Genomic DNA, 57,671 nt, shown 5'->3' on the forward strand with positions numbered 1-57,671 from the left:
AAATAAATCAGCAATATCTGTACCAAACTGCTTCTGAATCATCTGAGCAACATTTTCTGTATTGCCAGTGTCACTACCAAAAAAAATACCTACTCGCGCCATGAATATAATAACCTCTTAATGTTTTGTAATTCATTCAAAATAGAAATACATAGATAATAGCTGCGCGCTAATACTATATCTATAGTATATATTTAACGATAAATGATACTATATGGCTGACTGTATCGTTGACGATTTTTTATTACCTCTAGTATCAATAATATATAGCAACTGTGATCAAAAGCTAAAATAAGACAGTTCCTAACCAAAATAGATAATATTGAACTTTAATTCATTAACCCGCAAGGTCAAAATGCTAATGGCTAATCATCATCCACGTGCTGGATATCCTACTAACCAGTGTGATTTAATTAATATAGGCCAATTAACTTCTCAGTATTATACACTTCAGCCAGAGTCGGGCAACAGTGCCCAAGCTATTAAGTTCGGTACGTCTGGACATCGTGGTACTGCAGGCCGCTATAGTTTCAACGAAGCTCATATTCTAGCGATTAGTCAAGCTATTGTAGAATACCGCACGAACCAAAAAATTACCGGACCTTGTTATATAGGTAAAGATACCCATGCGCTTTCAGAGCTAGCTTTTATTTCTGTCTTAGAAGTTCTGACAGCTAATAGAGTAGAAATTATAGTACAGAATGATAATGGTTATACCCCTACGCCGGTAATTTCTAACGCCATTATCACACATAACCGCATAGAGGATCATCAGGCCGACGGCCTCGTTCTAACACCATCGCACAACCCGCCAGAATATGGCGGTATCAAATATAATCCACCTCACGGTGGACCAGCAGATACCAAAGTTACACAAATGATAGAGAAGCGTGCCAACGTCCTACTAACTAATAACTTACGTGGTGTGCAACGCTTAACGTTCAATAAAGCCTGGCAGAGTGGTTATATCCACTTCCAGGATTTTGTGAATAGTTATGTCGAAAACTTGGCCAGCGTAGTCGATATCCAAGCTATTAAGAATGCTAGACTAAAAATTGGTGTCGATACTATTGGTGGCTCTGGTATCGCCTATTGGGAGCGTATTGCACAATATTATGAGTTAAATTTGACATTAGTTAACGCAGAAGTAGACCAAACATTTAGCTTTATGCACCTAGATTATGATGGTATAATTCGTATGGATTGCTCGTCAGCAGCTGCCATGACTGGTCTAATCATGTTGCGCGAACAATTCGATTTAGCGTTCGCTAACGATCCTGATTATGACCGGCATGGCATCGTGACACCAGCAGGATTAATGAATCCAAATCACTTTTTAGCAGTAGCTATTAATTATTTATACCAGCATAGACCACAGTGGAATACTGATGTAGGGGTGGGTAAAACCATAGTGTCAAGTACAATAATTAATCGAATTGTCGGAAGTCTTAGCCGCCGTCTAGTAGAAGTTCCAGTAGGTTTTAAGTGGTTTGTAAATGGATTATTCGATAGTATGCTTGGCTTTTGCGGTGAAGAAAGTGCTGGTGCTTCTTTTCTGAAGTTTAATGGTCAACCCTGGTCTACGGATAAAGATGGTATCATCATGTGCCTACTAGCTGCAGAAATCACTGCTGTTACTGGAAAAAATCCACAGCAGCATTATTATGAGCTAGTACAACGCTTTGGTATCACTAGTTATAATAGAATAGAAGTACCGGCTACCCATATGCAGAAAACTCTTCTAGGTCAACTATCGTCTGAACATATTAAAGTTAATACGCTAGCTGGTGATCTAATCACGGCACTCATGACCGCTGCCCCTGGCAATGGTGAACCTATCGGTGGCCTGAAAGTGATAACTAAAAACGGCTGGTTTGCTGCACGTCCGTCAGGTACTGAAGCAATGTACAAAATTTACTGCGAGAGCTTCTTGGGCGCATCACACAGAAAACAAATTGAAACAGAGGCACTAGAGGTTATTAGCAATATATTTGGGTAGTTTTACTCTTCTACCCCTGGATAGCTGTAGTCAAAGTATTTTCCGTAATTATACTATACGTTTTATGAATACTTCTCTGGTATGGTTGCGCAAAGATTTGCGTATACATGATAATAAGGCGTTATATGCAGCTTGTGAAGATCCTGTGGCTCGAGTATTAACCGTGTTTATCGCTACTCCTAAGCAATGGCATAAACATAATATGAGTCAACGTCAAGCTGCTTTTATTTTTGACCATTTGTACCAATTAGCCCAAGAGTTATTTCTACGGAGGATAGCACTTCACTATCATCAATGCGCAGACTTTGCTGAACAAATAGACTGGCTGTTGAATTTTTGTAAACGTGAAAAAGTTAACAAACTATTTTATAATTATGAGTATGAACTAAATGAACGTGAGCGCGACCAGGCACTAGAAAGACGGATGCCGAAACAAATATTGTGTCAAGGTTTCGATGATAGCGTTTTGCTACCTCCAGGCAGTGTCCAAACTAGAAATAAAGAAATGTTTCAAGTTTACACCTCATTTCGTAATGCTTTCCTACATAAATTACAGGAAAGCGAACTAGCATGTTTGCCGGCACCAGCTGTACGGCAGGGACAGCCAGTACCGGTTCCATCAAGGATCGTCCCATTCTCTTATCCACGTATGCAGCTAGGAGACAACTATTTAATTGGAGAAATAGCAAGTATGTCCCAGCTGCGCACCTTTTGTGATCAGAAAATTCAGTACTATCGTTACAACCGCGATATTCCAGCGGTAGATGCAACTAGCAGACTATCGGCCTGGTTAACGATTGGAGTCTTGTCTCCACGACAATGTTATCAGAAGTTACGGGAGAGATACCCGCTGGTACTGACGCAAAATAAAAGTGGCGCTTTTATCTGGTTAAATCAACTAATATGGCGTGATTTTTATCGTCATATGATGGTTGCTTACCCTAGTCTATGTAGACATCAACCTTTTATATCCTGGACTCAGTACATTACCTGGCAACAGGACGACGTACTCTTTAGTGCCTGGTGCGAGGGGCGCACTGGTTATCCGATTATCGACGCAGCAATGCGACAATTAGCGGTAAGCGGATGGATCAATAATAGGTTACGTATGATTACCGCTAGCTTTCTAGTAAAAGATCTTTTAATAGACTGGCGTCAGGGAGAGCGCTATTTTATGTCACAACTAATCGACGGTGATTTCGCCTCTAATAATGGCGGATGGCAGTGGGTAGCATCGACTGGTTTTGATGCCGCGCCCTATTTTCGTATATTTAATCCTACGCTTCAGGGTAAATTATTTGATACTCACGGTACTTTTATCCGACAATGGCTACCAGAGCTAAAGGTGGTACCAGATAACTATTTACATCAACCTCACAATTGGCTAAAAGCACAAAACATTACATTAAATTATCCACAGCCCATAGTAGATCATAGTAAAGCACGTAAACTAACACTAACAGTTTATAAAGCGGCTGCTAAGGTACGAAAGTGAGAAGTCAAAACGAGATAATTATCTATGCGCAACACAGAACTAGAACAGATCATTAATAAGAAACTTAACAGTGAATTACTACATGATTATGCACCTAATGGCCTACAAGTTGAGGGTTGTCGGGATGTGAAACGTATTGTCACAGGCGTTACAGCCTGCCAGAAGTTACTAGACGCAGCGCTAGCACAGCAGGCTGACGCCGTCATTGTACACCATGGATACTTTTGGAAAAATGAATCATTAGTTATCAATGGTATGAAACGTCAGCGTCTAAAAACTTTGCTGGCAAACAATATTAATCTCTATGCATGGCATCTTCCGCTAGATGTCCACTCAGAATTAGGCAATAATGCTCAGTTAGCGGTAAAACTTGGAATCACAGTAACCGGTATGTTACTATCACCTTTAGTACCGCAAGGAGAGTTTGCTATACCACTCAATAGCAATCTACTCCACCAGAGGCTCGAACAAACTATGGCGCGTACCGTGCTGCATTATAGTGAAAATGCTCCAATAAATATCAAGCGGTTGGCGTGGTGCTCTGGTGGAGGTCAGGAGTTTATAGAGTTGGCTGCGCGCGCAGGTATGAATGCTTTTATCAGCGGTGAAGTATCTGAGCAAACTATTCATATAGCCCGAGAAATGGGGCTGCATTTTTATGCAGCTGGACATCATGCTACCGAACTAGGAGGTATTAACGCCCTAGGCGAATGGTTAGCTAAAGAATATGATTTAAATATTACTTTAATCGATATTACTAATCCGGTTTGATTTTAATATAGTCATCATACGATTGCTTTCTATCCGTTAACCTTAGAACTTCAAGTCCTGCTCTATAGTTTGATAATAATCAAGATAAACATTCTATTAAAAATAAATCATTTGATTTTAGTTAATATTAGCAGCACTATGCTTTTAACTTCCATAAAATACATATACCGCTCAACTAAAACTAGTCAGAAATATACGCAATTATGCATCAGTAGTATACTTAATTAGTATTAAACTTGCTGAGCTATGTTCCAAGACGCCGGGTGAATGCAAAATAGGCATTATGCCTGGCAGTATTCATCAGCCAGGTCGAGTAGGCATAGTTTCTCGTTTAGGTAGCCTAACCTACGAAGCGGTTATACAAACTAACGATACTAGTCTAGGCCAGTCTAGTGGTGTCGGTAACTTTTTGAACAAGATCAGCAGAAAATTAAAAATCACATGCATGACCAAACCAGTTGAAGGTAAGCGTATGGGTCACATGGGTGCCATTATTACAGGAGGTCAAGGCACTGCACTGCTGCTGCAGACAAATTATCTATGCTAGAAGCTGTAGGTATCAAGACAGTACGCAACCTAGCTGATATTGGCAAGGTACTGAACAGTACCCTATCTAATAAAAATACTCGCTGAAAGTTTCATTTTGATTCGGACCGTTACACGCTAAAAAATATTTACTTTCGCTACTACGAAGCCCATTCACAACAACATATCTCTTGCGTATAGTAAGTATAGTGTTTTTTGCTTTCCTTAGATGATAAAATCATATATACAGATCGTAAAAACTAGTCATAGCGAATAAAATTCAGATCAATAAGTAGGTTAGGGTATAGTGGCAGCGTGGTCGATTATTTATCCGCGGCTCGTCTGATTTTATTTAACACAGATAGATATTTTTCAAGTCTGTCTCTATCTGTAGCAAACTAAAGTCTATTGTAATCGCGGAGTTCAAGCAGTGATTAATATTAATCTTTTTGCTTTTTTTCTTACCGCTAGTTTTCTAGTGAAATTAATATTGTTAGTTTTGATATGCTTTTCTATCACATCCTGGGCTATTATCATCCAGCGTACCTGTATAATTAACACCGCCTACCGCGAAATGGAAGCATTTGAAGATAAATTCTGGTCTGGTATCGAATTATCTCGACTTTATCAAGAGAGTGAAGTACGTAGCGATAATCTAGGCAGCTCAGAACAAATTTTCTACGCGGGATTTAAGGAGTTTGCCCGGCTTCATAGTGCTAAACACCGATTCCCCACTGCAGTAGTGGAGGGCGCATCGCGTGCCATGCGCATCTCGATGAATCGAGAACTAGAAGCTCTAGAAAAAAATCTTTCATTTTTGGGAAATGTAGGTTCTATAAGCCCCTATATTGGTCTATTAGGTACAGTTTGGGGGATCATGCATGCCTTTATTGGCTTAGGAGCGGTAAAACAAGCTACACTACAGATGGTAGCACCAAGTATTGCAGAAGCGCTAATTGCAACAGCTATTGGTCTGTTCGTCGCTATTCCGGCGGTCATGGCATTCAACCGACTAAGCCAGCGTGTCAATGAGCTTGAACAGAACTACGATAACTTTACTGAAGAATTAATTACCATATTGTCTCGTCAGGCTTTTACTAGCAATAGCACTTAAAACTAAGATAAGGAATATGAAGATCAATAGAAGACGGGTACGCAGAGAAATTAACGTTGATATTAATCTTGTACCTCTCCTCGATGTTTTGTTGGTACTAGTGTTAGTTTTGATGGCTACAGTGCCGATGATAACACAAAGCGTTGAAGTAAATTTGCCTGAGGCAACTAACTCCAAGACCATGACTAGCGATGATATTCCGCCCGTTATTGTGGAGGTTAATGGTGTTAACCAATATAATTTAGTTATTGCTCATACTCGTAAAAAACAACAGTCCGCTAAACAGGTAATTTTAGAGGTACAAACTCTAATCACTACTAATCCTAAAACTATTTTTTTGATAGGCGGAGCGAAGGAAGTTCCTTATGATGAAATAATTAAGGCGCTAAACTTATTACATCAGGCTGGTGTCAAATCTGTTGGATTGATGACACAACCGAGTATGACTACTGTTAGTTCTTAAAGCGAGCTTTTTATTAGTTTGAGAATAAACTGTATTGAATATTATAACACAAAATAACAAATTACAACCTGCTATTCTTCTGTCGATTACGCTACACGGCATTCTAATCGTGGCGCTGATCTGGAGTTCTCTTTATCAACCGCCAGAAACTAACTGCGGTCTCGTGGCTATGAAAGCGATATTAGTTGAACCGAAACAAGTAGTGCAGCAACATCATGAAAAAGATAAACAAGTACAGCAGCAAGTCGAGCGGCAAAAACCAATCGCAAAAAAAAGAATAACCAAACAGATGCGTTACCAGCAAAAAACATTTAAAGATGTAATAGGAAAAGGCTCAGAAAAAACAGAGCATTCTACCATAGATAAGAAAAATCACTTGAATAAAAAAGGTACTCATGAGGCGGCTAAACAATCTCTTGAGGTAGAGAATCTACTAGATGATCTAACAAACGCTAAAAATGTGTCTACGTTTAGCAAACCAAATAAGGTCAATAAGACTAGTCATAGCAATGTAGATAATCTACTAGATGATCTAATAAACGCTAAAAATATGCCTACGTTTAGCAAACCAAATAAGGTCAATAAGACTAGTCATAGCGATGTTGATATCAATGCTTATAAAACTATGGTTAGTCAGGCAATCAGCAAAAAATTTTATGATACAGGTCGTTTCAGCGGGAAAACTTGTGATCTACATATTAATCTGGCATCAGATGGCATGCTAATTTCTATTACAACCAGCAAAGGTGATCCTGAGTTGTGCCAAGCTGCCGTGTTAGCAGCAAAACTTGCAAGGCTTCCTAAGCCTCCTACCATGCAGGTCTATGAAAGAGTTAAAACTGCTACTATTGTATTTTCACCTCAGTAAATGAGATTAGCGTTTGTTTGGGAGAATGAATGAAGCAAACCTTTCTAGTAGCGTTAAGTATCTTCCTTTTATGGTCTTCCGTACTATATGCTGAAGTACGTATCGAGATAACTAAAGGGGTAGATTCGGCACGCCCTATTGGTGTAGTGCCGTTTAAATGGTGCGGTCTAGGCCCTGCGCCGGAAGATATAAGTGGGATTATTTCAGATGACTTGCGTCATAGCGGAAAATTTAATCCCATAGCAAAATCACGTATGCCACAACAGCCTACTATATCCTCAGAAGTAATAGCACAAGCATGGATGGCTCTTGGGATTGATGTGGTAATAGTGGGGCAAGTAGAGCCTAGTGCAGATGATAACTATGTGGTGTATTATCAGCTGATGGATACATCGGGGAACACCGGGGTAATACTATCGCAAAATCATTACAAGGTAGCAAAAAGATGGCTGCGTTATGCCGCGCATACGGCTAGCGATGAAATTTTTGAGAAACTTACTGGGATAAAAGGAGTGTTTCGTACACGTATTGCTTACGTAGTACATATAAATGGCGAATGTACGTATCCTTATGAGCTACGTATCGCAGATTATGACGGGCACTATCAGACCTTAGTACATCGTTCCTCAGAGCCGCTGATGTCACCTGCCTGGTTTCCAAATGGCCACAAGTTGGCTTACGTTACATTTGAAAACGGCTGTTCCTCGTTAGTAATACAGACGTTGGAGAGTGGAGTTATCCGTCAAATTACTAGCTTCCCGCAACATAATGGTGCCCCTGCTTTCTCACCAGATGGCAGCAAACTCGCATTTGCCTTATCAAAAACAGGTAGTCTTAACTTATATGTTATGGATCTTACTTCCGGTCAGATTAATCAGGTAACGGATGGACGTAGTAATAACACTGAACCAAGCTGGTTCCCAGATAACCATACCATTGCGTATACATCAGATCAAGGTGGTAATCCACAAGTATATAAAATCGATCTTAATGGAGGTCATGCGCAACGCTTATCCTGGGAAGGATCAAAGAATCAGGATGCAAATGTTAGTACTGATGGTAAATTTATCGTTATGGTCAACAGCAATAATAACGGTGTACAACATATCGCAAAACTGAATCTAGTGACCGGAGACGTGCAAGTATTAACAGATACTTTTCTAGATGAGACGCCTAGCATAGCTCCCAATGGAACCATGATTATTTATAGTTATAGTGCTTCACAAGCATTAGGTTCTTTTTTACAGCTAGTATCGACTGATGGAAGTTTTAAAGCACGTATTTTAGCAACCGATGGACTAGTTACATGTCCGGCCTGGTCACCATATCTATAATATATGTCAAGTAAAATAAGTATCTAAATGATAAAAGGAATCTGAAATGCAACGAGAACAATTACTAAAAACAATTCTTTTTTCTGTATGGATCATCATCCTAGCTGGATGTTCTGATCATTATAAAGCTCATCAAAATTTAGAAAAATCTCGAGCAGAGACTGGGGATGAGCGGAAAATTAAGAATCATAATACATCCTATGATGAGCAATATTATTTACAAATACCAGAATTCCTACAAAACAACATCATTTATTTCGCTCTAGATAAGTACGATATTAACTTGAATTTCGTTAAAATGTTAGATGGACACGCAAACTTTTTACGTAGCAACCCATCTGAAAAAGTTACTATAGAAGGTCATGCAGATGAACGTGGTACACCGGAGTACAATATTGTTTTGGGAGAACGTCGCGCTAATGCGGTAAAGATGTATCTTCAAAGTAAAGGCGTATTACCAGAACAAATCATGATTTTATCTTACGGTAAAGCAAAACCAGCTGTATTTGGTCACTACGAAGCTGCATATGCCAAAAACCGTCGTGCTATACTAGTATACTCACTTAGATCATAATACATAATATGAGTATTCATTTAATCGGTTTTATATTACTGATACTAATGAGCGTAACTCCTTCCAGATCTACTGCAGTTATGGCACCAGTAAGTGATATAGGCTCGAGATCTAAAAACCTAGTAGTGCAACTAGAGCAGATTTCTAATGTGCACAGCCAGCTATTAAACCAACTTCAGCAGCAGCTTGCTGAGAACCAGCACGATATCGATGTTCTTCGCGGTCAGATTCAGGAAAATGAATATAAGTTAGATCATCTTAGCATTCAATGTAGAGATTATCTTCCGGTGAAGAGTAGTAGTAATGCTGACACAGATTATAACGCCGCTGTCGCTTTTGTTTTACATAATCAATCGTATGATCTAGCGTATCATGCCTTCCAAAGTTTTATCAAAAATTATCCTGATTCTAATTATTTACCTAATGCTAACTATTGGCTAGGACAGCTTAATTATAATCATAGTAGAAAAGAAGAAGCGGCATATTATTTTGCCCTGGTTATGAAAAATTCTCCTATGTCGCCGAAAGCACCGGATGCTCTACTAAAAATAGGCGTGATAATGCAAGATCAAGGTAAAAAAGATAACGCTAAAGCAGTTTATCATAACGTCTGTAAACTCTATCCGAGCACTGACGCTGCTAAGCAGGCGCAAAAATATCTAGCAAAACTGTAACCTAAACCAATGCTAGCGTGATAGTAGATGCTTTTACCAAATATGTTATGCCCTATAGGCTAAAAATAAACGCGACACTAGAAAAATTTTTGCGTATTTTGTTTAGCATAAGCATAGTGAACTTTTCAAAGCAGTCTGAGAGAATAGTCATGAGTAAACTACTCGATATCAACGCTAATTTTTATCCTTTTCCGCCTAAACCAGTACTACTTACTGCTGAAGAAAAAGTGACTTTGGTAGATAGTATTAGAAACCAATTACTAGTGCGTAATGCTGTTATTGTTGCGCATTACTATACTGATCCTGAAATCCAGGCTTTAGCTGAGAGAACCGGCGGCTGTGTGGCTGATTCGCTAGAAATGGCACGGTTTGGTAGTCACTACCCTGCTACCACATTATTAGTTGCAGGCGTGCGCTTTATGGGCGAGACAGCAAAAATTCTAAGCCCAGAAAAAACAGTTCTGATGCCCACGCTTGAAGCAGAATGTTCTCTAGATCTTGGTTGTCCACATGAAGCATTCAGTGCATTCTGTGATGCACACCCGGAACGCACGGTCGTGGTCTATGCTAATACTTCAGCAGCAGTGAAAGCTCGTGCTGACTGGGTGGTTACTTCTAGTATTGCGGTAGAACTTATCGACTATCTCGATAGCTTAGGGAAGAAAATTATCTGGGCGCCAGATCGTCATCTAGGACGTTATGTACAGCAGAAGACAGGTGCAGATATTCTCTGCTGGCAAAGTGCTTGTATAGTCCATGATGAATTCAAAACACAGGCATTACAGAAAATGAAAGAGTTATATCCCGAGGCTGCTGTTTTGGTTCATCCAGAGTCTCCGCAAGCTATAGTAGAACTTGCAGATGTTGTTGGATCAACAAGTCAGCTGATTCAGGCAGCAAAAACAATGCCACACAAAACTATTATTATCGCCACCGATCGTGGTATTTTTTATAAAATGCAGCAGGTTTGTCCAGATAAAATACTACTAGCCGCTCCTACAGCTGGAGAAGGCGCAACCTGCCGTAGTTGTGCCCACTGTCCGTGGATGGCGATGAATAACCTTAAGGCTCTTGCTCAAGGATTGACGGGAAGCAGTATACATCATCAGGTGCAGATTGACGAAGTAGTACGTAAGCGGGCTATTGTACCACTTAATAGAATGTTGTCATTTGCGGCCGACCTTAAACTTCAACGTTGTTAACTTCATTTCGTAGATAAGAGGAAGAAAGCCAATGTAAACACCATTGTGTGCAATTGTTTTGTACCTCTCCATCCCATGTAATGAACAGACCAGGCGCAGTTATGAGTGTTTGATTATAGAAAAGCAATGGTATGCGCCCGCGCTGCCATGGCGGGACCGCAAGCTCTTGCCATATTTTTTGTAGTGTACGACCATGACGCTTACCTACGATACGTAGCAATCCATTAACTTTACCAAAGCGTACTGACACTCGTTCATCTGGCTGTGGGGCACGAATAATACTAACCGATTTATTTGCTACACTAGGATTATTGGATACTGATATAACCGAATCAGTTAGTTGCAGGATTAATAATCCTATATTTTGTGGCAATAACAATTGTGTTGCAGAAACTGGCCATAGTAATACTTCTACTTTCGGCTGAGCTAATATTTGCGCAGATAGCAAATAGAGCCGATTACGAAAACGACGCAGCAGTTTATCACCAATCACAAATTGTGGCGCAGCACCGCGGCGGCTGAGCGCTACCTCCTGCCAAATATGGGCTAGTTGTTGGCGTGATGGCATCCTAGCACCTTGAGATGCCAACCAGCGCCGTAGCAGCGCACCACGCCTAAGATGGTTCATTGGAAAAAGCGGCGTTAGTTGCAGTGCACCATCGGACATCACAAGTGTAGCTAACGTTTCCTTTAAAAGTTCATCTAAAAGATTTTCTTGTTCCCTGCATAACTGTGCGCTACGCGTAGCTGCTTGACTAAATTGAGGCCAACGTTGCTGCAGTGGTATAAGAATATGTAGACGCAAAAAATTACGATCGAAGCGATCATTTTGATTACTCTCATCTTCAATCCAATTCAGACCAATATCTACCGCATACGTAGCTAGCTGCGCTCTACTACAAGCTAATAGTGGACGCAGTAGCCTATGACAACCAAAAGAGCTATCAGCAGCCATAGCAGCTAAACCTGCTGGGCCACTACCACGTTTGAGTGCTAAAAGTAACGTCTCCGCTTGATCATCCTGGTGCTGAGCAGTTAGTAGAACTTCTCCGGGGACTAATACTTCATGTAGTGCCCGGTAACGCGCGCTACGCGCTGCGGCCTCAATACCATCTGGTGTAGTTTCAAGCATCACCCTAACAAAGCTAAAAGGTATTGCACGCTCCCTACATTGTTGTTCGCAATGCGTGACCCACTTATCTGCATGCGAACTTAATCCATGATTAATATGTATTGCTCGTAGAGATAACTGCGGCACATTATTAGCATCGCGCAGTGACTTTAAGATATCCAATAATACCGTGGAGTCTAGCCCTCCGCTGAAAGCCAATAGTAGTCTGCTATGCCCAACAATAGATTTGGCTACTTGTTGTTGTAGCCTATGCAGTACATCGACTTTCGGCTTCATATCGTAGTATCCGCTATAAATCGTCGTTAAGAATAATTTATTAAATAAAGTTAGAAACTTTCCATATAGCTAGTACTTTTCATATATATTTACTTCAACCTCATTCATGCTTTTTTTCCACTAATAAAGCTTCTAACAAATCAAGATCACGTAATAGTTTTATTAAGGTGTCGTTACTTATTTTCTGTTGCGCACGTAAATTATAATATTCGCCGCGCTCAGCACGCAGCGCATTCAGCCACATACGCCGCTCCAAATTTTCAATTTTTATTGCACTTTCCGCATCAGCGTGACCATCAATTCTACGACGTAAATAACCAATAACCCTAACACTTACTTCATTTACTATTTGTCTATCGACATTATCTTCTTCATAGTGAGTTAACTGTAACTCCATTTGACGTAGGCTTTCGATAGCAACTTCTGCTGCTATTGCACGGGCCATTTGCTCTTCTTTGTGGGATAATGCATTATCGGAAACCATAATGCCGCGTAGTAGCATTGGTAAAATAATTACACAACATACGAGAGAAAATAAAATTACACCTGTGGCAATAAAAACTAGTTGATAACGAGATGGAAACGCAGTGCCGTCACTAAGCAGCAACGGTATCGATAGTACTCCAGCGAGAGTAATGGCACCGCGCACGCCAGCAAAAGAAGCTATTAAAATCTCTCTAGTACTGTATTCACCAAATACCATAGGCCGCTTTTTCATGAAGCGTAGACTAATACGTTTCATTAGCAACAGCCAACTAAAACGTAGCACCATCAACGCTGCATAAAGAAAAATGACATCGGTGAAGAGCATCCAAGTTTGAATAGTAGGATCTAACTTAGCCTGATTAATTGAGGTAGCAAGTATATCTGGCAATTGTAGTCCTAGCATTATGAAAACTATACCGTTAAAGATAAATTCTAGCATAGACCATACACTATTGCCGCGTAGTCGCAGTGCCATCGGCGTATTGCGGCTACCATATTGTCCAATAGTCATACCAGAAGCTACAGCGGCCAGTATTCCGGATACTCCTACATGTTCGGCAATTAAATAAGCTGCGAATGGCAGCAGTAGTAGCAGGACAGTCTGGGTGGCGGAGTCATCGCAGCTCCAGCGTATGATGAGTCGCAGTAATTTGCTATAGCCCCAAGTTACGGTTACCCCAGCTAGCAATCCACCAGCTGCTACTTTTATAAATTCGAGTGATGCACCACTAACAGTAAATACCATAGTACCCATCGCAACAGCGATGGCAAACTTGAGCAATACCAAACCCGAAGCATCATTCATTAATGCTTCGCCTTGTAGAATATTCATCAATTTTTTAGGAATGCGTCCTTCTTTAACAATGCCAGACAATGCCACAGCATCTGTTGGCGAAAGGACTGCAGCTAATGCAAGCGCTGCAACTAGCGACATCCCAGGTACCATCCAGTAGATAAAATAACCGATACCTACTACAGTAATAATCACTAAGACTAGTGCTAATAATACGATTTCTCCACCATGGCGTAAAAAGTCTCGGGCAGGTGTCTTCCAACCGTCGGAAAATAATAGGGGAGGTATAAAAAGTACTAGGAATAGTTCAGGATTAAAATCAACGTGTAAACCAAATTTAGGCCAGGCAAGTAGCGCACCCAAAACGATTTGCATGAGTGGTAGCGGTATTTGAAATGGCAGGATATGGGTTACGACCCCGGACAAGGAAACGATCAAAGTAAGAATCAGAATCGTAAAAAAGATTTCCATGCTTTCCTTAGTATCGATGATAGATCTAGATAATTTCCCAGAAATTCAAAACTGTGATCACCTATTGCTTTCTAGAATCTACCTTGAACTGCACTCTTCACGCAAGGTAGCGTTAGTAATTGGTTGCATAGCATAGCTCATAGCTAAAAAGCTAACTATCAAATCATCTCCGGATAATAGAGTTACAGGATAAGAATAAGAAGTACCTTTAGTTGGCGGCTAGTGCGGAAGTGTAACTTATACTATTAGCTACGTTTTTCATATTTTTTTAGCAATGAGTTTAAGAGCGACAAGAAACTTACATTTCTATAACGTATTTATGATCTGGTGCGCATAAAAAGCATTATTAGTGTAGTTTATTTTTTTACTAACTTACAACAATAATTTTTAGTTTTACGTATTTTGATACCTATTAAACGTAATGATTACTTTATCGTAGTAGTAAGATGCTAATAGCAAATTAAATAAATAAAAGTTTCATTTTTTTTCCTTGCTTACTATAACGCTATGCCGGCGGAAAAGCAGTGCTTTTCCGCCACGAGGTCCTACTAATACGGAGAACAAAAAGAATATACTAGCGATTAATACAATTGTAGGTCCCGCTGGAATATCGCTATAGAAAGACCAACTTAGGCCACACCATGAGCAAATTAATCCAATGATCGTTGCTAAACAGAACATATATGGTAACCAATTTGTCCAGCAGTATGCTGCTATCGCTGGTAATATCATCATACCCACAGACATCATGGTACCAAGAATTTGAAAACCTGTCACCAAGTTCAGCACTACTAGTGCTAAAAACAATGACTGAATAAAACACGGAAATTTGGTAGAATTCACACGCAAAAAAGCTGCATCAAAAGATTCCACCACCAGTGCACGATAAAGTAAAGCTAAGGTCAGAAAAGTAATACTAGCAATAATACCAATAAAGTAGATAGCATTGTTATCGATACTAAGAATAGAACCAAATAGTAAATGTTCTAAATCTACGCTGGAACCACGTAACGATACTAGTATTACACCTAACGCAAGTGATCCAAGATAAAATCCAGCGAAGCTGGCGTCTTCTTTCAATGGAGTCATTGTACTAACCCAACCAGATAGCACCGCGACGACTACACCAGCAATAAAACCGCCGATTCCCATCGCAACACGCGACATGCCGTATACAAGATAACCAATTGCTACACCTGGTAAAATAGCATGGGAAAGGGCATCACCTACTAAACTCATACGACGTAGCAGGAGAAAAACTCCTAGTGGAGTAGTACTAAAAGATAGTGCGAAGCAAGCAACTAATGCGCGACGCATAAAACCATAGGAGATAAAAGGATCTAAGAGATGATTTATCATCATTAAACCCTCTAGTGTTGTACGCTTAGGGGTGTAGGAGTGAAAAATTTAATAAGAATATCAGCAGAAGGTCCCCATGCATAATTTAATTGGGACAACATTAGTGTTGCTGGAAAATGTTTTGCAACTATTATGTTGTCATGTAGCACAACTATAATAGTTGACCCTTGTTTATGTAGTTGGTGGACAAAAGTAATCAGTAGGCTACAAGTCTGTTGATCGATACCTGTGAATGGCTCATCTAGTAAAACTAACGGTGCTTGTTGCACCAGCAACCTAGCAAATAACATGCGCTGAAACTGTCCATTTGATAGAGAGCAAATAGTGCAATGTGCTTTATCATTTAATCCTACTCGAGTGAGCGCCTGCCAGATAAGAGTTTGCTGTTTAGTATTAATACTACGTAGTAGGCCCGTAGCTGGCCAGCAACCAATTGCTACGACTTCAAAGACTTTTAGCGGAAACTGGCGATCTATATCTATTTGCTGCGGTAGATAGCCAATACGCGGTCGAGTTTTTTGATCACCGAAATCAAGATGTCCTCCTACTGGAGGTAATAGTCCAGCAATAGTTTTTAGTAAAGTAGATTTACCGCTACCATTAGCACCAATAATTGCAGTCATACTACCACGTTCAAATCTACCGCTTACCGGTTTGCTTATGCTCTTACCATTATATCCCGTCTGCAAGTTATGTAATCGTATCATGGTAGCATCGATGACCAAATAATAGCTTTCCATAGTAGCAGTAGAGCTGTTAGTGCCAGTAGCATACGTGTTAGGCCTGCAGCAGCGATAAGCATTACCGGACCTAACGAACAGTGTTGTTGAGAACGAAAGAACAACATATACATAATCGCCAATTTGTTGTTATGATATAACGTATCTTATTTTGTTCCTCCCGGCAACATTTTTATTAATAAAAATCATGATAGCTTTAGAAGGGAATGTCATCATCAAAGTCAATTTTTGGTTCATTGCTTAATGTTGTGGGTTTATTCTCTATTAAACTTGAACGTGTTGTTGAACCACTCTGGCGACTACCTAGCATCTGCATGGTACCACCAGCATTAACTACGATTTCAGTAGTGTAGCGATCTTGACCGCTTTGATCTTGCCATTTGCGGGTTTGTAAAGTACCTTCTATATATACTTGAGCGCCTTTACGTAGGTATTCACTGGTCACTTCTGCTAGCTTGCCAAACAGTACTACGCGATGCCATTCAGTTTTTTCTTTGGTATCACCGGTCTGTTTATCTCGCCAGCTTTCCGATGTAGCTAGATTGATATTAGCAACAGCGCAACCATTAGGCATGTAGCGTATTTCTGGGTCTTGACCTAAATTTCCTACTAGAATCACTTTGTTCACGCCTCTGCTAGCCATGGAGCATCTCCTAATAGATAATTTTAGTGGGTTAGTTTAACATTTATTATAAATAAAACATATCTTTCAAATAAATGAACAATGATTGTTTGTTATTGATATCTTTACCGCTAGATGTTGATTTAGCTTTTTAATTGTGTGTTATAGCGTAATATTAATAGGTTATTGTATGTATTAATAAAAATTATCTATCTTCAAATTTCAGATAGATTAAAAAAATTTATCAATCTTAGAAAACAGGAATACTTTAGTAGGTATAGGTATAAAAGGTATTTCACTATTTTACTAATTAGAAGTTTAATTTTTCTTGGTTCAGTAGCTTATGGAATAGGATATTATCCACAAATACTATTTGATTACTGACTTAGATAACATCTTCAAAATAACATCACCTATTTTGGTAGTAATTTCTCGCTATTGATTTAAAGATTGTATATCTATACTTAAAGTATTTTTTCTTAACTTTAAGTATTTTATTATAAATGTAATACAATGATATTGTCAAATATAAAACATAAAAGTAGATTTGAGCTATTTAATTTATCAACGCTGTTTGAGCGCCCCACTTTACATGATAATAGTTATATATCTATTAGTGAAGCAGGCAACGAACTCACACGGATTAAGGAGGGAGACCCTTCTGACAATGATGAGCCAACTATGGAATATGGAAAAAATCATGTTTATGAAACAGTTAAAATTTACACTAGCCGGGAAAATATTTTTAGCTTTAATTCTGGGCATCATCCTAGGCGTAATTTTACACGATCAAGATCATTTACGCGATTGGATGATTACAAATATCCTTTCTCCGGCCGGAGAGATTTTTATACGCATGATAAAAATGATCGTTGTTCCAATTGTTATCGCAACGTTAGTCATAGGTATCGCAGGTATTGGTGATGCTAAGAAGCTTGGTAGCATAGGCTTAAAAACAATTTTTTATTTTGAGATAATAACTACTCTAGCCATTCTTCTTGGAATAACTTTGGCAAATATTTTTCATCCTGGTCAGGCAATAGATATTTCAACGTTAGCCACGATAGATATTTCTAAATATGAACAAACAACTTTAGAAGTACAGTCTAATGTTCACAGTCTAGTAGGCACGATATTATCACTTATTCCATCGAATATTTTTGCATCAATGGATAAAGGAGACATACTCCCGATTATTTTTTTCTCAGTGCTCTTTGGTTTAGGGCTAGCATCATTACCTGGTGAACAGAAAAAACCACTGCTGAATGTATTTAACGCAGTGGCAGAGACCATGTTTAAAGTTACTAATATAGTTATGGGTTATGCGCCGATTGGTGTATTTGCGCTAATTTCAGTAACAGTAGCGATGTTTGGTTTCGCTTCTCTACTACCTTTAGCTAAATTAGTACTATTAGTTTATGGTACAATCGTATTTTTCGCACTATGTGTATTAGGCGCTGTGGCACGGTTATGCAAGCTACGGATTTGGACACTGATTCGTATTCTAAAAGAAGAGCTGATTCTTGCTTATTCGACCGCTAGTTCGGAAAGCGTATTACCGCTGATTATTGAAAAGATGGAAGCTTATGGTGCGCCTGCAGCGATCACTCGTTTTGTAGTACCAACCGGCTACTCATTGAATCTAGATGGTTCTACATTATACCAAAGTATCGCTGCGATTTTTATCGCACAACTGTATGGTATTGAGTTGCCTATTGGTAAGGAGATAGTACTGGTACTTACATTAATGGTTACTTCTAAAGGAATAGCTGGTGTCCCTGGTGTCTCTTTTGTTGTGTTATTAGCTACGCTTGGTAGCGTGGGTATTCCGCTGGAAGGACTAGCATTTATTGCTGGCGTTGATCGTATTCTCGATATGGCTCGTACTGCCCTTAACGTATTGGGCAATGCACTAGCGGTACTAGTAATAGCTAAATGGGAAAATCAATATGATAGCATTCAAGCACTTGCTTATGAACAAAAGATACTGATAGGTCAAGATTGACTATATATAAAAGTATAAATAATAATAAATACTATGTTAGCAAAGTAGTCGTAGCTATTATTTATGTTCAGGATAATACTAATTTAGATATGAACACTAAGCTAATTTATCACGTACTCAATCTACGATTATATTCTAAATATTTTATCTAGCATGTGAGATTTTGAGCTTTCATGTGAAATATAAATTTCATGTTATTAAAATTTCATGATATTTATTACATTTAGTTCTTCGTTGTAGTGTATATTTTCAATATTCTAATATATCATATTTATTAACAGTTATTTTTTATTCAACTAATTTAGTTGATTTAACTTCAACATATAATTGTATTTTTTCATAGTAAGATTTGATCTATAAAAACTACGACAAATTGCTATAGGAAAAGGCAACTTCACTTTTTTTATTTAAAAAATAGTGTTATCGAAAAACAAACCAGATTGTTGATTAAAATGATTCTCCGAACCCGTATAATTCGCGTATACAGTGTAATCTAACAAGGATTAGTTCTAGTAATTAGTTAGTAATAAATCAACGGATTTTTAAAGTGTTTTTGGAATAACTTATAGTAGACAAATAACATATAGAGATTAAAACATGGAAAAATCAACTGACATTTTAGTTATGGTAGAATCGTTATCACGGATTTATCACCGTCTACGAAAAGAAGTAAATGGCCAATTAGTTAACGAAGGGTTATCAATGTCAAAAATGAAGATATTACATCTGATTACCACGGGAAAAACTAGTGCTACTGATATTAAAAACTATATGGGCTTCTCATCACGTACTGTAGTAACAGTACTTGATGCTTTAGAGAAAGAAGAGATGCTGCAACGTCAGCAGAGCCCTACTGATCGCCGAGTAAAATATGTCTACATTACGGAGAAAGGTCGTGACAAATTACGTATTGCGGAACAGACCCACCAAGTCATCTTAGATCGTATGTTCGCGCCATTATCCAAAATGCAACTAGAAAAATTCAACGAAGTGTGCCATTTGCTTGAAACACAACAAAAATAGTCAGGCCAGTATCAGGAATTGAGTATCCGACATATCAGATGTGTAAGACGTTATAGTTAATTACAAGGAGAGAACTATAAGAATGAATAAAGACTTAAACCATCAGTAAAGCTATAACTACGATAGTATCGTCATATTTGAGATTTGAAATCAAAAGGATAGTACGGGTAAGTAGAGGTTAAAACCCGTATGTCCTTAATATTTTTTGCCAAGATCACATAGATTCGCATATATAAATGCGAATTACGGATATAATAGTTACTCTTTTTTCTTCCTAATATCAGCTTAAAGTTTAAAGTTTTATGATGATTCAAGGCATGCTCTATATTATTTCTGCACCGAGTGGCGCAGGAAAATCTAGTTTGATCCACGCATTGCTGAGAACACAGCAGCTATCGCTATATGAAACACAGATCTCTATTTCTTATACTACCCGTGCTATGCGTCCCGGCGAAGTACATGGCAAACATTACTATTTTGTTTCAGTTGAAGAATTTAAGCACATGATGGCTACCGATGCTTTTCTCGAACACGCAATCATTTTTAATAATTATTACGGTACTTCGCGCGCAGCTATTCAGCGAATGTTAAGAAATGGCGTTGATGTTTTTCTCGATATTGATTGGCAAGGCGCACAACAGATTCGCACTATGATACCTGAGGCACGAAGTATATTTATCATGCCGCCTTCAAAAGAAGAGTTAGATCGCCGTTTACAGAGTCGTGGACAAGATAGCCAATCTATTATTGCACAACGTATAGCTCAAGCAGTAGCTGAAATGATTCATTATACAGAGTATAATTACCTTGTTATCAATGATGACTTTCACACCGCATTATGTGATTTGAAAACTATTATTAGCGCTGAGCGTCTGCAGCTGAAGCGTCAGAAATTACGTCATGATGCTTTAATAAGCAAATTATTAGTAGAATGAAAATAGTTTCAGCAGTATGTCTAGTCAAATCTAATCTTAATCTATATCTATTTATCTAGGGAGTCGTTTATGGCACGTGTAACTGTACAAGACGCAGTAGAAAAAATTGGTAACCGTTTTAATCTCGTGCTCGTGGCCGCGCGGAGAGCTCGTCAAATTCAGATTAGTGGCAAAGATCCACTAGTTCCGGAACAAAATGATAAAGATACCGTTATCGCACTACGTGAAATAGAAGAAGGTCTGATTAGTAATCAGATTTTGGATTTACGTAATATTCCGGAGCAAAAAGAAAAAGAACAGGAAACCGCTGAAATTAAAGCGTTAACCGCAATTGCTGAAGGCCTTTATTAACAGCAGGTAATTAACCGACCTTGTGTTTTTTTGAAAATCTGAATCTTCTCATTCAAAGTTACTTGCCAGAAGACCAAATCAAGCAACTCAGGCAGGCATATCTTTTTGCTCGTGATGCTCACGAGGGCCAGACACGCTCTAGTGGTGAGCCTTATATTACCCATCCTGTTGCTGTTGCCTGTATTCTAGCAGAAATGCGTCTTGACTATGAAACTCTGATGGGAGCGTTATTACATGATGTCATTGAGGATACTCCAGCTACTTATCAGGACATGAAAAAGTTATTTGGTAAAAGCGTTGCTGAACTAGTTGAAGGAGTATCCAAACTTGATCATCTGAAATTTCGAAACAAAAAAGAAGCACAAGCGGAAAACTTCCGCAAAATGATTATGGCAATGCTACAAGATATACGAGTAGTACTGATTAAGTTAACCGATAGAACGCATAATATGCGTACCCTGAACGCTCTACGGCCAGATAAACGTCGCCGTATTGCACTAGAAACACTAGAAATATACAGTCCGCTTGCCAATCGTCTAGGAATTCATTACTTGAAAACAGAGTTGGAAGAGCTAGGTTTTGAAGCAGTGTACCCCAACCACTATCGAGTAATTAAAGACGTAGTAAAAACAGCACGTAGTAATAATTATGATCTAATCCAAACAATTCTGGCAGAAATAGAAGGACGGTTAACAGATGCAGGTATCCGCTGCCGCGTCAGCGGACGGGAAAAACATCTTTATTCCATCTATTGTAAGATGCATCAGAAAGAACAGTGCTTGCACTCTATTATAGATTTTTATGCCTTCCTAGTCATTGTCAACGAGGTTGATACTTGTTACCGGGTGTTAGGACAAATGCATAGTTTATATAAGCCACGTCCTGGTTTAGTCAAAGACTATATTGCCATTCCCAAAACTAATGGCTATCAATCTTTGCATACTTCGATGATAGGGCCTCATAATTTGCCAGTAGAAGTACAGATTCGTACAGAGGATATGGATCTAATAGCTGAAATGGGTGTAGCCGCACACTGGGCATATAAAGAACAGGGCGAAACAGAAACTACCACGCAAATTAGCACCCAGCGCTGGATGCAAAGCTTGCTAGAGTTACAGCAAAGTACGGATAATTCCTTCGAGTTTATTAAAAGCGTCAAATCTGATTTATTCCCTCAAGAGATTTCTCTCTTAACACCGGAAGAACCTCTGGTCGAATTACCTACCGGCTTAATTCCGGTAGATTTTGCGTATCCTGTGCATATACATACTAACATATCTAGTTTCCGTCTAAAAGTAGATCGACAACACCATCAGTTATCCCAGCTGTTTAGTAACAACTACCAGATAGTAGAAATTATTACAAGTCTAGGTATGCAACCTAATTTTATTGTTAGTTCTAAAGGTTGCGCTAACATTAGTCAAATGCTGAAACAAATTAATTGGCTTTATATTCCGGTGGATAATCTGCAATTAGAAATGAATTACATGAAACTATCAATACTTGAAGGTTTATTAGCTAATAAGTATTATATTACTCGTACCTTACAAACGACTATATCGAGTAAAAGTACCGAGAACGTGTTTCTTATCTTCGCTAAGTGTTGCCGACGAATTCTATGAAATGATTTTATTACGTATGCAGGTTAGTCTAGGAAAAGTATTTTTTATACACTATTAGGACTTTTCCCCCTCAATTTGGAAAAGGAGTCATAATATGACCGGATATTACCAACTCAGGGGTATCCCAATAACGGCACTATCAGGAGTAAGTCCAATATTAATCTCTAAACTATCTCGGTTAGGACTTCAGAACTTACAGGATGTACTTTTGCATTTACCTGTTCGCTATGAAGATAGAACTAAACTTTATCCGATTAGTAATGCACCACACGGTATATTAGTGACTATACAGGGTCAAGTATTAGATAGTAACATCTATAAAACTTTCGCACGTAAACGGATACTGAGCTGCCGCTTACGAGATAACAGTGGTATTCTGACCCTACTATTTTTTAACTTCAATGTTGCAATGCAAAAACGCTTATATCCTGGTCAATGGGTGACAGCCTATGGAGAAATCAGTCGTGGAAAAATTGGTACCGAGATGATTCATCCGGAATACTATGTGCAAGGTAAGCGGTGTAATCTTATACTATCCTCATCACTGACACCAATCTATCCGACAACTGAAGGCATACGGCAAGTAACATTACGGGCTATCACAGACCAAGCGCTTCAATTACTTGATCTCACGCCAGTTGCAGAACTATTGCCGCATGAGTTAAGTAGTAGCTTAATGAGCTTGCCCGATGCGCTGCATAAGCTACACCGGCCACCACCTGATATTTCGCTGACTGATTTAGAGCTTAGACGTCATCCGGCACAACGTCGGCTAATTTTAGAAGAGCTACTCGCCTATAATCTTAGCATGCTAGCGGCAAAAAAAGACGGTAAATCAGCCTTAGCATTACCGCTACGTACCAAGACAGATCTTATTAAGCGTTTCCTTTCATCGTTGCCTTTCTCACTTACAGTTGCACAATTACGAGTAGTAGCAGAGATTAATAAAGATCTAGCACGTAATATTCCCATGAGAAGACTACTACAAGGAGATGTTGGTTCTGGTAAAACATTAGTAGCAGCGTTAGCTGCGTTACGTGCTATTAGTTATGGCCGCCAAGTGGCACTAATGACACCAACTGAACTACTAGCTGAACAACATGTAGAAAATTTCCGTACTTGGTTTTCACCACTGGGGATTGAAGTCAGTTGGCTAACTGGTAAAAATCAAGGTAAAATACGTAAGGTACAGCTAGAAGCGATTGCATCTGGCCGTATAGAAATAGTAGTTGGTACCCACGCTATTTTTCAGAAGCAAGTACAATTTGCGAGGCTATCGCTAGTTATTATCGATGAACAACATCGCTTCGGCGTCCAACAACGGCTGACTTTGTGGGAAAAAGGGATAATAAATAACATTCAACCACACCAGCTTATTATGACTGCCACGCCTATTCCCCGAACACTAGCAATGACTAATTATGGAGATCTAAAAATATCAGTAATCGATGAGCTTCCACCAGGACGCTCGCCGGTTACTACGATTGCCATCGCAGATACTCGTCGTCCTGAAATTATTCAGCGTATTAAACAAGTATGCTTACAAGAAAAGCGTCAGGTATATTGGGTTTGTACCATGATTGATGAATCTAAGCTACTCGAGGCACAATCGGTAAAAGCTACTTGGGAAGAATTGCGAAGTGCTCTACCTGAGCTACAGATTGGTTTAGTGCATGGACGAATGAGGATACAGGAAAAGCAACAGCTTATGCAAGCATTTAAGGCTGGCGAGGTACAATTGCTAGTCGCTACGACGGTAATAGAAGTAGGAATGGATGTTCCTAACGCTAGCCTAATGATTATTGAAAATCCCGAACGGCTTGGCTTAGCGCAATTACATCAGCTGCGTGGTCGAGTGGGACGTGGTACGGTTGTGTCTCATTGTGTGCTACTATATAAGTCGCCGCTAAGTAAAACCGCTCAGTTGCGAATTGAGGTATTGCGAAACAGTAACAATGGTTTCACTATTGCTCAGCATGACTTAGATACTCGCGGTGCCGGTGAATTACTGGGCACCCGCCAAACGGGTCATACCGAATTTAGGGTCGTAGACCTACCACGAGATCAAGCAATTATCTCAGAAGTACAACTATTAGTACCCCATATTCATCAATACTATCCTGAAACCGCTCAAGCACTAATTAAACGCTGGATGCCGAAAAGTGTAGGTTATCGCTATACACACGCCTAAAGTATTGCTATATACTATATATAAAGATATCAATAACAATCAAAATTATTTTTGATCTTTTAGTGACTTTTAGTGATTAGTGAGTCTAAAAAAAATAACAATGGTATTTTTGCCAAGCAGATATAATTACTACATGACTCATTTCGTTCTTAGTGCGCCATGCATTAGTAACTTATTTTTCGATCTAGGTATTGAAGTAGCCTTTACTGGTCGTTCTAACGTTGGAAAGTCTAGTGCACTCAATACATTAACGAATCATAAAAACCTAGCTAGAACTAGTAAAACACCAGGTAGTACTAAACTAATTAATGTGTTTGAGGTAGAACCTGGTATTCGTCTGATTGATCTGCCTGGATATGGTTACGCTAAGGTACCGGTAGCGCTTAAATATCAGTGGCAGTGTAGAGTTAGTGAATATTTACAAAAAAGTAATAGTTTGAAGGGTCTAGTAGTCCTGATCGATATTCGTCATACTATTACAGATCTAGATTATCATATGGTACAGTTTGCTGTGGACCGAAATCTTCCGGTATTTATTCTATTGACGAAAGCAGATAAGATTACTGCCTGTGCATGTAAAACACAATTGAATTGTGTACGTCAAAATATACTGGGATTCAAAGGTGATGTAGAAGTAGAAATTTTTTCTTCATTGAAAAAACTAGGAGTGAATCAACTGAAGCAAAAGTTAGATAGTTGGTTCAACGCTGGAAGAAACGTTAACTACACTACGTAAAAAAATACTTACTCTACTTTATCCCAATTGTCTCCTATTTTGATATTAACTTCTAACGGTACATCTAGTGGAAAGCAACTTTCCATTAGCGCCCTAATATTAACAGTAGCGTTTTCTACTACATTGCGCTGTACTTCAAACACTAGCTCATCATGTACCTGCATAATCATACAAACCGGCGGAGCCTCTTTCTGTAACCATCTATCTATAGCGATCATAGCTCGTTTAATTATATCTGCGGCTGTACCTTGCATAGGAGCGTTGATAGCGGCACGCTCAGCACTTCTTTTACGCATATAATTGCATGAATTTATCTCGGGTAGATAGAGTCTGCGACCATCAATAGTAGAAACATAACCCTGCTCTCGAGCTTGTTTACGTATACGCTCCATATACTCTAGTACATAAGGATATCGAGTAAAGTAAAATTTTATGTACTTCTGTGCCTCATTTAGAGGCACAGATAACTGCCGCGCTAGCCCAAAAGCACTCATTCCGTAAATCAGACCAAAGTTAATAGCTTTAGCGCGTTGGCGCTGATCTTGAGTAACATCGTCTAGTGAGATGTTGAATACCTCTGCTGCGGTAGCGCTGTGGATATCTTTGCCAGCTGAAAATGCACTTAATAGGCCCGGATCACGCGAAATATGCGCCAGGATCCGTAGTTCAATCTGCGAATAATCTGCTACGACGAGAGAAAAATCTGGCGGCGCTATAAAAGCTTGGCGAATACACCGTCCTACTTCGTAGCGTATTGGTATGTTTTGTAAATTAGGACTACTAGAAGAAAGACGTCCCGTAGTAGTGATCGCCTGATGATAAGAAGTATGTACGCGCTTAGATTCTTTATTTATCATTAGCTGTAGCTTATCAATATAAGTTGACTTTAGCTTAGCTAGGCAGCGATACTCTAAAATTAATTTAGCTAATGGATAGTTTTGAGCTAGAACAACCAGTACTTCTTCGTTGGTAGAAGGCGCACCTCTAGGTGTTTTCTTTAGTATAGGTAATTTATGCTTCTCATATAATAGTAATTGTAGCTGCTTAGTAGAAGATAGATTAAAGGGCTGTTTTGCTAGTTTATATGCGGCTACTTCTAAATCCCATAGTCGTTTAGTAAATTCTATAGAATAAGTCATTAGCATATTTTGGTCAATCATAACGCCCGTCTTTTCAAGACGCGATAGCACTGGTATTAGGGGTACTTCTATTTCTTGGAAAATTTTTTGTAAATCTAGTACTTCTTTTAGGCGTGGCCAGAGCTTATGATGCAGACGTAGCATGATATCAGCGTATTCCGCAGCATAAGGTGCTATTAGCTTTATGGGAATCTGATTAAAAGTAAGCTGATTACGTTTAATGCCTACTATTTTATCTAATTTAATTGTGGTATATTTTAGATAATGTTCTGCCAAACTTTCTATATCGTGCTTTCCGGATACGCTATCTAGTACATAAGATTCTAGCATAGTATCGAATATCATACCGACTAAATTGATATTATAACGTTTTAAAACATGGTAATTAAATTTAAAATTATGGCCTATTTTTGCTATAGTTATATCTTCTAACACTGGTTTCAGAGCAGCAAGAACTAGCCTACAATCGAGTTGATTTGGTGCATTTAAATCATTATGTCCGATCGGTAGGTAAGCTGCTTTGCCAGGTTGTACTGCGAAACATAGCCCTACTAAGTCGCCGGTAAGATAATCTCTATTTCTAATAGAGGTCTCGGTATTAAAAGCGAATAACCCTACACGGCGAATTTCTGTAATCCACTGCTCTAGTTCCGTTATTTGATAAATAACTTTATAACATGTTTTTGATAGCTGTTCAGATTCTTTGCAGTATTGCTTGGTAAACGGCGGCGCTATAGTATGTTTACTTCTCTTTAGCCATCGCCATTTACCTAACTCTAATTGAATTATCCAACGTTTGAAATCATAGCGCCGAAATAGTAACATCAACGCTTTATAGTTAGGTTCTTTGACTATTAGCTGATGATAGGGTATATCGAGTGTAACATTAGTCTTAATGGTTGCTAACTGATAGGAAAGAAAAGCCACTTCGCGGTTCTGCTCTAGCTTGGCAGCAACCTGTTTTGCACCACGTAAATTACTCAAATGGCTGACATTATGTAAATTTTGATATAATAGCTTTAAACTTCCTAACTGTTGCAGCAATAGTTGAGCGGTCTTTTTACCTACGCCTGGTACGCCTGGAATATTATCTGAATTGTCACCAATAAGTGCTAGATAGTCAATAATTAGTTCCGGTGGAACCCCAAATTTTAATTGAACTTCCTTTGGTCCTAGGACAGTATTCGAAATTGTGTTAATTAGAGTAATTTGGGATGAAACTAACTGTGCCATATCCTTATCGCCGGTACTGATTAAAACATTACTACCATTACATGCAGCTTCACGTGCTAGGGTACCGATAACATCATCTGACTCAACACCGGTCACAACAAGTAGTGGTAATCCCATTGCTCTAACTATTTCATATAACGGACTAATCTGGCAACATAGATCGTTTGGCATTATAGGACGGTGGGATTTATAATGTTCGAATAGTTCATCGCGAAAAGTTTTTCCATAGGCATCAAATACAACTGCTATCTGGCTAGTACGGTATTGCATTAATAGGCTCTTAAGCATATTCACTACGCCGTATATTGCTCCAGTTGGTTCACCAGCGTGATTGGTCAACGGCGGAAAGGCATGATAAGCACGGTAAAGATAAAATGAACCATCTACTAGAAGTAACTGCTTTTCTGCCATTTGCACCATAGCCAATTGGGATTGTGAGTGAAAACTTAATGTTAGCCATTGTCACCAGAAACAATGGTCATTACGCATATTATTAGCGCTCGGATTATTTAGTATTTTAAAAGAAAATAGATCAGATCAATGAATTATTATTCTATATTTCAACTAGTTTTTTACTGGTTGATAATCATATCGCGCATCGCGCGGTAGTGTCTAGCTGTGTTAGGATGAACAATATATTTATTTAGCAAATATAAACAATGAGCTATAAGGTACTTGCCCGTAAGTGGCGTCCACAAACTTTTGCCGATGTAGTTGGTCAGAAACATGTTCTAACAGCACTTACTAACGGCTTGTTATTGGATAGAATTCATCACGCATATTTATTATCTGGGACCCGCGGTGTGGGCAAAACTACTATTGCCCGCTTGTTGGCTAAAGGGCTAAATTGTGAAAAAGGTATAACTACTATACCATGCTGTCAGTGTAAAAATTGCAGTGAAATTGCACAAAGCTGTTTTGTAGATTTGATAGAGATTGATGCTGCTTCACGGACCAAAGTAGAAGATACCCGCGAACTTTTGGATAATGTCCAATACGCACCAACTCACGGACGCTTCAAGGTTTATTTAATCGACGAAGTGCACATGCTGTCTCGTTATAGTTTTAACGCACTTTTAAAGACGCTAGAAGAACCGCCTGCGCATGTTAAATTTCTGTTAGCAACTACTGATCCGCAGAAGATACCCATGACTATTCTATCCCGCTGCTTGCAGTTTCATCTTAAGGCGCTTAATGTTAGCCAAATTAGTAACCAGCTGATACATATCTTACAGAATGAGCATATTTATGCTGAGCAACGTGCGTTGGAACTATTAGCCCGCGCAGCTGATGGTAGCATGCGTGATGCATTAAGCCTGACCGATCAAGCTATTATTATGGGGCAGGGAATTGTTAGTTGGGAAGCGGTTAGTATCATGCTTGGTCATATGAATACAGAGCAGTCACTAACATTAATAGAAGCGCTAGTTAATGCTAATAGCAAAACTATGATGGAAGAACTAGCACAATGTGCGGTACGTAGCATCAACTGGGAAAACTTATTAGTAGAGATGTTATCTCTACTACACCGTATTGCTATGGGTCAACTACGATCTGAGCAATTAAACTACGATAATCAAATGGACCACTTGTTACCTCGCCTACGTAATTTAGCACGACGTATTACACCAGAAGATCTACAGCTTTATTACCAGACTCTGCTAATCGGCCGTAAAGAGTTACCCTATGCACCAGATAGCCGCATGGGGGTAGAAATGACTATGTTGCGCGCACTAGCTTTTCATCCGAACAAAACTCTATCGTCTGTGCACGATACTTCTGCTAGTGTAGAAAAAATAATTAATCAATCCCCATTTGATCACACTTTATCAGGCTTAACTACAATATGTGATACCAGACGAATGGATATGGATATAGCAGAAAAGATAGAAAATGACGATATGAGCGCTAAATGTTTGCAGGCGCGCACAGCTTTGCTACAACACCAAGAGAGACACAAATCAAATCATAGTCAATCGGTCTCTAGTAACACACTAGAGCGCCGAACTTCAGTCTACGAGTATCTAGATCAGCGTCATAATGCAAAAGATTGTACATTACGAAAAAATAACGACACCAAACCCCTGGAGTTAGTAGCTAAGTTAATTCAAGAATCTATCAAGCGAGACCCTTGGTCGGCGCAGGTGCAACGTTTGTCGCTACCTAAAATCGTACAGCAACTAGCACTCAATGCGTGGCAGGAGAATATTGCGCCTGGAAAGATATGCCTGCATCTGCGTTCGTCCCGGCGCTATCTTAAATCTGTGGACGCTCATAATACGTTACGTAACGCTTTGAGCGTAGATTTAGGTACACAGATTGAATTAACCATACTGGAAGATGATAATCTTGAGGTTAAAACGCCACTAGAGTTGAGACAAGCTATTTATGAAGAAAAACTGATACAAGCACGGGAAGCCATTACTACTGATAGACATATTCAAATGATGCAGCATATTTTAGATGCTCAGTTAGATGAAGACAGTATAGAGCCTATTTAACTTAATATATGTATGACTATTTATCGTAGCAGAAGCAGCCCTACTCAAGAGAGAGATAACACTATGTTTAGTAAAAGCGGTATTAATGACCTAATGAAGCAAGCCCAGCAAATCCAGCAAAAAATGCAACAGATACAAGAAGAAATTGCTCAGCTAGAAGTTATTGGAGAGTCCGGTGCTGGCTTAGTTAAAGTCACTATCAACGGCACTCATAATTGTCGTCGTGTAGAAGTTGATCAAAGTTTACTAGAAGATGATAAGGATATGCTAGAAGACTTAATAGCTGCGGCATTCAATGATGCAACTCGTCGCATCACTGAAACTCAAAAAGAAAAAATGACATCTGTATCTAGTAGCATGCAGCTTCCGCTTGGTTTTAATATTGCATTATGATGCTTTCAGCAGCAATCGGCTTATCAGATTTTCCGCGTAGTTAAATGAAAAGAAAAAATAGATAACTTAATTGATTATAGATATGATCCATGCTTATGCTATTGCTCACTTAATTAAATGTGCGGAGATCTTGGTACGTAATACTCAAACTAGATTTAATCTAATATGACGATCACATTCGCTGTTCTTTTTTATGTTTCTGCTTGAAAGACTCGGTACTGATCCCCATGTTTTCATCATTTCAACCTATTTATTTGGTAGTAATTTATGAGTATGACAAAAAAAGAAACCCGTGGATTTCAATCAGAAGTGAAGCAGTTACTTCATCTAATGATTAACTCACTTTACTCTAACAAAGAAATTTTCCTACGAGAACTAATTTCTAATGCTTCAGATGCTGCGGATAAATTACGCTTCCGTGCTCTTGCACAGCCTAATCTGTATGAAGGAAATGGAGAACTACACGTACGCCTAGTGTGTAACAAAGATAAACGTACCGTTACGTTGATCGATAATGGCATAGGAATGCGTCGCGATGAAGTGATCGAGAATTTAGGCACGATTGCTAAATCTGGTACCAAAGCTTTTCTTGAATCAATGGGTACAGACCACATTAAAGATAGTCAGTTAATCGGTCAATTTGGTGTTGGTTTTTATTCTGCATTTATTGTCGCTGAAAAAGTCACAGTACATACCCGTGCAGCTGGTGCTTCTGCTGAAGAAGGAGTTTACTGGGAGTCAACAGGTGAAGGAGACTATATCATCGCTTCTATTCATCGGCCAGAGCGTGGAACGGAAATTACTTTATATCTACGTAAAGGTGAAGAGGAATTTCTTGATGACTGGCGAATCAAAAACATAATTGGAAAGTATTCCGATCATATTTCTTTGCCCATTGAGATAGCAATAAATACTAAGCAAGAAGAAAAGAGCATCAATTGGGAAAAAATTAATAAAGCTCAGGCATTATGGACTCGTAATAAAGTCAATATAACTGATGAAGAATATAAAGATTTTTATAAACATCTATCTCATGATTGTAACGACCCACTCAGCTGGAGCCACAATAGGGTTGAAGGAAAACAAGAGTACACTTGCTTATTGTATATTCCAACTAATGCTCCCTGGAATATTTGGAATCGTGATCAGAAATACGGTCTGAAACTTTATGTGAAGCGCGTACTGATTATGGATGATGCATCATATTTTATACCAAACTACCTACGTTTTATAAAAGGGATTATAGATTGCAATGATTTACCGCTGAATATTTCACGTGAAATTCTGCAAAATAGCCGAGTAACTCAGGGCTTAAAGAGCGCGATGACTAAACGTGTACTGTTGATGCTAGAAAAATTAGCTAAAGAAAATAGCGAACAGTACCAGTCTTTCTGGCATAATTTTGGCCTAGTACTAAAAGAAGGGCCAGCAGAAGATCCAGCAAATAACGAAACGATAGCTAGACTACTTCGTTTTGCTTCAACCTATAGTAATAGTCCAGTGCAAACTGTATCACTCGATGAGTATGTTAGCCGCATAGTAGAAAAGCAGGAGAAGATTTACTACATCACCGCTGATAGTTACGCTGCCGCAAAAAGTAGTCCACATCTAGAATTGCTGCAAAAAAAAGGTATTGAAGTTTTATTACTTTTTGATCGTATTGATGGATGGATGATGAATTATTTAACGGAATTTAACGGTAAGTCATTCCAGTTGGTAAGTAAAGCTGATTTAACATTCGATGAATTTGCTTATGAAGAAACAACGGAACAGAAAGAGATAGAAAAAGCTTTAAAGCCATTTGTCGAGCGAGTAAAAAGTTATCTCGGTAATAGAATTAAAGAGGTACGGTTAACATATCGTTTAACTGATACACCAGCTATTGTAACTATAGACTCTAATGATATGACAACACATATGGCTAAACTCATCGTTGCAGCAGGGCAGACGAAACCTGAAATTCAGTATATCTTTGAGCTAAATCCAGAACACCCACTAGTTAAACGTGTAGCAAATATAAGCGATGAAATAGCATTTAGCGAATGGATAGAGCTACTACTAGATGAAGCTTTATTTGTTGAAAGTGGCACATTAGAAGATCCTAATAAATTTATTCGCCGTATGAATCAGTTACTAAACACTATACCAAACGAGGTAATTCAATAGGAAGATAGGAAGAGATGCTATCGTTTTTGTTGGATCGTATAACTTCGATAATTCGATAAAGAGACTAACGTAATGCGTATTATTCTTCTTGGCGCTCCTGGCGCTGGTAAAGGTACTCAAGCACAATTTCTTATGAAACAGTACGGAATTCCGCATATTTCCACAGGCGCTATGTTACGCGCGGCAGTAAAAAAGAGATCTACGTTAGGAAAAACAGTCAAAGCAATTATCGATACAGGAAGATTAGTAACAGATCAACTAGTTATAAAGCTAGTCAAAAAAAGAATTCTACATAAGGACTGCCATAAGGGATTTTTACTAGATGGTTTTCCTCGTACCATTACTCAAGCAGAGGCAATGAAAGTAGCTGGTATTAAAATAGATGTTGTACTTGCTTTTATTGTACCAGATACCTTACTTATAAACCGTATTGTCGGTCGTATGGTTCATGGACCGTCTGGACGCATTTATCATGTAAAATTTAATCCACCGCAACAAGAGGGCAAGGATGATGTTACTGGCGAAGCCCTCAAAATACGTCAAGATGACCAGGAAGACACAGTACGTCAACGTCTGGTAGAGTATCATCAACAGACGGAGCCACTGATTAATTACTACTGTAAAGAAGATCATGCAGGCAACACGCGTTACTTTGCTGTTAATGCAAAACATCAAGTTCAAGAGATCAATAGAGAATTAGTCCGCATCCTATCATCTCAATTGAACCTAGCTTAGTTTAACTATTAAGGTGTTGTCTGGCCCAGGTTATCCCACCTTGATATTCTACTGGTAAATTTTGGGCTAGGTATTGCAAACTACGACTAAGTATAGCACTGTCTGGATGACAAAGATTGAGATGACCAACTTTACGTCCTGGACGTACTATTTTATCATACCAATGTAGATGGACTAATGGGTCAGCGAGCCAACGATCGCTCACATCGATACCAATTAAATTAATCATTATCGAGGGTGCTGTTACCACAGGTGCTGGCAGTGGTAACATTAAAATAGCACGTAAATGTAGCTCAAATTGACTAATAGAGGCACCATTTTGTGTCCAATGTCCACTATTATGTACACGCGGGGCTAATTCATTAATAAGTAATTTATCTCCGATAATGAAACACTCCATCGCCATCACGCCGACATAGTTAAGTGCTTGTAAAAGAATACCAAGCATCTTTTCTGCTTGTTTTTGCCAGCAGTTATCTGGAGCTGGGGACACAATACTTACTCGTAATATACCATCTTTATGTAGATTACGAGTAAATGGATAGAAAACCATACTACCATCTACGCTGCGGGCACCGACTAGAGATATTTCTTCATCGAAAATCATACCCTGTTCGACAATACATTTACCATAACATTCAAACGGTAGCATAGTTTCTTCACCAGGACGTAATTGCCATTGGCCATGTCCATCGTAACCACCAACTCTACGTTTAACAATAGCTAGAGCATTAAAAGAGAGAAAAATTTCTGGCCATTGCGTCGCATCTTGCAGTTTTTCCCAGGGCGCAGTAGCTAAATTTAGTTTATCAAGTAATTGTTTTTGTTTTAATCGATCGGCTAGATAGTGTAATATATTAATATTCACAAAACTATTATGGTTCGCTAATTGACGCGTTAGCGCTGTTTCTGGCCAGCGTTCAATTTCGGCGGTAATGACACTTTCCTGAAAAGGTACTGATTCAGGATCGGCATCTAAGCTTACCGGAAAAACCGTAATACCCATTGGCTCGCCAGCCTGATGCAGCATACGACCTAGTTGTCCATTACCTAATACGCAAACTGATTTCACGCTGGTTTCCTTGGATCTGAATGAATAAGGATCTCTTCGGTCTGCTGCTGTCGCCATTGTTTTAGCCGTATATAAAGAGACGCATCATGTAAAGCGAGAATTTGCGCTGCAAGCAATGCGGCATTAATAGCACCAGGCTTTCCGATGGCAAGTGTTCCCACCGGAATACCGCTAGGCATCTGAACTATTGAGTAGAGACTATCGATTCCACTGAGTGCAGTACTCTGTACTGGCACACCTAATACTGGTACCAGAGTTTTAGCCGCAAGCATGCCTGGTAAGTGTGCAGCACCCCCTGCTCCAGCAATGATCACTTTATAACCATTAGTTACTGCCTGTTCAGCAAAGCTGAATAATTTATCCGGAGTACGATGCGCTGAAATTATTTCAACATCAAAAAAAACATCTAGCGTGATAAGTATTTCAGCAGTAAATTGCATAGTTATCCAATCACTTTTAGAACCCATGACAATAGAAATTTTTGCAGGTGCAAGATTGCATTTCATAAGATAAGTTTTATGGCATAAATCACAACATAATAACAACATGAGTATAAAGCATATCATGAGATTTCAATAAAAAAAAGAAGAGGGCTAGTACGGACTTAGATTATGCGTGGAAGGAAAATTCTAATAATTTGACCCCAGCCGTACTCACTTCGATTACTGATCCATTATTGTGCCAACATCCTAGTACTGCACGCTGGTATTTACCTATAGTATTATTGAATAATTGATGAATAGCAGGGCGGTGTGTGTGCCCATGAATCATTATATGAGCCCTTTTATGTGCTAGCACTGTCACGACCTCTTGCAATTTGTTGTTCATTAGCATATTCATACTATTGGCGCAGATATGATTGGCTAGGCGCCGACGAACAGACAGCGGCAGCCGTAAAAATAGTTTTTGCAGCCAACGCTGATGTACCTGATGGCGGTAAATTTGATAGATAGCATCATCGGTACACAATATATTACCATGCAAAATTACTACTCGCCAACCTGAAACTTCTAACACCTGCTTTGTAGGTAGTAATGTCATACCACAAGCTGCGGCATAATTATGCCCTAGCAGAAAGTCCCGGTTACCGTGGATAAAGTAACAGGGTACACCACCCTCAGTTAATATCTTCAGTGCTGCTGCTATTATAATATGCAACTGGCTTGCTTCGTCGTCGCCTATCCATATATCAAATAAATCGCCTAGTATATATAACGCTTGAGTACCAGGCACATAGTTACGTAACAAATGCAAAAAACCAGCAGTAATAGTATCTGTTTTGTCGCAAAGATGAATATCCGCAACAAATAATGTACTCATTTGATAGCTTTAATTCCATGAATGATCTGTCTATGTGATCTGAATAGTATATAAATACTAAATTTAGATTAATAATCTCTGTGAATTTTTCATTTATAGATATAAATTTCTAAGTACATTTTATATCGTGATGTGAGTAGCAATACTATTGCTATAGTTACTATAAGGTTAGGGTATAGTAATAATTAGTTATAATTTAGACAGTAATAACTCAACTATTTTATTGTTTATAACACATAAGACGGACAAACTATGGAATAATTTTTATGTTAAAGATTTTTAATACCCTAACCAGAACAAAAAATGAATTTAAACCTATTCATGCTAAAAAAGTAGGTTTGTACGTGTGTGGTATCACCGTATATGACTTGTGCCATATTGGACATGGACGTACTTTTGTGGTCTTTGATGTAGTAATTAGATATTTACGCTACTGTGGTTATAAAGTTAATTATATACGTAATATAACAGATATTGAGGATAAAATTATTAGCCGCGCCGCTGAGAACGGCGAAACTAGCCAGCAACTAACCGATAGAATGATGGTAGAAATGTACCATGATTTTGACAAACTAAATATTTTACGTCCTGACGAAGAACCACGAGCTACACAGTGTATCAAAGATATGATCTTATTAATCGGTCAGTTAATTAATAAGGGACATGCCTATATAGCGTCTAATGGTGATGTTATGTTCGCTGTAGCAAGCGCCCAAAATTATGGGATTTTATCTCGTCAAAATTTGGCAGAGTTACGAATTGGAACGCGTGTCAAAGTAGTTAATATTAAACGTAATCCAATAGATTTTGTACTCTGGAAAATGTCAAAAGCTGGTGAGCCTAGCTGGACCTCACCTTGGGGTAATGGACGCCCCGGCTGGCATATTGAGTGTTCTACTATGAGCTGTAAACAGTTGGGCAACTATTTTGATATTCATGGTGGTGGTTCCGATCTGATTTTTCCACATCATGAAAATGAAATAGCACAGTCTACTTCCGTCCATAATAGTCCTTACGTCAACTTCTGGATGCATTCTGGTATGGTGATGATCGGTCACGAAAAAATGTCTAAATCATTAGGTAATTTTTTGACTATACGTGATGTTCTGAAGTCTTACGATGCTGAAACAGTACGTTATTTCTTTATGTCTAGTCATTACCGTAACCAACTTAATTATAGTGAAGATAATTTAAAACAAGCTCGTGCAGCGTTAGAAAGTCTCTATATAGCCTTACGTGGCACTGATAAAGAGGCTCTACCAGAGGGTGGGGACCACTTTATACAACAATTTATTATAGCGATGAATAACGATTTCAATACACCAGAAGCTTATTCGGTACTGTTTAAATTAGCTCATGAAGTTAATCGTTTGAAAACCAAAAACAATACAACCGCAGTACAAGGCATGGCAGCTACGCTACGCTATTTAGCACATATTCTTGGCTTACTAGAATATGATCCAGAAATATTTCTGCACAACAAAACTAAGGTAAAATATGTTAATACTGCAATAATTGAGAGAATTATTCAGCAACGTAATGATATGCGAAAAAGTAGTCAGTGGATACAAGCTGACGAAGCTCGTGATAAACTAATAGCCATGGGCATAGTATTAGAAGATACAGTACAGGGTACTATTTGGCGACGCAATAAATAACAGGAGAAATATTTTGATCCGTATTTGATTAAGAATATATTTTCTTAATACGATGACTATCGTGATAATTCTCGCAGGCCTGCAAAGTATTTTGAATAAGCGTTACTACCGTCATAGGTCCCACACCACCAGGTACGGGAGTAATATACGCTGCACGCTCAGCAGCACAAATAAAATCTATATCACCGACTACTTTCCCGCTATCCAAACAATTAATGCCGACATCGATCACGATAGCACCGGTTTTTATCCAACGACCAGGAATAAAACTAGCTTTACCTACTGCTACCACAAGTAAATCGGCATTTTTTATATACTCCGGTAAATCACGGGTGAAACGATGTGTGATAGTTACAGTACAGCCAGCTAACAGTAATTCCATACCCATAGGACGACCAACGATATTTGACGCTCCTACTACTACAGCATTAAGACCAACCGTATTAATATTATATCGTTCAAGCAGTGTAATAATACCACGTGGAGTGCAAGGACGGAGTAAAGGCGCGCGCTGACATAAACGACCAACATTATAGGGGTGAAAACCATCTACATCTTTATACGGTACGATCTGCTCTAACACGCGGATATTATCGATACCTGCTGGCAACGGCAACTGTACTAGTATTCCGTCTACCTTATTGTCAACATTTAATTGATCAATAAGTACTAATAGTTCAGCTTCGCTGACTGTATTTGGTAAATCATATAAAAGAGAAATTATCCCAATATCTTCACACGCTTTACGTTTATTAGCAACATAAATCTGTGAAGCTGAATTATAACCAACTAGTATTACAGCTAGACATGGTCTTTTTTTTCCTGCCTGTAAACGTACTTGTACTAGTTTAGCAACTTCTATTTTTATTTGCTGAGCAACTTTTTTACCATCAATTATTTGTGCAACCATTTTCATCTAAAATCCATTATGTAATATGTACAAGTGCAGCAAAGACTCTATTTTTTCAGTATGATCGATTATTTAAGTAATAAAATCTTATTTATAAAAGCTATTGACGAATGGTTAGCCTAAGTATAATGTAAACAGCATATGAGTATGCTGTGCGCCCTTAGCTCAGTTGGATAAGAGCAACGGCCTTCTAAGCCGTAGGTCATAGGTTCGAATCCTATCGGGCGCACCATAAAAAAATTTTGGTTCTTAATAAATAACTCTATAATTACATATCTAGTATGGTTAACTGTATTTGTTATACAAAATATACTTTTGTCAAACATGAATTATTATTAACCTAAGTAATAGGTATTAGCACTTTAAACTCAATATCCCTTCCCTCTTTTCTTACTTTGTGCGTGTCAAAACGTGAATCTTAGTTCAGTTTATATTAGATTAGTCTGTGTTGCCTCTATCAGGTCAGCACTCAATGGAGAAAAGTTTGCAGATCAGACGTTCATTGACAATAAAACAGATGGCAATCGTATCAGGTGTAGCACTAGTGATTATTTGCATATTTATCGTAATCCAGCTTTGTTATTTTGTGCAGCAGCGTCGTGACGACTACATCTTACAATTACAAAATATTGCTGCATCGGTAAATCAGCCACTGTCCAACGCTGTTTTGAAGGTTGATATTCCTCAAATAGAAAATATTTTATTGACTATTAAGCATATTGGTATTTTAACTCGTTCAGCAGTAGTACTACCGAATAACTTACAAATATTATATAGTAACTTAAGGCCAGAACGTCCAGTGCCGACATTAATTAGTCGCTTATTTAAACTACCAGTTTCGATTTATGTACCACTCTACTCTTTACCACAAAAATACCATCAACAAACTTTGGCTTATCTAGTTTTGCAAGCAGATTCTTATCGTATATACCAGTTTATAATCAGCGCTATTTCAATAATGATTACGACTTATCTACTACTAGTACTTATGATGACGGTGGCCATAACTTGGTGCATTAACAGACTGATAGTGCATCCGTTGCGGGTTATTGCCTATGAATTAAAATATTTGAAGCCTGAAGAGATTGCTACTCATCAATTGACTTTACCACAGATACACAACGACGATGAACTAGGCATGTTAGTGCGTAGTTATAATCGTAATCAGCACATAGTATCTGTACGTCATAATACTTGATAGTAATTTTATTATTTTACAAGCTTATTTTAAGAGATTAAATCTTAATTCTTAGTGGTGTGCTAGATCAAGTATTTTATTAAATATAATAATTTAAAATATGTTATAATTAATACTAATCCAGTGTACTAATTATTAAATTAAAGCTGGTCGGCAAAATAGTGTTTTCATTAAAAACATTAGGCTAAATCTCTTGTACTTCTACATCGAAATACTAAAAAAAAGACTAGATGCTATTAACCAACTTCGTATAGATCGAGCTTTAACGGCAATGGTACCTAATTTTCAGTATGTATATAATCTAATACCAACTTTATTGCATTTTCATCATCCTATGCTTCCGGGATATTTCAATGGTAACGTACCACATGGTATATGTTTATTTACACCAGACAAAAGTCAGAGAGTCTTGTTCCATAAAGTAATACATAATACTCGTCATTTACTTGTAGCACATAGTGAACAACCTATTACTGGTGTTTATTCAATGGGTAGTACTTCCTCTATAGGACAAAATTACTCTTCAGACTTAGATATTTGGATTTGTCATAAATCTTGGCTAAATAACGAAGAGCGTGCGCAGCTACAGTGTAAATGTGCCCTCATTGAAGAATGGGCTACTCAGAAAGGTGTAGATGTTAGTTTGTTTCTTATTGATGAAAATAGTTTTCGTTCTTCTGAAAACATAAATATTGGTAATCAAAACTATAGTTTTACATCTAATACTTTGTTATTAGATGAATTTTACCGCACCGCCGTACGTATGGGGGGGAAGCGTATTATTTGGAATATCGTACCAGGCGAGAAAGAAGCTCACTATGATGAATACGTATTATCACTCTATAATCATGGTGCATTAAGCCCTAATGAATGGCTAGATTTAGGTGGACTAGGTACTTTATCTGTTGAAGATTGCTTTAGCGCTAGTCTATGGCAGTTGTATAAAAGTATAGATTCGCCCTATAAATCTGTGTTAAAAACACTTCTTTTAGAAGCTTACTCCTGGGAGTATCCGCAGACAACACTTCTTGCAATACATATTAAGCAACGGCTGCATAACAACGAAATAGTATCTTATGGACTTGATCCATACTGTATGATGTTAGAGCGAGTTACATACTACCTCTACCAGATTAATGATATGACCCGACTTGATCTAGTACGCCGTTGTTTTTATTTAAAAGCATGTGAAAAACTATCACAAAGCTTATCTGGTATTGCCTGGCGCCGTAAAATTATCATGCACTTAGTACAGATGTGGGGTTGGAACTCAGAACGTTTATGTATACTAGATAATCAGATTAACTGGAAGATGAACCAAATGCGTACAGTACACAAAGAATTATTAGATGCTATGATGCAAAGCTACCGTAAGCTAATGAACTTTGCTAGCTCTAATAAACTTAACGTAAATGCTCACTCAAAGGAAATCTTATTACTAACCAGTAAAAGTAAGCTATACGCTGCATTTGAGGGTAAATATAACAATGCTTCTAACCTTTAACTTTGAGCCTACGGTACCATAATATCAGTTTTATTAAAATCAAAATAATTCAAATTAAGTATCAGTCAACTCCAGCGAGGAGTTCGGTATGCACTTCTCTAAAATGCATGGGCTCGGTAATGACTTTATGGTCGTGGATATCGTTACTCAAAATATATACTTATCACCTGATAGAATTCGCTATTTATCAGACCGGCATAGTGGAGTCGGATTTGATCAACTACTTGTTGTTGAACCACCCTATGATCCTGAACTAGATTTTCATTACCGTATTTTTAATGCAGATGGTAGCGAAGTAGCACAATGTGGCAACGGTGCACGTTGTTTTGCACATTTCGTGCGAATGAAAAACCTAACGAAGAAACGTGAGATCCATGTTAGTACTAAGACTGGGCGTATGATACTAACCATAATAGAAGATAATTTGGTACGAGTAGATATGGGCATACCCCAATTTGAGCCACAGCAAATACCATTCTATGCGATTCGTCAGCAGAATACTTACATCATGCGTATTGCGAATACTAGAATATTATGTGGTGTTGTATCAATAGGTAATCCACACTGTGTTATGAAAGTTGATTGCGTCGAGAATGCTCAAATTAAAACTATTGGTCCTATGCTAGAAAAACATAAACGTTTTCCGGAACGAGCTAATATTGGTTTTATGCAGATTATAAATCGAGAGCATATTCGCCTCCGTGTTTATGAACGAGGAGTAGGGGAAACACAGGCATGTGGTAGCGGTGCCTGTGCTGCAGTAGCAATTGGAATCCAACATGGTTTACTTGCAGAGCAAGTACAAGTAGATTTACCAGGTGGTAAGCTAGCGATTAGCTGGCGCGGACCGGGTGAATCACTTTATATGACAGGACCAGCTATCCATATTTATGATGGATTTATTAATTTATGAAATACATCTGTGTATTAGTATACTATATACAAAATACATATTATTTTTTATTAAATTGTCCTATATGATGGCTTTAGTAATATAGAAATAAAAATTATGTTATGATTTAATAATATAGTGTCCTAACTAGTTATACTAGGAAAATCTGATGCATTTTTATCGCTCTTTACGTCCTTTACGCGCATTAACTTTCGATCTCGACGATACACTATATGATAATAGTGCTGTAATTAACCGCACTGAGCAGGAATCAATTATCTTTTTGCAACATTATCACCCTGCGCTACAAGGACTACAACTAGAAGAGTATCAGCATTTACGTAGCGAGTTACGAGAACGTGAGCCAGAAATTTATCATGACGTAACCTACTGGCGCTGGCGTTCAATTGAGCTTGTCATGCGTAATGCTGGTCTTAGCGAAAGTGAAGCACGCGCTGGTGCTAACGCAACCATGGAGATTGTAACCTACTGGCGTAGTAAAATTTCTGTACCATCTAGTACGCATCATATGCTAGCGGCACTAAGTACTCGTTGGCCGCTAGTAGCAATTACTAATGGGAACGCTGACCTCACTGCTTGCGGATTAGCAGATTATTTTAGCTATATTCTACGCGCTGGTCGCGATGGACGAGCTAAGCCTTATCAAGATATGTACCAGTCTGCAGCACAGTTATTACAATTACCATTAATAAATATTTTACATGTTGGTGATGATCTAGAGTCTGATGTTAATGGCGCAATTCGTTGCGGTATGCAGGCCTGCTGGATCAATGATCGTGGCGATCATCTAAGACATGCCCTTGATGCACGATTATTACCACATATCGAAATATCACAGTTGGTATCTTTAGAAGCATTATTCTAATTACTACTAATTCTCTGTTATGATTATTAATATTAATAATCATAAGGCACGCTGAAATATGTGCTTTTTCGATCTTCTCAAAAATCTCAATCACAAGCAAAAGACAGTAGTTTCGGCACCAAAAGGCAATATCCTAGTATTAGCTGGTGCAGGTAGTGGAAAAACTAGAGTACTTGTGCACCGCATTGCTTGGTTACTTTTAATCAAGCACTGTTCGCCATCTTCTATTTTTGCGGTAACATTTACCAATAAAGCAGCGGCTGAGATGCGCCATAGGATAAAAAAAGTAGTTGGTTCTCATTTCGGTGAAATATGGATCGGAACTTTTCATAGTTTGGCCTACCGTTTGCTGCGTATCCACTACATCGCTGCTAATCTACCGCAAGATTTCCAAATTATTGATAGCGAAGATCAACAACGGTTATTGAAACGTCTCATTCGCTACCTTAATCTAGACGAAAAAGAGTGGCCGCCGCGTCAGGCAATGTGGTATATCAATACTAAAAAAGATGCAGGGCGGCGGCCACAGAATATTGATAAATATGGTAATCAGCTAGAAATCACTTGGCAACGTATTTATGAGGTTTACCAGGATACTTGCGATCGTACTGGATTAGTAGATTTTGCAGAATTAATACTTAGAACATATGAGATGTTATTAAATCATGATAAACTAATGCATTATTATCGTGAACGTTTTAATAATATTTTAGTAGACGAATTTCAAGATACTAATCAGATTCAGTACTCCTGGATTCGTATGCTAGCGGGTCATAAGGGCCACGTAACTATTGTTGGTGATGACGACCAGTCTATCTATGGTTGGCGTGGTGCACAAGCGGAGAATATGCAGCGTTTTCTGCATGATTTTCCTAGTGCACAGACTATCCGCTTAGAACAGAACTATCGCTCTACTAAGAATATTTTAAAAGCAGCTAATCATCTGATATCCAATAACTATGGTAGATTAGTTAAAAATCTTTGGACTGATCGCGCTGATGGAGAGCATATTTCGCTTTACTCCGCTTTGAATGAACTTGATGAGGCACGCTTTGTTGTCAATAGTATTAAAGTTAGTAAAAAAAATGGTAAAGCGCTTAAAGAATCTGTCATTCTCTATCGTAGTAATGCACAATCACGGGTATTAGAAGAAGCACTACTACATATTAAAATACCATATCATATATATGGCGGCATGCGTTTTTTTGAACGCCAGGAGGTCAAAGATGCGCTTGCTTATCTCCGTCTGATTACTAACAGAAATGACGATGTTGCCTATGAACGTATGGTTAACACTCCGATCCGCGGGATCGGCGCCAAAACAATCGAAGTAGTACGTAAGATAGCCTGCGAGAGGCAACTTAGTTTATGGCAAGCTAGTCTAGCTCTTCTAGATGAACGAGTACTAAAGAGTAGCACAGCCTTGGCTTTACAACGATTTATCGAACTAGTAGATAAGCTTACGCAAGATATAGTTAATTTACCTTTATATATGCAGACTCATTTAGTAATAAAAAATTCTGGTTTATGGGCTATGTACAAAGAGGAAAAAGGAGACAAAAGTCAAGCACGTATTAAAAATCTTGAGGAACTAGTCACTGCAGCTAGAGAATATCTCTATAAAGATGATACGAAAGATATACTATCGCTACAGGGATTTTTATCCCATGCGGCTCTAGATGCGGAAAAGATACAGGCGGATGCTTGTCAGGATGCAGTGCAACTTATGACCTTACATGCTGCTAAAGGTTTAGAATTTCAACAAGTTTTCATCGTAGGTTTGGAAGAAGGAATGTTTCCTAGCCAGATGGCGCTTGAGGAAGAAGGAGGCATCGAGGAAGAGCGGCGATTGGCTTATGTAGGGATAACTCGTGCGATCACAAAATTAACGATTACCTATGCCGAAACCCGCCGTCTATACGGTAAGCAAACTGTTCGTCGCAAATCTCGTTTTATAAATGAACTACCACCAGAATGCATAGAAGAAGTACGAACTAGAGATAAGTACTAATCGGTATCGTGGAACTAATATACAAACTATTTTTATTGCGATGAGGAGATATAACGATCCAAATGATCGAACATTGTAAATAGGAAAAAACTTACCAAAAAAAATAGAGCATATATTGACAGCCTTTTTCTTATCAGCGTAACATGCGAACATCATATATTTCTGAGAAATATCATGCTTTGGAGACTACCAAGTAATATGTAGATATAATGACTAAATAAAATATCTATCATGAATCATTACTAATGCTACCTCTCCGCTGGCAACGTCAATAGTTGTCAGTTGGCTTTTCAATATTATGCAGAGTCAGAAAAATTAAATGATTAGTTTTTGGCTCTGGTTTCTGTCATCTAATGCGTTTCCCACAAAACTAGGCGTATGTATGCTTAACGCATTTCAACTCAATAACAACCGTTTATCACGTTTCGATACTGATCAACTAGGGAGTCTAGTAAAATCAGTATGGATCGATTTGGTAGAACCTAGTGATGATGAGCGTAATCGTATAGAGCAGGAATTAGGTCAGAATTTGGCTACTCGTATTGAACTAGAGGATATAGAAGCTTCAGCACGTTTTTTTGAGAATGAAGAAGGTCTACATATTCACTCTTTTTTTTTCTATGCTGATGCTGAAGATCATGCTGGTAATGCCACAGTAGCTTTTACTATTCGTAAAGACAGACTCTATACTTTGCGTGAGCGTGAGCTACCAGCTTTTCGCCTGTATCGTATGCGCTCTCGTAGTCAAACTCTTATTGATGGCAATGCTTACGCATTGTTGTTAGATCTATTTGAGACTAAAATAGAACAGCTCGCAGACAAAATTGAGAATATCTATAGTGATTTAGAAGCATTAAGCAGAATTATTATGGATGGTCAGCAAGGTGATGAGTATGATAATGCACTCGCTACTATCGCTGAGCTAGAGGACGTAGGTTGGAAGGTACGTCTTTGTTTAATGGATACACAGCGTGCTTTGAATTTTCTGGTTCGTAAAACACGACTACCCTCTAATGAATTAGATAAAGCAAGAGAAATCCTACGAGATATTGAGTCTTTACTACCTCATAATGAATCATTATTCCAAAAAGTAAATTTTCTTTTGCAAGCGGCGATGGGATTTATAAATATCGAACAAAACCGTATTATAAAGATATTTTCAGTAGTTTCGGTAGTGTTTCTACCACCGACACTTGTTGCCTCTAGCTATGGGATGAACTTTGATTTCATGCCGGAACTAAAGTGGTATTTCGGCTATCCAGCCGCCATTATACTCATGATTATTGCTGGTGTTGCTCCGTACCTATATTTTAAGCGCCGCAACTGGTTATAGATATAGATAGTAATATAAATGCTATTAGCTATTCAAACTCAAACTTAGCATGAGATCAACCTGCTAGAAATAAAAGGAAATGATAAATAATGACTGCTGTAAGTAAGTCTTATTTGAAGACCACTTCTTATCTATTAATGTTTTTGTTTATGGCAGCCATAATTCCGTTACATTTGTTTCCATGCTTTATCGCAGGCTTCTTAGCCTATGAGGTTATTGTTTCACTAACTCCTTGGTTCGAGCGTTTAGTCGGTATTGGCTGCGCACGTTGGGTTGTAGTGACTCTTATTGCCGTTTTTGTTGTCATTACGATGACATTAGGCATAATTAGACTATTAAGCTTTCTAACTTGGGATATTGAACGCGGTATCGACATTATTGCTGAAACTAACCGAATTTTTTCTAATATCAAAAATCGTATACCAGACTTTTTGTCCCCATTCTTTCTACCAAATAGTGCAGAAGATCTTAAAGATAAGCTTCTTAAGCTTATTGAATCTAACCTTATCATCATTCGTAATATGGGTAGTACGTTTTTACATGGGATAATAACAATATTTATTGGTCTAATAATGGGTGCTGTGATATCTCTAAATAAATCATCAAGTAATAGTACCTATTTTATTAATCAGTTGTTAGCACGCTTACGTTGTTTGTCTCAAGCTTTTCGCCATATAGTTTTTGCCCAAATTAAAGTATCATTATTAAATACTTTACTTACTTCTATTATCATACTAATGATTTTTCCATTTTTAGGTATTAATTTACCGCTAGGGAAGACTCTTATTGTCTTCACTTTTATCTTTGGCTTACTACCTATTATTGGGAACCTTATTTCTAATATGATGATTATCATCTCAGCATTTTCTGTTTCTCTAACAGTGGGTGGATTTATGATGATCTACTTAATATTTATCCATAAACTAGAATATTTTACCAATGCCGAAATAATTGGTAATAGTATTCAGGCTAAATCTTGGGAACTACTACTTGCTATGCTTATCTCTGAGGCAGCCTTTGGTATCGAAGGTTTAGTGGCTGCTCCAATTTATTATGCATATCTCAAAAATGAATTACGGGCGGAGAAATTAATATAATAATAAGTATTAAATATCTATATAAGTGACTTTAAGCGCATTTTCCTCAATAAATGTACGCCGTGGTTCTACCGCATCACCCATTAGGGTAGTAAAAAGCTGGTCGGCATTCATTGCATCTTTCACTGTAACGCGCAGTATGTTCCGACTTTTTGGATCCATAGTAGTTTCCCATAATTGCTGAGGATTCATCTCTCCGAGACCTTTATAGCGCTGAACGATCATACCACGACATGACTCTTTTATTAGCCATTCCACTACCTGCTCAAAAGTTTTAACTAACTTACGATGTTCACCACGCTTAATATATGTCTCTGGCACGATTACATCATGTAATTTTTCTCCTAGTATTATTAGTTTACGGTATTCACTACAATTTATGAAATCAACATCTAGCAAATAATTAGTTTTTACACCGTAAGTTCGTACCCATAACCTAGGTTCGAATAACTGACGCTCGTTTTCTTGTACTTCAAAATAGTAACTAATGCCATGCTTATCTTGCTCATTAAGTATTTTAGATAATAACGCTATCCAGTTTGTAACTATAGTAGCATTTTGCATTTCTATTTCTGTCAGCATCGGATGATAGATTAACTGTTTTAGTAATGCGCGCGGAAATCTACGCTCCATACGGTCTATAATCTTTTGCACAACATAATACTCTATGACCAGCGCTTTTAGCGCTGGTCCAGAAAAAACATGCTTTTTAGAGTATAACTTAGCTCCATCTATAGCTAGTGATATCTGATATTGATCCATAGCATCATCATCATGAATATACTGTTCTTGTTTACCTTTTTTAACCTTATATAGCGGTGGCTGAGCAATAAAAATATGACCTTTATTAATGATTTCTGGCATATGACGATAAAAAAAAGTTAGTAACAAGGTACGGATATGGGAGCCATCTACGTCGGCATCAGTCATTATAATAATTGTATGATAACGTAACTTATCTGAATTGTACTCATCTCTACCAATGCCGCAACCAAGTGCAGTAATTAATGCTGCTACTTCATTAGAGGAGAGCATCTTATCAAAACGAGCCTTTTCAACGTTAAGTATTTTACCTTTAAGCGGTAGTATTGCTTGATTTTGACGATTACGGGCTTGTTTAGCAGAACCACCTGCAGAATCACCTTCAACTAGATATAATTCGGATAACGTAGGATCACGTTCCTGACAATCAGCTAGTTTACCTGGTAAACCGGCTAAATCCAACGCTCCTTTACGTCGAGTTATTTCTCGTGCTTTACGCGCTGCATCGCGAGCACGAGCTGCATCAATAATTTTGCTAACTATAATTTTGGCATCGTTAGGATGCTCTAGTAAATATTCAACTAACAGTTCATTTATTAATGATTCAACCACTGCTTTAACTTCTGAAGATACCAGCTTATCTTTAGTCTGAGAAGAAAATTTTGGATCCGGCACCTTAACTGATAGTACAGCTATTAAACCTTCACGGGCGTCGTCGCCGGTAGCGATAATTTTGTTTTTTTTATTATAACCTTCTTTATCTATATAAGAGTTAAGGGTACGAGTCATAGCTGCACGGAAACCAGCTAAATGAGTACCACCATTTGGTTGTGGAATATTATTAGTAAAACAGTAAATGTTTTCTTGAAAACCATCATTCCATTGCATAGCAATTTCTACACTAATATGATCTTTATCAGTAGAGAAATAGAAAATATTAGAGTGAATTGGTGTTTTATTTTTATTAAGGTATTTTACAAAAGCTTTAATACCACCTTGATAATGAAAATTATCTTCTTTAGAGTAACGTAAGTCATGCAAGCGAATATAAATACCAGAGTTCAAAAAAGATAGTTCTCGTAAACGTTTAGCTAAAATTTCGTATTGGAATTCTTTATGATTAGTAAAAGTTTGAAAACTAGGCCAGAAGCGTACGGTCGTACCAGTTTGTCTAGTATTGCCTACAACCGTTAATGGAGCTTGTGGTACTCCAGAATAATAAGTTTGCTGATGGACTTTACCTTCACGTTTGATTATAAGTTCTAGTTTTTCTGAAAGTGCATTTACTACCGAAATTCCAACACCATGTAGGCCACCCGATACTTTATAGGAATTATCATCAAATTTTCCACCTGCATGTAGTACGGTCATGATGACTTCTGCCGCAGAGATGTCTTCTTCTACGTGGATATCGGTAGGAATACCTCGTCCATTATCTTGGACGGAAACAGAGTTATCTTTGTGAATAGTAACTACTATTTCTTTACAATATCCAGCAAGAGCTTCGTCAATCGCATTATCCACAACTTCGAATACCATATGATGTAAACCAGTACCATCATCGGTATCACCAATATACATTCCTGGTCGCTTACGCACCGCGTCCAGTCCTTTAAGTACTTTAATATTTGAGGAATCATAAGAATTAGACATTAACTGTTTCGACTCATTGAGTAATAAGGTCAAAGATTGATTCGACCATTTGATCACAGAGAGTATTTTTTAGTTACTCAGTCTAAATCTATAAGCTAAATATATCAGTGAGGTCACTTTATATATTTATCAGATAAATATGAACGAGTGTTATTCTCTCAATATAATTGCTTATAAAATCTTTATAAGAACTAATAATTAATTTTATTCTGTGCTTAAATTTTAATTTAATGTATATATTAATGTAATAAATATAATTACCTACTAAGGTAGAGTGACTTTACTAGATGAATTATATAGAAAATATTTTTCATAGACGCATTGGCATAACAACATAAACTGACATTTGGTTCACACAATCTTCAATCTGTACACCAGATATCTCATTAGTTAGTAACAAACGAACATTTTCACATTTTAAAACATTTAGTATATCAAGAATATAGTTAACATTAAAGTTAACTTCTATTTGATCGCCTTCGTAATAAACATCTAAGATTTCTTCTGCTTCTTCTTGTTCTAGATTATTTGCAGTGATTTTTAGTTGATTCTTTTTAAGAGAAAGTCGTACACCACGAAACTTATCGTTAGATAGAATAGCAACACGGGTAAAAGCGTGCTTCAGTACATCGCAACGTGTTTGCAGAATTTTGTTCGTATTTTTGGGTAAGACACGATGGTAATCTGGAAAACTTCCATTAATCAACTTTGAAGTAAAAATATAGTCACCAATGCAAGCTAAAATATTGTTACTACCAATTTTTAATTGAATTAAATCATCATAAGAATCTAATATTCGTAGTAATTCAATGACTCCTTTACGTGGTATTATTACAGAATGATATGGTAAAGATGCTAATTGACTCACAGAAATAGTACACGCCGCCAGGCGATGTCCATCAGTAGCAACAGTGCGTAGTTTATCACCTTCCGTCTCAAAAAGTAGACCGTTAAGATAATAGCGTACATCCTGATGAGCCATAGAAAATTGTGTAGATTCAATCAACTGTTTCAGTCTATTTTTTTGTATAGTAAATTCTACTTTACTTTCCCAATGATCTAAATGAGGAAAATTTGTAGCTGGTAGTGTCATTAATGAGAAACGGCTACGTCCTGATCTTACAAGTATTCTATCTTTTTCAAGCGTTACTATAATATTGGCGCCTTCTGGTAGATAACGGCAAATATCTAACAATTTTCGTGCACATACTGTAGTAACACCTGGCTCATGAGCTGTTTTTAAAAAAACTCGTGCTACTATTTCTATTTCTAAGTTTGTACCAGTTATTAGTAGATGTTCTGTTGTTACTTCTAATAGTAGATAACTTAAACTTAGTAAGTTATGACGACTACTTAATCTATTACTAACTTGTTGTAGAGGTTTAAGCAAATCCTCGCGTTTCACAATAAATTTCATAGTTTAAGTTAAGAAGACAATATTCTAATTAAGTGAGAAAAATCTTCTTTAATATCATGGTTTTCTTTTTGTAGTTGATCAATTTTTCGACAAGCATGCAATACTGTTGTATGATCACGTCCGCCGAAAACATAACCGATTTCTGGTAGACTATGATTAGTTAATATTTTCGATAATGCCATAGCTATTTGACGAGGACGTGCAACCGAGCGGGAACGTCTTTTAGACAATAAGTCTGCTACCTTAATGTTATAATATTCAGCTACAATTTTTTGTATATGATCGATCGTAACTAATTTATCTTGTAATGCTAGTAAATCTTGTAGAGCTTCGCGTACTAAATCTATGGTAATAACGCGGCCAGTTAAGTTAGCATTGACTATAACGCGATTCAATGCTCCTTCTAGTTCACGCACATTAGAACGCAATCGTTTCGCAATGAAAAAAGCTACTTCTCCTAGAAGGTTGATATTATTCTCGTCTGCTTTTTTCATTAGAAGAGCTACACGTGTCTCAAGTTCTAAGGGTTCTATAGCTACGGTTAATCCCCAACCAAAACGGGACTTTAATCTGTCTTCTACACCGATTATTTCCAGAGGATACCGATCAGATGTCAGAATAATCTGCTGATTATTTTCTAATAAAGCATTAAAAGTATGGAAAAATTCTTCTTGCGAACGTTCTTTATGAGCAAAAAACTGAATATCATCAATAAGTAAAACATCAATAGAACGGTAATATCGTTTAAACTCTTCGATGACATTATTTTGTAGTGCCTTAACCATATCCTGCACAAATCGCTCGGAATGCATATAGACTACCCTAGTGTTTGCTTTACTACTCATCAAGCGATTGCCTATAGCATGCAGCAAATGTGTTTTACCTAAGCTAGTATGACCATACATAAATAGTGGATTATAAGCTCCACCAGGATTATCAGCTACTTGTCTTGCTGCCGTACGTGCTAATTGGTTAGATTTACCTTCTATGAAATTATCAAAAGTTTTTTTGGGATTAATATAAGAGCGATAAGATAGCGGGTGTTGCATTACTGTTATCTGTGGTGGCTTACTACCTACTTCGAAGCGTAATAATGGCGCATGTTTACCACAAAAATCATTAAGCAATTCATTAATACTATTTAGGTACTTATCGCGTACCCAATCTAGCACAAATCTGTTTGGGGCATAAAGCGCCAGCATATTTTCACTCAGTTCTGCTTGTAGGGGACGTATCCACATACTAAATTCTGTCATTGATAACTCATTCTGTAACCGTACAAGACATTGCTGCCAAAGCGAAAGTGACATCGCAAACTCCAATGAAAGCATAATGAAAATAATCAATAATATTATATATGTACAAGATTATTTAAGTTACATATATTATCCGATGTTTATTACCAACAATTTAGTTCTTAGTTAGGAGATCAATGAGTATTTATATTAGAAATTATAGATAATAACGCAAACTACGATGTAGATCTTCATAGTTTTTATCCACAGGTAAAAATGATACTTGATTCTCACGAAAATTCAGCATAGGCTTAATTTTTGTGAGAGATTGATACTCATTATTATGAGTAATAAACATTCGAATATTAATGTGATTTATTGCATTTTTACATATATATGAGTATATTATTTCGTAACTGTACGAGACTGAAATTAGTTTTTTAAGTATAAATTTCATAAGTATCAGTTATATAGTTAGTAACTATATTAATAACATGATTAACATATAATTATATGGTTAGCTAAAAATTAATATGAAACGTACTTTTCAACCATCTTTATTAAAACGTCACCGTACCCATGGTTTTCGTGCTCGTATAGCTACAAAAAGTGGTCGTCAGATTTTAGCGCGCCGCCGTGCGAAAGGTCGCTCACGTTTGACAGTATCTATTTCAGGAAAGAAAACACACCGGTGGTGAAACATGCTTTTTCAAGGGAGTTACGGTTGTTAACACCCAATAATTTTGCTTTTGTTTTCCAGCAGCCTCAACTAGTTGGTACGTCGCAAATTACTATTCTCGGGCGCTTAAATTCGCTGGGTTATCCTCGTATTGGTCTTACAATATCTAAAAAAAATATAAAATTAGCTCATGAACGTAATCGTATTAAGCGCCTGATGCGTGAAAGCTTTCGTTTACATCAGCATACCTTACCTATCATGGATTTTGTCGTCATTGCTAAAAAAGGACTTGCTGATCTTGATAATTATTCTCTGAGAGAAACATTAGAAAAGTTATGGCGTCGCCATTATCGCCAATATTAAAGCTACTAAGTTGGTTGATACGTTGTTATCAGCTTATTATTAGTCCACTATTAATACCCCATTGTAGATTTTGGCCTACATGTTCGCAATACGGTATTGAAGCGATACATAGGTTTGGTATCTTCAAAGGTAGTTGGTTAATATTAAAACGCATATTAAAATGCCACCCTTGGAACCCAGGGGGCGAAGATATCTTGCCGACAAAAAACTTTGACAAAAGAGAACACTAATAATGGATTCGCAACGCAATCTTCTTGTCATAGCTTTGCTGTTTGTTTCTTACATGATTTGGGAAATATGGCAGACTGACCATGATCCACAAACTACTATTAAAAACACACCACATGCAGCAAAAGAAACCACTGATGATCTATTCGAACAGAACATACCATTCTACGAAAAAGGTAAATTAATTCTTGTTAAAACAGATATATTTTTACTTAAAATAAATACTTATGGTGGTGATATCGAGCAGGCTTATTTACTAACATATCCTAAGAAATTAGGTTCGCCAAAACCTTTCCATTTGCTAGAAACTTCTCCTGAATTTATCTATCAAGCACAAAGTGGGCTTATGGGTAAACATGGTCAGGATAATGTAGAGCGTCCAATCTATACTACTAATGCTAATACTTATGTCATGAAGGATAATCAAAGCGTACTACGCGTACCACTAACTTATACATCACTAGAAGGAGTGGTATACACAAAAACGTTTATCTTTAAACGTAGCGATTTTGCCGTTCAGATCTGTGATAGTATTCAAAATACTAGTACTAAGCCACTAGTATTAACTTTATTTGGTCAGTTAAAACAATCTTTGAATTTACCGAATAAACGTGATATTAGTAATAATAATTTGTCATTACAAACTTATCGCGGTGCCGCTTATTCTACTACAGAAAATAAATATCAAAAATATAGTTTTAAAGATATAAAAAGAAACGACTTAAGAGTCAGTAGTAAAAAAGGTTGGATTGCAATGTTAGAGCAATATTTTGCTACGGCTTGGTTTCCATTAACCCAAGGCCCTAATACTTTTTATACGATTGATTTCGGTAATGGACAAGTTGCAGTAGGCTTTAAGTCTACTCCTATTAAGATTATTCCTGGTAGCAAAAGTGATTTAAAATCTATCCTATGGCTTGGACCTAAAATACAAGAAAAAATGGCAGTAATAGATCCTTATTTTGATCTTGCAGTTGATTATGGCTGGCTGTGGTTTATTTCTCAACCTCTATTTAAATTACTTAAATATATCCATAGTTTTATTGGTAACTGGGGTTTCTCTATTATTATTATTACTTTTGTTGTACGGGGTATAATGTATCCTTTAACAAAAGCTCAGTATACCTCGATGGCTAAAATGCTTATGTTACAGCCTAAATTAGCTGCGTTGCGTGAACGTTTTAGCGATAATAAGCAACGTCAAAGCCAGGAGTTAATGGCACTCTACAAAACCGAAAAAATAAATCCTTTAGGCGGCTGCTTACCACTAGTTATTCAGATGCCTATCTTTCTAGCACTTTATTACATGTTATCGGGTTCAATTGAACTACGCCACGCACCATTTGCTTTATGGATAAGAGATCTTTCTGCGCAAGATCCATATTATATATTACCTATATTAATGGGCATGACCATGTTTTTTATTCAAAAAATGTCGCCCACTACTATTACTGACCCGATGCAGCAAAAAATTATGACCTTTATGCCGATCATCTTCACGGTATTCTTCTTATGGTTTCCATCAGGATTAGTACTATATTATATAATAAGTAACTTAGTCACTATTATTCAACAACAGCTTATTTATCGTGGTCTAGAAAAACAAGGCCTTCATCATTGGGATAAAAAAGCCAAATGAATTTTAGTTCACTTGAGACGATTATTGCATACGCTACTCCTAATGGACGCGGTAGTGTGGGTATTTTGCGGGTATCTGGCTCTCTAACAACTACTGTGGCTCTAAAATTATTAGGTAAGTTACCACATCAGCGTCAGGCTGAGTATCTACCATTTTATGATAGAGATGGAGCAATGCTAGATAAAGGTATCGCTTTATTTTTTCCTAGTCCTCATTCTTTTACTGGCGAAGATGTTCTAGAATTGCATGGACATGGTGGTCCAGTGGTATTAGATCTACTGCTACAGCGTATCCTAACCTTGCCTGGAATACGTATCGCCCATCCTGGTGAATTTTCCGAACGTGCTTTTCTTAATAATAAGATCGATCTAGTACAGGCAGAAGCCATAGCGGATCTAATTAATGCTAGTTCAGCACAGGCTGCTCGTGCAGCTATCTATTCTTTACAGGGAGTATTTTCTCACCTAATTAACGAACTAATAGAAAAACTCACAAACCTACGTATTCATATTGAAGCTATCATTGATTTTCCAGACGAGAAGGAAATTAATGTTTATTCGGAAGGTAAAATAGAAGTTAGTTTGAATGAGTTAATATCTAGCCTGAGTCTAATACGTACTGAAGCACATCAGGGTAGTATATTACATGAAGGTATGCAAGTTGTGATTATAGGAAAACCTAATGTAGGAAAATCTAGCATCATTAATGCGTTATCGCGCCGTGAAGTAGCTATTGTAACAGCAATAGCCGGTACTACCCGCGACGTACTACGTGAACATATAAACTTAGATGGCATACCAATATATATTATTGATACTGCTGGTTTGTGTGATACCAGTAATGATGAAGTAGAACGTATCGGCATTAAACGTGCTTGGCATGAAATCCAGCAAGCAGATCATATCTTACTAGTAGTAGATAGTACTACTAGTAGTGTCAAACAAGAAGATATATTCTATCAAAGTTTAATCAAAAAACTACCAGACAATAAACCTATTACTATTATACGTAATAAAGCAGATCTTACCGGTGAACAAATCGGCGAGAGAAAAGTAAATCAATTTTCACTTATTACTATTTCTGCACTATCTGGCGATGGTATAGATGTCTTACGTGAACATTTAAAACAAAGTATAGGTTTTTCTATAAGCACAGAACATAATTTATTTTTAGCTCGACGCCGTCATTTAGAAGCATTAAAAACTGCGATGACTCATTTATCACATGGTCAAGAAAAAATATTCTGTCCGGATAAAATTGAGTTATTAGCAGAAGATTTACGATTAGCTCATAAAGCTCTTAGCGAAATTACTGGAAAATTTAGCTCTGATGATTTACTTACAATGATTTTTTCTAGTTTTTGTCTTGGAAAATAATATAATTGAAATACTGTTATTTTATGTTGCAAACATCAAATTATTCTACTGTGACAGATTTAGCTAAATTACGTGGTTGATCAATATCAGTTCCCTTTATTAAAGCGATGTTATATGCAAGCATTTGCATAGCTACAGCATAAAATATAGGTGCAACTAATTGTTCTATATTGGGCAGAAGAAGAATATTCATCTCTTTATTTTCTGCAAAACCGGTATTTTTTTCTGCAAAGACATATAATTTACCACCGCGAGTACGTACTTCCTCAATATTAGATTTAAGTTTATTTAGTAATTCATTGTTTGGTGCTATTACAATCACTGGCATATTAGCATCAATTAATGCTAGTGGTCCGTGCTTTAATTCTCCTGCTGCATATGCTTCAGCATGGATGTATGATATTTCTTTTAGTTTTAATGCTCCCTCCATAGCAATAGGGTAAAGAGTACCACGACCGAGGAATAATGCATGTTCTTTATCAAAAAAAGCTTCCGCTAAAGTTTTAATCG

The 57,671-nt window shown here is 37.7% G+C and carries 46 protein-coding genes, 1 tRNA gene and 5 pseudogenes (2 of these 52 running past the window's edge); 36 read left to right on the plus strand and 16 right to left on the minus strand.

Annotation, left to right across the window (positions count from 1 at the left end):
- Nucleotides 1-102: the 5' end (the start) of a flavodoxin FldA gene (gene fldA, locus IM45_RS00525; protein ID WP_038497901.1), read on the minus strand. It extends 414 nt beyond the left edge of the window; 102 of the gene's 516 nt are visible here — the first part of the coding sequence; the start codon lies at nucleotides 100-102; its stop codon lies beyond the left edge, outside the window.
- Nucleotides 103-361: 259 nt separating this feature from the next.
- On the opposite strand from fldA, the gene pgm reads away from it, so the two are divergent.
- The 11 genes and pseudogenes from pgm to nadA all read left to right on the plus strand — a co-directional run bounded on the left by pgm (nucleotide 362) and on the right by nadA (nucleotide 11,019).
- Entirely contained in the window at nucleotides 362-1,999 is a 1,638-nt protein-coding gene (gene pgm / locus IM45_RS00530) for a phosphoglucomutase (alpha-D-glucose-1,6-bisphosphate-dependent) (RefSeq protein WP_038499454.1), read from the plus strand.
- A gap of 64 nt (nucleotides 2,000-2,063) precedes the next feature.
- Nucleotides 2,064-3,494 (plus strand): deoxyribodipyrimidine photo-lyase, encoded by a 1,431-nt coding sequence (gene phrB / locus IM45_RS00535; protein ID WP_038499457.1) that lies wholly within the window; start codon nucleotides 2,064-2,066, stop codon nucleotides 3,492-3,494.
- Between the two features lie 24 nt (nucleotides 3,495-3,518).
- The gene (locus tag IM45_RS00540; RefSeq protein ID WP_038497904.1) at nucleotides 3,519-4,265 is read left to right on the plus strand and encodes a Nif3-like dinuclear metal center hexameric protein; all 747 of its coding nucleotides are present in this window, start codon (nucleotides 3,519-3,521) and stop codon (nucleotides 4,263-4,265) included.
- Nucleotides 4,266-4,521: 256 nt separating this feature from the next.
- A pseudogene (locus tag IM45_RS00545) lies at nucleotides 4,522-4,898 on the plus strand (succinate--CoA ligase subunit alpha); the annotation flags it as partial.
- 331 nt (nucleotides 4,899-5,229) lie between these two features.
- Entirely contained in the window at nucleotides 5,230-5,904 is a 675-nt protein-coding gene (tolQ, locus tag IM45_RS00550) for a Tol-Pal system protein TolQ (RefSeq protein WP_420021806.1), read from the plus strand.
- Nucleotides 5,905-5,920: 16 nt separating this feature from the next.
- Entirely contained in the window at nucleotides 5,921-6,367 is a 447-nt protein-coding gene (gene tolR / locus IM45_RS00555) for a colicin uptake protein TolR (protein WP_038497911.1), read from the plus strand.
- Between the two features lie 34 nt (nucleotides 6,368-6,401).
- The gene (gene tolA / locus IM45_RS00560; RefSeq protein ID WP_038497916.1) at nucleotides 6,402-7,235 is read left to right on the plus strand and encodes a cell envelope integrity protein TolA; all 834 of its coding nucleotides are present in this window, start codon (nucleotides 6,402-6,404) and stop codon (nucleotides 7,233-7,235) included.
- Between the two features lie 29 nt (nucleotides 7,236-7,264).
- The gene (gene tolB, locus IM45_RS00565) at nucleotides 7,265-8,569 is read left to right on the plus strand and encodes a Tol-Pal system beta propeller repeat protein TolB (protein ID WP_038497919.1); all 1,305 of its coding nucleotides are present in this window, start codon (nucleotides 7,265-7,267) and stop codon (nucleotides 8,567-8,569) included.
- A 46-nt stretch (nucleotides 8,570-8,615) separates the two neighbouring features.
- Nucleotides 8,616-9,143: a peptidoglycan-associated lipoprotein Pal gene (pal, locus tag IM45_RS00570; RefSeq protein ID WP_038497923.1), complete on the plus strand. Its 528-nt coding sequence runs from the start codon at nucleotides 8,616-8,618 to the stop codon at nucleotides 9,141-9,143.
- A complete protein-coding gene (ybgF, locus tag IM45_RS00575) occupies nucleotides 9,140-9,817 on the plus strand; it encodes a tol-pal system protein YbgF (protein WP_038497928.1) in 678 nt (225 codons plus the stop codon). Before pal ends, ybgF begins: the two co-directional genes overlap by 4 nt.
- 149 nt (nucleotides 9,818-9,966) lie before the next feature.
- Nucleotides 9,967-11,019 (plus strand): quinolinate synthase NadA, encoded by a 1,053-nt coding sequence (nadA, locus tag IM45_RS00580; protein ID WP_038497931.1) that lies wholly within the window; start codon nucleotides 9,967-9,969, stop codon nucleotides 11,017-11,019.
- On the opposite strand, the gene tilS is transcribed toward nadA, so the two are convergent.
- From tilS to IM45_RS00605, 6 genes are all read right to left on the minus strand, one after another.
- Nucleotides 11,000-12,427, minus strand: a complete 1,428-nt coding sequence (gene tilS / locus IM45_RS00585; protein WP_038497935.1) for a tRNA lysidine(34) synthetase TilS — start codon at nucleotides 12,425-12,427, stop codon at nucleotides 11,000-11,002. The genes nadA and tilS overlap by 20 nt on opposite strands.
- Before the next feature lie 100 nt (nucleotides 12,428-12,527).
- Nucleotides 12,528-14,177: a Na+/H+ antiporter gene (locus tag IM45_RS00590; protein ID WP_038497938.1), complete on the minus strand. Its 1,650-nt coding sequence runs from the start codon at nucleotides 14,175-14,177 to the stop codon at nucleotides 12,528-12,530.
- A gap of 477 nt (nucleotides 14,178-14,654) precedes the next feature.
- Nucleotides 14,655-15,536 (minus strand): metal ABC transporter permease, encoded by an 882-nt coding sequence (locus IM45_RS00595; RefSeq protein WP_038497940.1) that lies wholly within the window; start codon nucleotides 15,534-15,536, stop codon nucleotides 14,655-14,657.
- A gap of 11 nt (nucleotides 15,537-15,547) precedes the next feature.
- A complete protein-coding gene (locus IM45_RS00600; RefSeq protein ID WP_038497943.1) occupies nucleotides 15,548-16,243 on the minus strand; it encodes a metal ABC transporter ATP-binding protein in 696 nt (231 codons plus the stop codon).
- The gene (locus IM45_RS03745) at nucleotides 16,240-16,383 is read right to left on the minus strand and encodes a hypothetical protein (RefSeq protein WP_158384640.1); all 144 of its coding nucleotides are present in this window, start codon (nucleotides 16,381-16,383) and stop codon (nucleotides 16,240-16,242) included. The genes IM45_RS00600 and IM45_RS03745 overlap by 4 nt, the downstream gene beginning before the upstream one ends.
- A gap of 89 nt (nucleotides 16,384-16,472) precedes the next feature.
- Complete coding sequence (locus IM45_RS00605; RefSeq protein ID WP_038497946.1) at nucleotides 16,473-16,919, minus strand: single-stranded DNA-binding protein; 447 nt, start codon at nucleotides 16,917-16,919, stop codon at nucleotides 16,473-16,475.
- 685 nt (nucleotides 16,920-17,604) lie between these two features.
- Between IM45_RS00605 and gltP the strand changes: the two genes are divergently transcribed.
- The 7 genes and pseudogenes from gltP to yihA all read left to right on the plus strand — a co-directional run bounded on the left by gltP (nucleotide 17,605) and on the right by yihA (nucleotide 25,761).
- Nucleotides 17,605-18,903: a glutamate/aspartate:proton symporter GltP gene (gene gltP / locus IM45_RS00610; protein WP_038499459.1), complete on the plus strand. Its 1,299-nt coding sequence runs from the start codon at nucleotides 17,605-17,607 to the stop codon at nucleotides 18,901-18,903.
- A 597-nt stretch (nucleotides 18,904-19,500) separates the two neighbouring features.
- Nucleotides 19,501-19,926 (plus strand): MarR family winged helix-turn-helix transcriptional regulator, encoded by a 426-nt coding sequence (locus tag IM45_RS00615; RefSeq protein ID WP_038497951.1) that lies wholly within the window; start codon nucleotides 19,501-19,503, stop codon nucleotides 19,924-19,926.
- 305 nt (nucleotides 19,927-20,231) lie between these two features.
- Entirely contained in the window at nucleotides 20,232-20,861 is a 630-nt protein-coding gene (gene gmk, locus IM45_RS00620; protein WP_038499462.1) for a guanylate kinase, read from the plus strand.
- Nucleotides 20,862-20,930: 69 nt separating this feature from the next.
- Complete coding sequence (gene rpoZ / locus IM45_RS00625) at nucleotides 20,931-21,212, plus strand: DNA-directed RNA polymerase subunit omega (RefSeq protein WP_038497954.1); 282 nt, start codon at nucleotides 20,931-20,933, stop codon at nucleotides 21,210-21,212.
- Nucleotides 21,213-21,232: 20 nt separating this feature from the next.
- Nucleotides 21,233-22,645: pseudogene (locus IM45_RS00630) on the plus strand (RelA/SpoT family protein); the annotation flags it as partial.
- A gap of 283 nt (nucleotides 22,646-22,928) precedes the next feature.
- Nucleotides 22,929-25,025, plus strand: a complete 2,097-nt coding sequence (recG, locus tag IM45_RS00635) for an ATP-dependent DNA helicase RecG (protein ID WP_038497957.1) — start codon at nucleotides 22,929-22,931, stop codon at nucleotides 25,023-25,025.
- Nucleotides 25,026-25,158: 133 nt separating this feature from the next.
- Nucleotides 25,159-25,761 (plus strand): ribosome biogenesis GTP-binding protein YihA/YsxC, encoded by a 603-nt coding sequence (gene yihA, locus IM45_RS00640; RefSeq protein WP_038497959.1) that lies wholly within the window; start codon nucleotides 25,159-25,161, stop codon nucleotides 25,759-25,761.
- Between the two features lie 8 nt (nucleotides 25,762-25,769).
- On the opposite strand, the gene polA is transcribed toward yihA, so the two are convergent.
- Nucleotides 25,770-28,553: a DNA polymerase I gene (gene polA / locus IM45_RS00645; RefSeq protein ID WP_038497962.1), complete on the minus strand. Its 2,784-nt coding sequence runs from the start codon at nucleotides 28,551-28,553 to the stop codon at nucleotides 25,770-25,772.
- A 239-nt stretch (nucleotides 28,554-28,792) separates the two neighbouring features.
- Between polA and dnaX the strand changes: the two genes are divergently transcribed.
- The 4 genes from dnaX (at nucleotide 28,793) to adk (ending at nucleotide 33,928) form a co-directional block, all read left to right on the plus strand.
- On the plus strand, nucleotides 28,793-30,634 hold the full coding sequence (dnaX, locus tag IM45_RS00650) for a DNA polymerase III subunit gamma/tau (RefSeq protein WP_038497966.1): 1,842 nt from the start codon (nucleotides 28,793-28,795) through the stop codon (nucleotides 30,632-30,634).
- Between the two features lie 63 nt (nucleotides 30,635-30,697).
- A complete protein-coding gene (locus IM45_RS00655) occupies nucleotides 30,698-31,027 on the plus strand; it encodes a YbaB/EbfC family nucleoid-associated protein (protein ID WP_038497969.1) in 330 nt (109 codons plus the stop codon).
- 267 nt (nucleotides 31,028-31,294) lie between these two features.
- Nucleotides 31,295-33,193 (plus strand): molecular chaperone HtpG, encoded by a 1,899-nt coding sequence (gene htpG / locus IM45_RS00660; RefSeq protein ID WP_038497972.1) that lies wholly within the window; start codon nucleotides 31,295-31,297, stop codon nucleotides 33,191-33,193.
- Nucleotides 33,194-33,265: 72 nt separating this feature from the next.
- Complete coding sequence (adk, locus tag IM45_RS00665; RefSeq protein ID WP_038497976.1) at nucleotides 33,266-33,928, plus strand: adenylate kinase; 663 nt, start codon at nucleotides 33,266-33,268, stop codon at nucleotides 33,926-33,928.
- Nucleotide 33,929: 1 nt separating this feature from the next.
- Here the strand turns inward: adk and purK are convergent, their stop codons facing one another.
- From purK to IM45_RS00680, 3 genes are all read right to left on the minus strand, one after another.
- Complete coding sequence (gene purK, locus IM45_RS00670) at nucleotides 33,930-35,000, minus strand: 5-(carboxyamino)imidazole ribonucleotide synthase (RefSeq protein ID WP_038497980.1); 1,071 nt, start codon at nucleotides 34,998-35,000, stop codon at nucleotides 33,930-33,932.
- A complete protein-coding gene (purE, locus tag IM45_RS00675) occupies nucleotides 34,997-35,506 on the minus strand; it encodes a 5-(carboxyamino)imidazole ribonucleotide mutase (RefSeq protein ID WP_038497983.1) in 510 nt (169 codons plus the stop codon). The genes purK and purE overlap by 4 nt, the downstream gene beginning before the upstream one ends.
- A gap of 103 nt (nucleotides 35,507-35,609) precedes the next feature.
- Entirely contained in the window at nucleotides 35,610-36,320 is a 711-nt protein-coding gene (locus tag IM45_RS00680; protein WP_038497986.1) for a UDP-2,3-diacylglucosamine diphosphatase, read from the minus strand.
- A 266-nt stretch (nucleotides 36,321-36,586) separates the two neighbouring features.
- On the opposite strand from IM45_RS00680, the gene cysS reads away from it, so the two are divergent.
- Entirely contained in the window at nucleotides 36,587-37,978 is a 1,392-nt protein-coding gene (gene cysS / locus IM45_RS00685; protein WP_038497989.1) for a cysteine--tRNA ligase, read from the plus strand.
- 28 nt (nucleotides 37,979-38,006) lie between these two features.
- On the opposite strand, the gene folD is transcribed toward cysS, so the two are convergent.
- On the minus strand, nucleotides 38,007-38,888 hold the full coding sequence (folD, locus tag IM45_RS00690) for a bifunctional methylenetetrahydrofolate dehydrogenase/methenyltetrahydrofolate cyclohydrolase FolD (protein WP_038499469.1): 882 nt from the start codon (nucleotides 38,886-38,888) through the stop codon (nucleotides 38,007-38,009).
- 154 nt (nucleotides 38,889-39,042) lie between these two features.
- Between folD and IM45_RS00695 the strand changes: the two genes are divergently transcribed.
- The 8 genes and pseudogenes from IM45_RS00695 to IM45_RS00730 all read left to right on the plus strand — a co-directional run bounded on the left by IM45_RS00695 (nucleotide 39,043) and on the right by IM45_RS00730 (nucleotide 47,809).
- A tRNA-Arg gene (locus tag IM45_RS00695) sits at nucleotides 39,043-39,120 on the plus strand.
- Between the two features lie 252 nt (nucleotides 39,121-39,372).
- Nucleotides 39,373-40,080 (plus strand): annotated as a pseudogene (locus tag IM45_RS00700) (hypothetical protein); the annotation flags it as partial.
- A 199-nt stretch (nucleotides 40,081-40,279) separates the two neighbouring features.
- Nucleotides 40,280-41,560: pseudogene (locus IM45_RS00705) on the plus strand (class I adenylate cyclase); the annotation flags it as partial.
- Nucleotides 41,561-41,678: 118 nt separating this feature from the next.
- Nucleotides 41,679-42,503: a diaminopimelate epimerase gene (dapF, locus tag IM45_RS00710; RefSeq protein WP_038497992.1), complete on the plus strand. Its 825-nt coding sequence runs from the start codon at nucleotides 41,679-41,681 to the stop codon at nucleotides 42,501-42,503.
- Nucleotides 42,504-42,651: 148 nt separating this feature from the next.
- The gene (yigB, locus tag IM45_RS00715) at nucleotides 42,652-43,368 is read left to right on the plus strand and encodes a 5-amino-6-(5-phospho-D-ribitylamino)uracil phosphatase YigB (RefSeq protein WP_038497995.1); all 717 of its coding nucleotides are present in this window, start codon (nucleotides 42,652-42,654) and stop codon (nucleotides 43,366-43,368) included.
- Between the two features lie 58 nt (nucleotides 43,369-43,426).
- Nucleotides 43,427-45,367: pseudogene (gene uvrD / locus IM45_RS00720) on the plus strand (DNA helicase II); the annotation flags it as partial.
- A gap of 394 nt (nucleotides 45,368-45,761) precedes the next feature.
- A complete protein-coding gene (gene corA, locus IM45_RS00725; protein ID WP_038497998.1) occupies nucleotides 45,762-46,712 on the plus strand; it encodes a magnesium/cobalt transporter CorA in 951 nt (316 codons plus the stop codon).
- Nucleotides 46,713-46,801: 89 nt separating this feature from the next.
- Entirely contained in the window at nucleotides 46,802-47,809 is a 1,008-nt protein-coding gene (locus IM45_RS00730; protein ID WP_038498001.1) for an AI-2E family transporter, read from the plus strand.
- A 9-nt stretch (nucleotides 47,810-47,818) separates the two neighbouring features.
- On the opposite strand, the gene gyrB is transcribed toward IM45_RS00730, so the two are convergent.
- The 3 genes from gyrB to dnaA form a co-directional block, all read right to left on the minus strand.
- Complete coding sequence (gene gyrB, locus IM45_RS00735; RefSeq protein ID WP_038498004.1) at nucleotides 47,819-50,224, minus strand: DNA topoisomerase (ATP-hydrolyzing) subunit B; 2,406 nt, start codon at nucleotides 50,222-50,224, stop codon at nucleotides 47,819-47,821.
- 310 nt (nucleotides 50,225-50,534) lie between these two features.
- Nucleotides 50,535-51,641: a DNA polymerase III subunit beta gene (gene dnaN / locus IM45_RS00740; protein WP_038498007.1), complete on the minus strand. Its 1,107-nt coding sequence runs from the start codon at nucleotides 51,639-51,641 to the stop codon at nucleotides 50,535-50,537.
- Nucleotides 51,642-51,649: 8 nt separating this feature from the next.
- Complete coding sequence (gene dnaA, locus IM45_RS00745; protein ID WP_038498010.1) at nucleotides 51,650-52,951, minus strand: chromosomal replication initiator protein DnaA; 1,302 nt, start codon at nucleotides 52,949-52,951, stop codon at nucleotides 51,650-51,652.
- Between the two features lie 458 nt (nucleotides 52,952-53,409).
- On the opposite strand from dnaA, the gene rpmH reads away from it, so the two are divergent.
- From rpmH to mnmE, 5 genes are read left to right on the plus strand one after another with little or no spacing between them, the layout of a single operon-like run.
- Entirely contained in the window at nucleotides 53,410-53,574 is a 165-nt protein-coding gene (gene rpmH, locus IM45_RS00750) for a 50S ribosomal protein L34 (protein WP_038498013.1), read from the plus strand.
- Nucleotides 53,568-53,918: a ribonuclease P protein component gene (gene rnpA / locus IM45_RS00755; RefSeq protein ID WP_038498018.1), complete on the plus strand. Its 351-nt coding sequence runs from the start codon at nucleotides 53,568-53,570 to the stop codon at nucleotides 53,916-53,918. Before rpmH ends, rnpA begins: the two co-directional genes overlap by 7 nt.
- Nucleotides 53,891-54,148: a membrane protein insertion efficiency factor YidD gene (gene yidD / locus IM45_RS03665; protein WP_081901714.1), complete on the plus strand. Its 258-nt coding sequence runs from the start codon at nucleotides 53,891-53,893 to the stop codon at nucleotides 54,146-54,148. The genes rnpA and yidD overlap by 28 nt, the downstream gene beginning before the upstream one ends.
- A 2-nt stretch (nucleotides 54,149-54,150) precedes the next feature.
- Nucleotides 54,151-55,785, plus strand: coding sequence for a membrane protein insertase YidC (gene yidC, locus IM45_RS00760; protein ID WP_038498021.1), 1,635 nt, complete (start codon nucleotides 54,151-54,153; stop codon nucleotides 55,783-55,785).
- Nucleotides 55,782-57,161, plus strand: coding sequence for a tRNA uridine-5-carboxymethylaminomethyl(34) synthesis GTPase MnmE (gene mnmE, locus IM45_RS00765; RefSeq protein ID WP_038498024.1), 1,380 nt, complete (start codon nucleotides 55,782-55,784; stop codon nucleotides 57,159-57,161). The genes yidC and mnmE overlap by 4 nt, the downstream gene beginning before the upstream one ends.
- A gap of 40 nt (nucleotides 57,162-57,201) precedes the next feature.
- Here mnmE and glmS read toward each other — a convergent pair whose 3' ends face one another.
- A protein-coding gene (gene glmS / locus IM45_RS00770) for a glutamine--fructose-6-phosphate transaminase (isomerizing) (protein WP_038498027.1) crosses the window boundary here: on the minus strand, nucleotides 57,202-57,671 show its 3' portion. 1,369 nt of this gene lie beyond the right edge of the window; the window shows 470 of its 1,839 coding nt (coding positions 1,370-1,839); the start codon falls outside the window, past its right edge — the gene reads right to left on this strand; the stop codon is at nucleotides 57,202-57,204.

This window comes from Candidatus Palibaumannia cicadellinicola (assembly GCF_000754265.1).
GTDB lineage: Bacteria > Pseudomonadota > Gammaproteobacteria > Enterobacterales > Enterobacteriaceae > Baumannia > Baumannia cicadellinicola_B.

What these genes read in the sequence shown, in the direction of transcription:
- pgm (WP_038499454.1), top strand. Translation starts at nt 362, where the DNA reads ATGGCTAATCATCATCCACGTGCTGGATATCCTACTAACCAGTGTGAT.
- phrB (WP_038499457.1), top strand. Translation starts at nt 2,064, where the DNA reads ATGAATACTTCTCTGGTATGGTTGCGCAAAGATTTGCGTATACATGAT.
- IM45_RS00540 (WP_038497904.1), top strand. Translation starts at nt 3,519, where the DNA reads ATGCGCAACACAGAACTAGAACAGATCATTAATAAGAAACTTAACAGT.
- tolR (WP_038497911.1), top strand. Translation starts at nt 5,921, where the DNA reads ATGAAGATCAATAGAAGACGGGTACGCAGAGAAATTAACGTTGATATT.
- tolB (WP_038497919.1), top strand. Translation starts at nt 7,265, where the DNA reads ATGAAGCAAACCTTTCTAGTAGCGTTAAGTATCTTCCTTTTATGGTCT.
- pal (WP_038497923.1), top strand. Translation starts at nt 8,616, where the DNA reads ATGCAACGAGAACAATTACTAAAAACAATTCTTTTTTCTGTATGGATC.
- nadA (WP_038497931.1), top strand. Translation starts at nt 9,967, where the DNA reads ATGAGTAAACTACTCGATATCAACGCTAATTTTTATCCTTTTCCGCCT.
- tilS (WP_038497935.1), bottom strand. Translation starts at nt 12,427, where the DNA reads ATGAAGCCGAAAGTCGATGTACTGCATAGGCTACAACAACAAGTAGCC.
- IM45_RS00590 (WP_038497938.1), bottom strand. Translation starts at nt 14,177, where the DNA reads ATGGAAATCTTTTTTACGATTCTGATTCTTACTTTGATCGTTTCCTTG.
- IM45_RS00595 (WP_038497940.1), bottom strand. Translation starts at nt 15,536, where the DNA reads ATGATAAATCATCTCTTAGATCCTTTTATCTCCTATGGTTTTATGCGT.
- IM45_RS00600 (WP_038497943.1), bottom strand. Translation starts at nt 16,243, where the DNA reads ATGATACGATTACATAACTTGCAGACGGGATATAATGGTAAGAGCATA.
- IM45_RS03745 (WP_158384640.1), bottom strand. Translation starts at nt 16,383, where the DNA reads ATGTTGTTCTTTCGTTCTCAACAACACTGTTCGTTAGGTCCGGTAATG.
- IM45_RS00605 (WP_038497946.1), bottom strand. Translation starts at nt 16,919, where the DNA reads ATGGCTAGCAGAGGCGTGAACAAAGTGATTCTAGTAGGAAATTTAGGT.
- gltP (WP_038499459.1), top strand. Translation starts at nt 17,605, where the DNA reads ATGAAACAGTTAAAATTTACACTAGCCGGGAAAATATTTTTAGCTTTA.
- IM45_RS00615 (WP_038497951.1), top strand. Translation starts at nt 19,501, where the DNA reads ATGGAAAAATCAACTGACATTTTAGTTATGGTAGAATCGTTATCACGG.
- gmk (WP_038499462.1), top strand. Translation starts at nt 20,232, where the DNA reads ATGATTCAAGGCATGCTCTATATTATTTCTGCACCGAGTGGCGCAGGA.
- rpoZ (WP_038497954.1), top strand. Translation starts at nt 20,931, where the DNA reads ATGGCACGTGTAACTGTACAAGACGCAGTAGAAAAAATTGGTAACCGT.
- recG (WP_038497957.1), top strand. Translation starts at nt 22,929, where the DNA reads ATGACCGGATATTACCAACTCAGGGGTATCCCAATAACGGCACTATCA.
- yihA (WP_038497959.1), top strand. Translation starts at nt 25,159, where the DNA reads ATGACTCATTTCGTTCTTAGTGCGCCATGCATTAGTAACTTATTTTTC.
- polA (WP_038497962.1), bottom strand. Translation starts at nt 28,553, where the DNA reads ATGGTGCAAATGGCAGAAAAGCAGTTACTTCTAGTAGATGGTTCATTT.
- dnaX (WP_038497966.1), top strand. Translation starts at nt 28,793, where the DNA reads ATGAGCTATAAGGTACTTGCCCGTAAGTGGCGTCCACAAACTTTTGCC.
- IM45_RS00655 (WP_038497969.1), top strand. Translation starts at nt 30,698, where the DNA reads ATGTTTAGTAAAAGCGGTATTAATGACCTAATGAAGCAAGCCCAGCAA.
- htpG (WP_038497972.1), top strand. Translation starts at nt 31,295, where the DNA reads ATGAGTATGACAAAAAAAGAAACCCGTGGATTTCAATCAGAAGTGAAG.
- adk (WP_038497976.1), top strand. Translation starts at nt 33,266, where the DNA reads ATGCGTATTATTCTTCTTGGCGCTCCTGGCGCTGGTAAAGGTACTCAA.
- purE (WP_038497983.1), bottom strand. Translation starts at nt 35,506, where the DNA reads ATGAAATGCAATCTTGCACCTGCAAAAATTTCTATTGTCATGGGTTCT.
- IM45_RS00680 (WP_038497986.1), bottom strand. Translation starts at nt 36,320, where the DNA reads ATGAGTACATTATTTGTTGCGGATATTCATCTTTGCGACAAAACAGAT.
- cysS (WP_038497989.1), top strand. Translation starts at nt 36,587, where the DNA reads ATGTTAAAGATTTTTAATACCCTAACCAGAACAAAAAATGAATTTAAA.
- folD (WP_038499469.1), bottom strand. Translation starts at nt 38,888, where the DNA reads ATGGTTGCACAAATAATTGATGGTAAAAAAGTTGCTCAGCAAATAAAA.
- dapF (WP_038497992.1), top strand. Translation starts at nt 41,679, where the DNA reads ATGCACTTCTCTAAAATGCATGGGCTCGGTAATGACTTTATGGTCGTG.
- yigB (WP_038497995.1), top strand. Translation starts at nt 42,652, where the DNA reads ATGCATTTTTATCGCTCTTTACGTCCTTTACGCGCATTAACTTTCGAT.
- corA (WP_038497998.1), top strand. Translation starts at nt 45,762, where the DNA reads ATGCTTAACGCATTTCAACTCAATAACAACCGTTTATCACGTTTCGAT.
- IM45_RS00730 (WP_038498001.1), top strand. Translation starts at nt 46,802, where the DNA reads ATGACTGCTGTAAGTAAGTCTTATTTGAAGACCACTTCTTATCTATTA.
- gyrB (WP_038498004.1), bottom strand. Translation starts at nt 50,224, where the DNA reads ATGTCTAATTCTTATGATTCCTCAAATATTAAAGTACTTAAAGGACTG.
- dnaN (WP_038498007.1), bottom strand. Translation starts at nt 51,641, where the DNA reads ATGAAATTTATTGTGAAACGCGAGGATTTGCTTAAACCTCTACAACAA.
- dnaA (WP_038498010.1), bottom strand. Translation starts at nt 52,951, where the DNA reads ATGTCACTTTCGCTTTGGCAGCAATGTCTTGTACGGTTACAGAATGAG.
- rpmH (WP_038498013.1), top strand. Translation starts at nt 53,410, where the DNA reads ATGAAACGTACTTTTCAACCATCTTTATTAAAACGTCACCGTACCCAT.
- yidD (WP_081901714.1), top strand. Translation starts at nt 53,891, where the DNA reads ATGGCGTCGCCATTATCGCCAATATTAAAGCTACTAAGTTGGTTGATA.
- yidC (WP_038498021.1), top strand. Translation starts at nt 54,151, where the DNA reads ATGGATTCGCAACGCAATCTTCTTGTCATAGCTTTGCTGTTTGTTTCT.
- mnmE (WP_038498024.1), top strand. Translation starts at nt 55,782, where the DNA reads ATGAATTTTAGTTCACTTGAGACGATTATTGCATACGCTACTCCTAAT.